At 46.6% G+C, this 57,671-nt stretch carries 51 protein-coding genes, 7 tRNA genes and 1 riboswitch (2 of these 59 cut by a window edge); of the genes, 27 read left to right on the plus strand and 31 right to left on the minus strand.

Going from position 1 to position 57,671, the window contains the following annotated elements; all coding sequences use genetic code 11:
• Together murD and ftsW are read left to right on the plus strand one after the other, a co-directional pair.
• On the plus strand, nt 1-288 hold the 3' end of the coding sequence (gene murD, locus NI461_RS00250) for a UDP-N-acetylmuramoyl-L-alanine--D-glutamate ligase (protein WP_253156052.1). Its footprint begins 1,065 nt before the window's first position; only the last 288 of its 1,353 coding nucleotides appear in the window; its start codon lies beyond the left edge, outside the window; it ends in the stop codon at nt 286-288.
• A gap of 14 nt (nt 289-302) precedes the next feature.
• Nucleotides 303-1,499 (plus strand): putative lipid II flippase FtsW, encoded by a 1,197-nt coding sequence (gene ftsW, locus NI461_RS00255; protein ID WP_151204042.1) that lies wholly within the window; start codon nt 303-305, stop codon nt 1,497-1,499.
• On the opposite strand, the gene NI461_RS00260 is transcribed toward ftsW, so the two are convergent.
• From NI461_RS00260 to NI461_RS00290, 7 genes are all read right to left on the minus strand, one after another.
• A complete protein-coding gene (locus NI461_RS00260) occupies nt 1,488-1,748 on the minus strand; it encodes a zinc ribbon domain-containing protein (protein ID WP_253156054.1) in 261 nt (86 codons plus the stop codon). The genes ftsW and NI461_RS00260 overlap by 12 nt on opposite strands.
• 56 nt (nt 1,749-1,804) lie before the next feature.
• Entirely contained in the window at nt 1,805-2,725 is a 921-nt protein-coding gene (gene gluQRS, locus NI461_RS00265; protein WP_253156291.1) for a tRNA glutamyl-Q(34) synthetase GluQRS, read from the minus strand.
• A gap of 2 nt (nt 2,726-2,727) precedes the next feature.
• Nucleotides 2,728-3,255, minus strand: a complete 528-nt coding sequence (gene dksA, locus NI461_RS00270) for an RNA polymerase-binding protein DksA (RefSeq protein WP_151204039.1) — start codon at nt 3,253-3,255, stop codon at nt 2,728-2,730.
• 210 nt (nt 3,256-3,465) lie between these two features.
• Nucleotides 3,466-4,281 carry a 3',5'-cyclic-AMP phosphodiesterase gene (cpdA, locus tag NI461_RS00275; RefSeq protein ID WP_253156056.1) on the minus strand — a complete coding sequence of 272 codons (816 nt, stop codon included), beginning with the start codon at nt 4,279-4,281 and terminating at the stop codon, nt 3,466-3,468.
• On the minus strand, nt 4,278-4,913 hold the full coding sequence (locus NI461_RS00280; protein ID WP_253156058.1) for an NUDIX domain-containing protein: 636 nt from the start codon (nt 4,911-4,913) through the stop codon (nt 4,278-4,280). Before NI461_RS00280 ends, cpdA begins: the two co-directional genes overlap by 4 nt.
• A gap of 76 nt (nt 4,914-4,989) precedes the next feature.
• On the minus strand, nt 4,990-6,867 hold the full coding sequence (gene thiC, locus NI461_RS00285; protein ID WP_253156060.1) for a phosphomethylpyrimidine synthase ThiC: 1,878 nt from the start codon (nt 6,865-6,867) through the stop codon (nt 4,990-4,992).
• An 88-nt stretch (nt 6,868-6,955) separates the two neighbouring features.
• A riboswitch (TPP riboswitch) is annotated at nt 6,956-7,085 on the minus strand.
• Nucleotides 7,086-7,175: 90 nt separating this feature from the next.
• On the minus strand, nt 7,176-8,213 hold the full coding sequence (locus NI461_RS00290) for a hypothetical protein (protein ID WP_253156062.1): 1,038 nt from the start codon (nt 8,211-8,213) through the stop codon (nt 7,176-7,178).
• Nucleotides 8,214-8,498: 285 nt separating this feature from the next.
• On the opposite strand from NI461_RS00290, the gene NI461_RS00295 reads away from it, so the two are divergent.
• Both NI461_RS00295 and phoU read left to right on the plus strand, forming a co-directional pair.
• Entirely contained in the window at nt 8,499-9,842 is a 1,344-nt protein-coding gene (locus tag NI461_RS00295; RefSeq protein WP_253156064.1) for a TolC family outer membrane protein, read from the plus strand.
• 121 nt (nt 9,843-9,963) lie between these two features.
• A complete protein-coding gene (gene phoU / locus NI461_RS00300; protein WP_151204033.1) occupies nt 9,964-10,680 on the plus strand; it encodes a phosphate signaling complex protein PhoU in 717 nt (238 codons plus the stop codon).
• A gap of 642 nt (nt 10,681-11,322) precedes the next feature.
• On the opposite strand, the gene NI461_RS00305 is transcribed toward phoU, so the two are convergent.
• The gene (locus NI461_RS00305) at nt 11,323-13,125 is read right to left on the minus strand and encodes an ABC transporter ATP-binding protein (RefSeq protein WP_253156066.1); all 1,803 of its coding nucleotides are present in this window, start codon (nt 13,123-13,125) and stop codon (nt 11,323-11,325) included.
• 148 nt (nt 13,126-13,273) lie between these two features.
• On the opposite strand from NI461_RS00305, the gene NI461_RS00310 reads away from it, so the two are divergent.
• The gene (locus NI461_RS00310) at nt 13,274-13,894 is read left to right on the plus strand and encodes an alpha-ketoglutarate-dependent dioxygenase AlkB (RefSeq protein ID WP_253156068.1); all 621 of its coding nucleotides are present in this window, start codon (nt 13,274-13,276) and stop codon (nt 13,892-13,894) included.
• Nucleotides 13,895-13,983: 89 nt separating this feature from the next.
• On the opposite strand, the gene ruvX is transcribed toward NI461_RS00310, so the two are convergent.
• The 3 genes from ruvX to recN form a co-directional block, all read right to left on the minus strand.
• Nucleotides 13,984-14,424, minus strand: coding sequence for a Holliday junction resolvase RuvX (ruvX, locus tag NI461_RS00315; protein WP_253156070.1), 441 nt, complete (start codon nt 14,422-14,424; stop codon nt 13,984-13,986).
• On the minus strand, nt 14,417-14,971 hold the full coding sequence (locus tag NI461_RS00320) for a YqgE/AlgH family protein (RefSeq protein ID WP_151205574.1): 555 nt from the start codon (nt 14,969-14,971) through the stop codon (nt 14,417-14,419). Before NI461_RS00320 ends, ruvX begins: the two co-directional genes overlap by 8 nt.
• A 114-nt stretch (nt 14,972-15,085) precedes the next feature.
• Nucleotides 15,086-16,747, minus strand: a complete 1,662-nt coding sequence (gene recN, locus NI461_RS00325) for a DNA repair protein RecN (RefSeq protein ID WP_253156072.1) — start codon at nt 16,745-16,747, stop codon at nt 15,086-15,088.
• Nucleotides 16,748-17,180: 433 nt separating this feature from the next.
• Between recN and NI461_RS00330 the strand changes: the two genes are divergently transcribed.
• From NI461_RS00330 to NI461_RS00340, 3 genes are all read left to right on the plus strand, one after another.
• A complete protein-coding gene (locus tag NI461_RS00330) occupies nt 17,181-17,504 on the plus strand; it encodes a pyrimidine/purine nucleoside phosphorylase (RefSeq protein WP_151205572.1) in 324 nt (107 codons plus the stop codon).
• 142 nt (nt 17,505-17,646) lie between these two features.
• On the plus strand, nt 17,647-18,396 hold the full coding sequence (gene rlmB, locus NI461_RS00335; RefSeq protein WP_253156074.1) for a 23S rRNA (guanosine(2251)-2'-O)-methyltransferase RlmB: 750 nt from the start codon (nt 17,647-17,649) through the stop codon (nt 18,394-18,396).
• A gap of 6 nt (nt 18,397-18,402) precedes the next feature.
• Nucleotides 18,403-19,326 (plus strand): DMT family transporter, encoded by a 924-nt coding sequence (locus tag NI461_RS00340; protein WP_151204977.1) that lies wholly within the window; start codon nt 18,403-18,405, stop codon nt 19,324-19,326.
• Between the two features lie 219 nt (nt 19,327-19,545).
• On the opposite strand, the gene coaE is transcribed toward NI461_RS00340, so the two are convergent.
• From coaE to pilB, 4 genes are read right to left on the minus strand one after another with little or no spacing between them, the layout of a single operon-like run.
• Entirely contained in the window at nt 19,546-20,163 is a 618-nt protein-coding gene (gene coaE, locus NI461_RS00345; RefSeq protein ID WP_253156076.1) for a dephospho-CoA kinase, read from the minus strand.
• A gap of 1 nt (nt 20,164) precedes the next feature.
• On the minus strand, nt 20,165-21,025 hold the full coding sequence (locus tag NI461_RS00350; RefSeq protein ID WP_253156078.1) for an A24 family peptidase: 861 nt from the start codon (nt 21,023-21,025) through the stop codon (nt 20,165-20,167).
• Nucleotides 21,025-22,254: a type II secretion system F family protein gene (locus NI461_RS00355; protein ID WP_174660362.1), complete on the minus strand. Its 1,230-nt coding sequence runs from the start codon at nt 22,252-22,254 to the stop codon at nt 21,025-21,027. The genes NI461_RS00350 and NI461_RS00355 overlap by 1 nt, the downstream gene beginning before the upstream one ends.
• Before the next feature lie 31 nt (nt 22,255-22,285).
• Nucleotides 22,286-24,001: a type IV-A pilus assembly ATPase PilB gene (gene pilB / locus NI461_RS00360; protein WP_253156080.1), complete on the minus strand. Its 1,716-nt coding sequence runs from the start codon at nt 23,999-24,001 to the stop codon at nt 22,286-22,288.
• A gap of 280 nt (nt 24,002-24,281) precedes the next feature.
• Between pilB and tpiA the strand changes: the two genes are divergently transcribed.
• From tpiA to NI461_RS00415, 11 genes are all read left to right on the plus strand, one after another.
• The gene (gene tpiA / locus NI461_RS00365; protein ID WP_151206653.1) at nt 24,282-25,073 is read left to right on the plus strand and encodes a triose-phosphate isomerase; all 792 of its coding nucleotides are present in this window, start codon (nt 24,282-24,284) and stop codon (nt 25,071-25,073) included.
• A gap of 13 nt (nt 25,074-25,086) precedes the next feature.
• On the plus strand, nt 25,087-25,416 hold the full coding sequence (gene secG / locus NI461_RS00370) for a preprotein translocase subunit SecG (RefSeq protein WP_174660359.1): 330 nt from the start codon (nt 25,087-25,089) through the stop codon (nt 25,414-25,416).
• A 53-nt stretch (nt 25,417-25,469) separates the two neighbouring features.
• A tRNA-Leu gene (locus tag NI461_RS00375) sits at nt 25,470-25,554 on the plus strand.
• Between the two features lie 51 nt (nt 25,555-25,605).
• Nucleotides 25,606-25,682 (plus strand) — tRNA-Met (locus tag NI461_RS00380).
• A gap of 79 nt (nt 25,683-25,761) precedes the next feature.
• Nucleotides 25,762-25,838: transfer RNA gene (locus NI461_RS00385), tRNA-Met, on the plus strand.
• 63 nt (nt 25,839-25,901) lie between these two features.
• Nucleotides 25,902-25,978: transfer RNA gene (locus NI461_RS00390), tRNA-Met, on the plus strand.
• Nucleotides 25,979-26,066: 88 nt separating this feature from the next.
• Nucleotides 26,067-26,143 (plus strand) — tRNA-Met (locus NI461_RS00395).
• Between the two features lie 223 nt (nt 26,144-26,366).
• Nucleotides 26,367-26,891: a ribosome maturation factor RimP gene (rimP, locus tag NI461_RS00400; RefSeq protein ID WP_253156082.1), complete on the plus strand. Its 525-nt coding sequence runs from the start codon at nt 26,367-26,369 to the stop codon at nt 26,889-26,891.
• A gap of 35 nt (nt 26,892-26,926) precedes the next feature.
• A complete protein-coding gene (gene nusA / locus NI461_RS00405; protein ID WP_151204969.1) occupies nt 26,927-28,411 on the plus strand; it encodes a transcription termination factor NusA in 1,485 nt (494 codons plus the stop codon).
• Nucleotides 28,412-28,423: 12 nt separating this feature from the next.
• A complete protein-coding gene (gene infB / locus NI461_RS00410) occupies nt 28,424-31,138 on the plus strand; it encodes a translation initiation factor IF-2 (RefSeq protein WP_174660358.1) in 2,715 nt (904 codons plus the stop codon).
• Nucleotides 31,138-31,542: a ribosome-binding factor A gene (locus NI461_RS00415; protein WP_151204967.1), complete on the plus strand. Its 405-nt coding sequence runs from the start codon at nt 31,138-31,140 to the stop codon at nt 31,540-31,542. The genes infB and NI461_RS00415 overlap by 1 nt, the downstream gene beginning before the upstream one ends.
• 84 nt (nt 31,543-31,626) lie before the next feature.
• Here NI461_RS00415 and NI461_RS00420 read toward each other — a convergent pair whose 3' ends face one another.
• From NI461_RS00420 to NI461_RS00470, 11 genes are all read right to left on the minus strand, one after another.
• Nucleotides 31,627-32,025 carry a Na+/H+ antiporter subunit G gene (locus NI461_RS00420; protein ID WP_151204966.1) on the minus strand — a complete coding sequence of 133 codons (399 nt, stop codon included), beginning with the start codon at nt 32,023-32,025 and terminating at the stop codon, nt 31,627-31,629.
• A 10-nt stretch (nt 32,026-32,035) separates the two neighbouring features.
• A complete protein-coding gene (locus NI461_RS00425) occupies nt 32,036-32,311 on the minus strand; it encodes a monovalent cation/H+ antiporter subunit F (RefSeq protein ID WP_151204965.1) in 276 nt (91 codons plus the stop codon).
• The gene (locus tag NI461_RS00430) at nt 32,308-32,826 is read right to left on the minus strand and encodes a Na+/H+ antiporter subunit E (protein ID WP_151204964.1); all 519 of its coding nucleotides are present in this window, start codon (nt 32,824-32,826) and stop codon (nt 32,308-32,310) included. The genes NI461_RS00425 and NI461_RS00430 overlap by 4 nt, the downstream gene beginning before the upstream one ends.
• Nucleotides 32,826-34,634: a monovalent cation/H+ antiporter subunit D gene (locus tag NI461_RS00435; protein ID WP_253156084.1), complete on the minus strand. Its 1,809-nt coding sequence runs from the start codon at nt 34,632-34,634 to the stop codon at nt 32,826-32,828. The genes NI461_RS00430 and NI461_RS00435 overlap by 1 nt, the downstream gene beginning before the upstream one ends.
• Complete coding sequence (locus NI461_RS00440; RefSeq protein ID WP_151205515.1) at nt 34,634-34,999, minus strand: Na+/H+ antiporter subunit C; 366 nt, start codon at nt 34,997-34,999, stop codon at nt 34,634-34,636. The genes NI461_RS00435 and NI461_RS00440 overlap by 1 nt, the downstream gene beginning before the upstream one ends.
• 4 nt (nt 35,000-35,003) lie before the next feature.
• Nucleotides 35,004-37,841, minus strand: a complete 2,838-nt coding sequence (locus tag NI461_RS00445; protein WP_174660356.1) for a monovalent cation/H+ antiporter subunit A — start codon at nt 37,839-37,841, stop codon at nt 35,004-35,006.
• Between the two features lie 667 nt (nt 37,842-38,508).
• Nucleotides 38,509-38,679 carry a hypothetical protein gene (locus NI461_RS00450; RefSeq protein WP_174660355.1) on the minus strand — a complete coding sequence of 57 codons (171 nt, stop codon included), beginning with the start codon at nt 38,677-38,679 and terminating at the stop codon, nt 38,509-38,511.
• 470 nt (nt 38,680-39,149) lie between these two features.
• Nucleotides 39,150-40,652 (minus strand): 3'-5' exonuclease, encoded by a 1,503-nt coding sequence (locus tag NI461_RS00455; RefSeq protein WP_151206660.1) that lies wholly within the window; start codon nt 40,650-40,652, stop codon nt 39,150-39,152.
• A gap of 19 nt (nt 40,653-40,671) precedes the next feature.
• Entirely contained in the window at nt 40,672-41,454 is a 783-nt protein-coding gene (hisIE, locus tag NI461_RS00460; protein ID WP_174660354.1) for a bifunctional phosphoribosyl-AMP cyclohydrolase/phosphoribosyl-ATP diphosphatase HisIE, read from the minus strand.
• A gap of 212 nt (nt 41,455-41,666) precedes the next feature.
• A complete protein-coding gene (locus tag NI461_RS00465; protein ID WP_174660353.1) occupies nt 41,667-42,554 on the minus strand; it encodes an SDR family NAD(P)-dependent oxidoreductase in 888 nt (295 codons plus the stop codon).
• Nucleotides 42,555-42,848: 294 nt separating this feature from the next.
• Entirely contained in the window at nt 42,849-44,126 is a 1,278-nt protein-coding gene (locus NI461_RS00470) for an aminotransferase class I/II-fold pyridoxal phosphate-dependent enzyme (RefSeq protein ID WP_151206661.1), read from the minus strand.
• Between the two features lie 310 nt (nt 44,127-44,436).
• Here NI461_RS00470 and ettA point away from each other — a divergent pair, with 310 nt between their 5' ends.
• Nucleotides 44,437-46,098: an energy-dependent translational throttle protein EttA gene (gene ettA, locus NI461_RS00475; RefSeq protein WP_151206662.1), complete on the plus strand. Its 1,662-nt coding sequence runs from the start codon at nt 44,437-44,439 to the stop codon at nt 46,096-46,098.
• A gap of 510 nt (nt 46,099-46,608) precedes the next feature.
• Here ettA and NI461_RS00480 read toward each other — a convergent pair.
• The 5 genes from NI461_RS00480 to NI461_RS00500 all read right to left on the minus strand — a co-directional run bounded on the left by NI461_RS00480 (nt 46,609) and on the right by NI461_RS00500 (nt 49,287).
• The gene (locus NI461_RS00480) at nt 46,609-46,950 is read right to left on the minus strand and encodes a hypothetical protein (protein WP_151206663.1); all 342 of its coding nucleotides are present in this window, start codon (nt 46,948-46,950) and stop codon (nt 46,609-46,611) included.
• A 143-nt stretch (nt 46,951-47,093) separates the two neighbouring features.
• A tRNA-Glu gene (locus NI461_RS00485) sits at nt 47,094-47,169 on the minus strand.
• 37 nt (nt 47,170-47,206) lie between these two features.
• Nucleotides 47,207-47,282 (minus strand) — tRNA-Ala (locus tag NI461_RS00490).
• Between the two features lie 57 nt (nt 47,283-47,339).
• On the minus strand, nt 47,340-48,848 hold the full coding sequence (gene gltX, locus NI461_RS00495; RefSeq protein ID WP_174660352.1) for a glutamate--tRNA ligase: 1,509 nt from the start codon (nt 48,846-48,848) through the stop codon (nt 47,340-47,342).
• 136 nt (nt 48,849-48,984) lie between these two features.
• On the minus strand, nt 48,985-49,287 hold the full coding sequence (locus tag NI461_RS00500) for a hypothetical protein (protein WP_174660351.1): 303 nt from the start codon (nt 49,285-49,287) through the stop codon (nt 48,985-48,987).
• Between the two features lie 777 nt (nt 49,288-50,064).
• Between NI461_RS00500 and NI461_RS00505 the strand changes: the two genes are divergently transcribed.
• From NI461_RS00505 to mraY, 7 genes are all read left to right on the plus strand, one after another.
• Nucleotides 50,065-51,084, plus strand: a complete 1,020-nt coding sequence (locus tag NI461_RS00505) for a sulfate ABC transporter substrate-binding protein (protein WP_151205330.1) — start codon at nt 50,065-50,067, stop codon at nt 51,082-51,084.
• 206 nt (nt 51,085-51,290) lie between these two features.
• The gene (gene rsmH / locus NI461_RS00510) at nt 51,291-52,202 is read left to right on the plus strand and encodes a 16S rRNA (cytosine(1402)-N(4))-methyltransferase RsmH (RefSeq protein ID WP_151206665.1); all 912 of its coding nucleotides are present in this window, start codon (nt 51,291-51,293) and stop codon (nt 52,200-52,202) included.
• Nucleotides 52,203-52,212: 10 nt separating this feature from the next.
• Nucleotides 52,213-52,545, plus strand: coding sequence for a cell division protein FtsL (gene ftsL, locus NI461_RS00515; RefSeq protein WP_151205328.1), 333 nt, complete (start codon nt 52,213-52,215; stop codon nt 52,543-52,545).
• A 15-nt stretch (nt 52,546-52,560) separates the two neighbouring features.
• Nucleotides 52,561-54,384, plus strand: a complete 1,824-nt coding sequence (ftsI, locus tag NI461_RS00520) for a penicillin-binding protein PBP3 (RefSeq protein WP_253150315.1) — start codon at nt 52,561-52,563, stop codon at nt 54,382-54,384.
• An 11-nt stretch (nt 54,385-54,395) separates the two neighbouring features.
• Entirely contained in the window at nt 54,396-55,892 is a 1,497-nt protein-coding gene (locus tag NI461_RS00525) for a UDP-N-acetylmuramoyl-L-alanyl-D-glutamate--2,6-diaminopimelate ligase (RefSeq protein ID WP_253156087.1), read from the plus strand.
• Nucleotides 55,893-55,900: 8 nt separating this feature from the next.
• Complete coding sequence (gene murF / locus NI461_RS00530; protein WP_253156089.1) at nt 55,901-57,304, plus strand: UDP-N-acetylmuramoyl-tripeptide--D-alanyl-D-alanine ligase; 1,404 nt, start codon at nt 55,901-55,903, stop codon at nt 57,302-57,304.
• Nucleotides 57,305-57,671, plus strand: partial view of a phospho-N-acetylmuramoyl-pentapeptide-transferase gene (gene mraY / locus NI461_RS00535; RefSeq protein WP_151205534.1) — the start only. The gene runs 752 nt beyond the window's last position; 367 of the gene's 1,119 nt are visible here — the first part of the coding sequence; its start codon is at nt 57,305-57,307; its stop codon lies beyond the right edge, outside the window.

Genomic DNA, 57,671 nt, shown 5'->3' on the forward strand with positions numbered 1-57,671 from the left:
GGCAAAGGACAGGACTTTAAAGCCCTGCGAGATTCCTTATCCCAATATGCCAAGGTTGCGGTGCTGATTGGAGAAGATCGTCCTCTGATTGAAGAGGCGATTGCCGGCACCACTGAGTTGCTACATGCTGATAATTTGCAGCAGGCGGTTGAAATCTGTCAAAAGCACACTCAGGCTCATGATGTCGTGTTATTGTCTCCTGCATGTGCAAGCTTTGACATGTTCTCGGGCTATCCGGAGCGTGGTCGCAAATTTGTAACCTATGTGAATGAACTCAATGAAGAATAATAAGGATTGGTGCTATGGCTGAGTTTGCTCAGACTACGATCAATAAATTAAACCGCTTATATGATCAGTGGGTGCCAAAACTGCCGGTAGATGTCAATGCACGGAATGTGCTGATTTTCTCGGTGCTGGCCTTGCTGTGTATTGGCTCGATCATGGTGGCTTCCGCCTCGATGCCGTATGCCGAGCGTATTCATGAAAATGCCTTTCATTATGTGATCCGGCACGGGATTTCGATTGTTGCTGCGCTTGTGGCTGCCTATCTGGCTTATAAAGTCCCGCTAAAGATGTGGTTTAACAATACCTTCTTCTTGTGGATAGTCACCATTGTGCTGCTGGTCGCGGTACTTTTTATCGGGACTGAAGTCAATGGTTCCAAACGCTGGATCAGGCTGGCCGGCTTTACCTTGCAGGCCTCTGAAGTTGCCAAGGTCATGATGGCCATTTTTACAGCCGACTATGTGGTACGTCGTGCAGAAGAAGTTCGGAATAATATTAAAGGGCTGATTCGCTTGAGTGCCATCATGGGGGCCACGGTTGGTCTAATTATTCTGGAGCCTGATCTTGGGGCAACGGTGGTGATTACCCTGACTATGCTAGGTGTCTTCTTTCTGGCGGGTGCGCCCTGGATTCAGTTTGGGGTAGCATTGATGACCTTGTTGGGGGTATTTGCCGTTGCAATTGCATGGGAGCCGTATCGTTTACAGCGTTTACTGTCTTTCTCCAACCCTTGGGAAGATCCACTCGGTACTGGTTATCAGCTGTCGAATGCCCTGATGGCATTTGGTCGCGGCGAATGGTCAGGCGTTGGCCTGGGTCATAGTATCCAGAAAATGTCGTATCTGCCTGAGGCACATACCGACTTTATGCTGGCAATTCTGGGTGAGGAATTTGGTTTTCTGGGCATTGCCACCATTCTGCTTTTATCCTTTACCATGCTGGTCTGCTGCATCCGGATTGGGCATCGTGCCTTGCAGCATCAGTATTTGCGTGCCGGCTATCTCGCCTATGGCATCAGTATTATTTTCCTGCTGCAAATTCTGGTCAATGCCGGCATGAATATGGGGCTGTTACCGACCAAAGGCTTGACCCTGCCATTTATCAGTTATGGCGGTTCATCTTTGATTATCTGTGCAGTGATGATCAGCTTGATTTTGAAAATTGACGCTACTACCCAGCAAGTCAATCCAAGCCGCGAAGAATCAAGCTTCTAGACTGGACTGACGCTGTGGATCAGGCTGGGCATGGTCAAGTACTGTGCTCGGCATGACCGTACCGCAATTCAAACAGCGTACAAAAGCACTTTTCGCCTTGGACAGCGGAATTAGGGGAATAAAAAACAGAGAAAAATAATTGCGCTGCTGCTTTAGTTCATAGGTTGAGCGCGTTCGGCAGACCGGGCAGAGAAACTGGCTTTTCTCAATTACCTTGGTTTTCGGTCCTATCCCAAAAATAAAAAACATCCTGATCTTCCTTTTTGAGCTTTGTTCTTGTTGTTAGCTTAAGTCAAACCTGATTTTTATACATAGTGACCTTGTAGCTGTGTTGTATGAGGAATTCGTGCAATATCCCACTGGGCCACGGCCTGCTCCAGCATACGTGCAGGGCGGTCCATGTCAACCGGCAGCTGACCCAAGGCCTGAAGTGCCTGTTTCAAGAGCAGGGGAGCCTGCTGGAGATTCAGTGCTTGTGCCAGATTTTGCTTGGACAGTTTCTGCCCCTGATCATTCATGGCTAAAGGCAGATGCAGATAGCTCAAGCGCGGATAGCCCAGTAACTGCCCCAGATAAATCTGGCGTTCAGTATTGTCTAACAGATCAGCACCACGCACCACATGGGTCATGCCTTGCAAATAATCGTCCACCACCACAGCCAGTTGATAGTTGATAATCCCGTCACGGCGTTTCAGGACAAAATCCCCGAGGTCCTTTTTTAGTTCTGAACAGTGCCGGCCTTGTAGACGGTCGTCAAAGCAGATGGTGACATCTTCAACCTTGAGGCGGATTGCCTGATGCTCAAACGCCAGACCCAAGTCACGGCAGGTATCCTGATAGATATGGTTGGAGCCGAGCATTTTACGGGTGCATTGGCAGGCATAAACCTGTCCTTGCTGACGGAGTTGCTGAATGACTTTTTCATAAAGCTCAAGACGATCTTTCTGAAAAATGATGGCGCTATCTGGCTCAAATTCAAAAGCGTCCAGCGCGCGCAGGATATGCGCTTCACTGCCCGGATAAATACGCGGAATGTCGGTATCTTCAATCCGCACCAGCCAGCGGCCCTGATGGGCTTTGGCATCACAATAGCTGGCCACCCCTGTAATAAGGGAGCCAAAATGCAAAGGGCCGGTTGGCGATGGCGCGAACCGGCCCACATAAGCCATCCTGTTATCCCCCTCCCTGATTAAGGGAGGGGTTAGGGGAGGATTATTGGAGAACATCATTAACCGTTGTTTTGCTTCTCTTTGATTTCTGCCAGAGTTTTGCAGTCAATACATAAAGTTGCAGTTGGACGGGCTTCCAGACGGCGTAAACCGATTTCGATACCGCAAGTTTCGCAGAAACCGTAGTCATCGTTCTGGATCGCTTCAATCGACTGTTCGATTTTGCGGATCAGCTTACGCTCGCGGTCACGGGTACGCAGCTCGATTGCAAACTCTTCTTCTTGCGTTGCGCGGTCATTCACATCAGGAAGGGCCGTATTTTCATCCTGCATGGTATTTAAAGTACGGTCAACTTCTGACATCAGCTCAGCTTTCCATGCCATCAAAATTTGACGGAAGTGTCCAAGCTGGCCTTCAGACATATATTCTTCATTTTTTTTAGGTTGATAAGGTTCAATACCAAATAAGCTAGCAGTAGAACCACCCTCAGTCGTTTTCGGCTTAGATTTACGTACTCGCTTGGTAGCTTTCCCTTCTACAAGATCGGTTTGTTGGTCTAAGACTTGATTTTGGTTGTCATTCGCCATTTAGGGCATTCCTCATCATATGCGTATATACGTACGCAAAAAATATGGTGATATGCAATTTTTTATCCACCCTGAAGAAGGATTATCCTTCTATGGGGGTCGTCATCATATAGACTTTTTATACGCTTTAATAGTCTTTGATGTATGGATTATAACTATCACACTTCCTTCGGTTGCATTAAGGTAAAGCAAAAAAATTAAATTGGAAAGTTAATAACCTGAAATTTCAGTATTAATATTTTGCTCACTGAAGGCAATCCGCTGCACATGGGTCTCAAACCCGCCATTCTGGTACAAATGTACTACCCGATAGCCCGGTGCGGCCTGATCTAGCGCAAAATTTTCACTTCTGGGTTTGAACTGCACACTGGTGGAGGGCGCCGATAAAAAAGCTACGCCTTGCCACGCATGACAGGAGTCCTGATGCACATGGCCAAACAGTACCAGTTTGACATTTTGATGGCGGGCAATCACCTGTTTCAGACTATCTGCATTTTTCAGACGGTGCTGGTCTATCCAGCGCGATTGCATGGCAAAAGGATGATGATGACAGGCAATTACAATATGTTGCGTCCGATGCTCGGTTAGAAGTTGATCCAGCTGATCCAGCTGGGCCTGCTCAATCCAGCCATCCACCTGATCTGCCACGGCACTGTTTAATAGGATCAGGGACCATGTTCCCAGACGGATGGCATGGGCCTCATCTGTATTACGGTAAAACGGAAAATAGCGGGCATCATCATGATTGCCTGGAATCTGGTAATACGGCACATTCAGGGCCTGAATCGACTGAAGATAGCGGGCATAGGTGTCTGCGACCGGCACCTGAGCCAAGTCACCGGTATGAATCAAGGCATCCATTTGTGGAAAATGGGTTTGGATATGTTGCATGACCTGCTGGAAGCTGTACTCCGGATTAATCTGGGCAAAGCTCAGGTCTGGCTGGTCCATTAAATGGGTGTCGGTAATCTGGATCAGGGTCCAGTCTTGTACGCTTTCACTCTCAAATTGGGCTAGATTTGTCATGTCTGCCCCCTTAAATATATCTGGGCAGTATGGATATGCATTTGCAGCCATTGTAAGGCCATAATGACTGGGGCATTTTTTAAGCGGCCATTGCTGAGTAATTCGGCAAGATCTGTATAGTCCAGAATATGCAGCTGGATATTTTCTCCTTCATCCGGCATACCGAAAATACCGCCCTTTTCAGGCAGTACACTTTCAGCTACATACAAATGAAACAGCTCAGAACAGGCTCCGGCAGAAGGATAGAAGCTAAAAATATGTTGTAAATGCTCAATACTACAGCCTGATTCTTCCAGTGCTTCACGGTGAATACACTGTTCCGGCGCTTCATCACCATCGAGTACGCCGGCAATGATTTCCAGTTGCCAGGGCGAATCGGCATCATCCAGCCCACCAATACGAAACTGTTCGATCAGGGCAAATTTTTGCTGCTGGTCGTTATAAATCAGGACGCCGGCGGCTTCTGGGCGATGAATCAACTCACGCTGCAAAACTGGTGTCTGGGCTGCTTGATGAAAAAGGCGATGGCGCAGGCTGACTTTTTCAACCTGAATAAATCCCCGATATAAAAATTCCCGCGCTTCTATACTAAAGTCGTTTTTATTGTAAGAAGCCTGTTTAATAATATTCATAAGCTCAGAAAAGATGAAATACTTACGTTTTCATCCTATCTGAGATTTTTATGAAGACAACTGTTTTTTTTGAAGTTTATAGCTTGTGGTATAGTTTTTGACCAGTGCTATGGAACTCATTTTTCATCTGGGTCAGTCCAGACTCAATCTCTGCTTGGCCAGCTGCTTGCTGACTGGCATAGTCACGAACATTCTGGGTGATTTTCATTGAACAGAACTTTGGACCACACATTGAGCAGAAATGCGCTGATTTATGCGCCTGTTTGGGCATGGTTTCATCATGCATACTGCGCGCGGTATCCGGATCCAGACTCAGGTTAAACTGATCTTCCCAACGGAATTCAAAACGTGCCTTGGACAAGGCATTATCGCGGGCTTGAGCACCTGGATGACCTTTGGCCAGATCGGCTGCATGCGCTGCAATTTTGTAGGTAATAATGCCATCTTTGACATCTTTCTTGTTCGGCAGGCCCAAATGCTCTTTGGGGGTCACATAGCATAGCATCGCCGTACCGTACCAGCCAATCATGGCCGCGCCAATTGCTGAGGTAATATGGTCATAGCCTGGTGCAATATCGGTGGTTAAAGGCCCTAAGGTATAAAAAGGCGCTTCTTTACAGACTTCGAGCTGCAGGTCCATATTCTCCTTGATCATATGCATAGGAACATGGCCCGGGCCTTCAATCATGACCTGTACATCATGTTTCCAGGCACGGTGAGTCAGCTCTCCCAAGGTTCTCAGCTCGGCAAATTGAGCTTCGTCATTGGCATCTTGAATACAACCAGGGCGCAGGCCATCTCCCAGACTAAAGGAGACATCATAGGCCTTCATGATTTCACAGATCTCATCGAAATGGGTATAGAGGAAGTTTTCCTGATGATGGGCCAGACACCACTGCGCCATGATTGAACCACCGCGAGATACGATACCGGTTAAGCGATTTGCCGTCAGCGGTACATATCTCAAAAGCACGCCAGCATGAATGGTGAAATAGTCCACACCCTGTTCGGCCTGTTCAATCAGGGTATCTTTAAAGATCTCCCAAGTCAGGTCTTCAGCCACGCCGTTGACTTTTTCCAGTGCCTGATAGATTGGTACGGTTCCGATCGGCACTGGAGAGTTACGGATAATCCATTCACGGGTTTCATGGATATTCTGTCCGGTGGACAGGTCCATAATCGTATCTGCCCCCCAGCGTGTCGCCCAGGTCATTTTCGAGACTTCTTCTTCAATACTCGAACCGAGTGCAGAGTTGCCGATATTGGCATTGATTTTCACCAAAAAATTACGTCCGATAATCATCGGCTCGAGTTCCGGATGATTAATATTGGCCGGAATGATTGCACGGCCTTCCGCCACTTCTTGACGGACAAACTCCGGAGTAATTTCGGTGAGATTTTTTGCTCCAAAGTTTTGTCCCGGATGCTGGCGCATATCCACGTCTTCAAGCTGACGCAGATTTTCCCGAATCGCGATATATTCCATTTCCGGCGTAATGATGCCCTGTTTGGCATAATGCATCTGGGTCACGTTCTGGCCAGCTTTGGCACGGCGCGGTTTTTGAATATGGGCAAAACGGATTTCGGCTGTGCGGATGTCACGTAAACGCTGGCGGCCAAATTCAGAACTCAGCTGATCTAGCACTTCTGTATCATTACGCTGCTTGATCCATGGCTCACGTACATTCGGCAAGCCTTTATTCAGATCAATCGCCACATTGGGATCTGTATACACACCCGAGGTGTCATACACCATCAAAGGGGGATTGCTTTCATTGCCAGTACGGGTTGGGGTTTCACTTAAAGAGATTTCCCGCATGGGAACTTGAATATCGGGACGTGAGCCTTGTAAATAGACTTTACGTGATGCTGGCAGAATACGGGTCAGGTCGCGAGCTTCCTGTTCATGCTGGCTTAGGGGAGTTTCAGAAGAAAGATTCGTTAACTGGTTCATTGTCATGATCCTTATGAATGACATCAACGAATCAAGCACGACCAAAAACGTGGGCGGTATTATCCTGTGCAGGATAAAAAAGGCTGGGGTTTTTAGATGGCTTGATTCCTACGCAGGTTTTAACCTGATCAGGTTCAACGGTACTCATGTTCACTGCCAGTCGAGGATTGGCATTACATGATCTCAGCGAGGGACTACTCGCGCTCCGTCAAGCGAAGCTTAATCTTAGCGCAGTTGGTGTCTAAAAAGTAGCTTTAAATCAATGGCTGCAACTTTGAACAACAGAAGCTATTTTTATGTAACCGACCCTAAAGACAAATGGCATCTCGAAAGCAGTTTTTTTCATAATTCTGCGAGGGCGGGCTGATCTGGGCATAATATAAAATCTGTTCGGCCTCGGAACGGTTACGATAGTTTTCCGGCAGCGCCTGCTGACGCTGTTCAGCACTCATGTCTAAAAACTCCAGAAATAATCGTGCCTGCGCAGACAGCGTCGATTTCTGACCACGTGACAAACCGATAATGGTTTCCAGATGACTGGTATCCACGCTATAACGGTCCCGATAATCTGCAGACACTGGAGAGGCTTCAGTGCCGCGGAACAAGAAGTAGGTATATTGTTTAAGGAGGTATTTCGCGTCCTGTGTATAGCTGCTCTGCGGGTAGGTCTGGAGATAGTCTTCCCAGAACAGGCCACGTGCGGCAATATCTGCTGCCTCAATCTGGAGCCGGTTGTTGATCAGGACCGGTTCGGCATTCTGTTCTGCCAGATTCTCAATAAAGGTTTTTTCAGGCGCGGGTAAATAAGGGGCAAAAATACGCGCCAGATATTCCGGACTGCGGCGATAATGCAGCTGACCATCTCCAAGATCCAGCAATTCTACATAGGCTTGCCCTTTATGTTTTAACAGGTACTGGTCACGCGAGGTCAGCTGTTCAAAATGACTCTGCTGAATGGTCGGATGCTGGGCCATTTCCAGAGAATATTGCTCAAAGGCGCGTTGCTGGAATTCGCTACGTTCAACATTTAAAAAGCGCTGATACATCTCGGTTGAATGTTGCATCAGGTGTTTCTGCTCGGCCAGTTCCATCAGTGGCAGACACACTTTCAGGTCCTGATTAATCTGCTCCAGCGCAAAGGTGGTGCGCTGATCATTAATCTGGGCCATATTTTTTTCAATATTCTGGCACATGAGCGTAAAATCATGTTCCGGACTCAGCGTGGCTTTAAGCTCCGCCTGTTCAATTTCAAGCTGCGGTTCTGAAGGCTGCTGACATGCTCCTACGAACAGCAAACTGCTTAAAACTAAACCATATTTGAATATTGACTGGAATCGCGTTAACACTATGTTTACGTACTCTTTGCGGTGAAAATCAGAAATGACTGCTTTAGCGGGAATTCTATTGTATAGATCAAATTAAAATACTATGTTTAGTATTGTGAACGGCTTTGTTAAGCGGATGTGAAGGATTCTGAAAGTTGAAGGAATCTTGAATAAAATCGTCGTTCTATATTAAAAACTTAATAAAAGTTATACGTAATCATTCAAAAGAAATCTTTAGTATTCTGGGGAGCAGAAAGGCCTGGAATTGGATAGTTTTAAGGGCGGTTAGGGGTAAAGACGAATAAAATGAAATTAAAACTCATTGTGAGTGCCTGTTTATGCTGTGCAAGTTTTGAGCTTTGGGCACTGGATTTACTTGATGCCTATCAGCGCGCCCAACAAAATGATCCCAACTGGCAGGCCAATGTCTTGCAGTATCAGGCCGATCAGCTGAATCTCGGAATTGCCAGCGGGAATTTACTGCCGACTGTTACACTTTCAGGCAATCTCAGCCGTAAAAACCAGTCTGTTAATCACTCGCAGATTGAGGGGCTTCCTGCCGATTTTGGCGAGTTACAGGGGGCTAGTACCACCAGCCGCCAGATTGCAGTTACTGCACGGCAGGCTTTATTTCGCTGGGATGCATGGCAGGGCTATAAGCAGGTCAAAACCTCGGTAGAGCTGAGTGAAGTCAATTTACGCCTGCAAAAACAGCAGCATATTTTACAGGTCGCTGAAGCCTATTTTAATGTCCTGCGCCAACAATCCCTGACCATGGCCTATTTGCAGGAAGAACAGGCTCTGTTAGAACAGTTGGGCATCATGACGGCCAAGCTCAAAGAGGGGCTGGTGGCCCGCAGTGATGTCAGTGAAGCCAATGCCCAATATCAGAGTGCTCAGGCCAACCGGATTTCAACCCAGGTACAGCTGGTGCTGGCTCAGGAACAGCTGGCTCAACTGATTGGGCCTTATCGCGAGAATCTGGCTGTGTTGCGGGAAGATTTCCAGTTCCAGAAGCCCATTCCGGAGAGCATTGATGCCTGGATTGATCTGGCTCAGCACCAGAACCTGGGAATTCTGCAAGCGCGTCTGCAAAAACGTTATTCTGAAGATGCCAAGCGGGTAGAACAGGCAGCCCTTTATCCACAAGTCGAGGCGGTAGGAACTTATGGCTATTTAAAACAAACCCCTGAAACTGTGCTGTCGAGCAATGGCGATTTTGACCAGATCGGCCTCGAAGTAAACTGGAATCTGTTTAGCGGTGGCCGCACCCAGAAAAGCATCCGCCAGGCCAGTGTCAATGTACAGAAAAGTGCCTCCCAGCTGGAGGCTGCCATGCGTAAGGCCCATACCGAGGTGAAGCAGTCTTATTTACAGGTAGAAACCGATCAGGCCAAACTCAAGGCCCGTCAGGCTGCGATGGAGTCCTCGGAAATGGTCTCACGCGCATCCCGTGCCCAATATGAGGAAGGCTTAAAAGCCATGGTTGATATCTTATTGGCCCAGCGTAATGCTTTCTCGGCCAAAACCGATTATCTGAATGCCAAATATGACTATGTGCTGCATGTCCTGCAATTACAGGCATCGGTCGGGCAACTGACAGAAAAACAGCTGGCAGAAATCAATGCCTGGCTCGTGGAGTATCCTTAGGCTCTGTTGATAGGGCATAAATACATGGCTTTTTGATTTGTCATCAAACTTTCATCAAAGATATGCTTTAATATTGATCCATTAACGATCACTGCTGTGTGCTGTTCAGGAGTAAATATCCTTGAGTCCAAATAATCCTGTTTTAAGTCATCACATTTCTTCGCAATTTAATGAGGATTTGCAGGATGTGAATACCAAATTCATGACCATGGGCGGAATGGTAGAGCAACAGGTGGCCAATGCGATTCATGCTTTGCTGGATACAGATGCCGCGATGGCTATTGATGTCCAGTTTCAGGACAATGTGGTCAATCGTCTGGAAAGTGAAATTGATGAAGCGCTGACCCTGATTCTGGCACGCCGTCATCCTGCGGCAATTGACCTGCGTATGGTGATTGCCATGTCCAAGGCCAATACCGACCTTGAGCGTATTGGAGATGAGGCTGCAAAGATTGCCCGTATTGCCCAAAGTTTATGTGAAGAAGGCGGCTCACCACGTGGTTATATGGAAACCCGGCACATTGGTAATCAGGTGCGTGTCATGATTCATGATGCACTAGATGCGTTTGCACGGCTGGATGTCGATCAGGCCCTGCGAGTGATGCTGGCGGATGGGGATATTGACCGTGAATATCAGTCCGCAACGCGTACCCTGATGACCTATATGATTGAAGATCCTCGACATATTAGTCGGGTAATTAACGTCTTGTGGGTATTGCGCTCACTGGAACGAATTGGCGATCATGCGCGCAATATTTCAGAGCAGGTCATTTATATGGTCAAAGGCTTTGACGTACGTCATGCCAGTGTCGAAGAAGTTGAGCAACGTGTGCGTTAAGCCTACTCCGTCAGCTAGATGTAAAAAGCCTGCTTGAAGCAGGCTTTTTTGATCTTAGATTAAAAAAAAAAGAACAGCTTCTTAGTGTTTCAGAGTTTTTAAATTTTAAAGATTTCAAACCTAGATGTCAGATTAAAACTTGACAGGGTGAGCCTAAAGAAAAACAAAAAGATAGATGGCCTTAATAATAAGGCTATTTCAGAATAGGCGGAAGCTGTTGTGAGCATATGGGGGAATGTTTTAGATCTATACAGAATAAAAAATCACACCCTGTTTCAATAAATATGAGCTTTATTGAAGATGGTCGGACATATCAGGTTTAAAAATAAGACTATATTTGTAGGGGGGTATTTTATAGGGGGGATAAAAATACAAGCGATCACCCTGAAATTTATTTTTCAGCCAAGCTGAAGTTGGTTATCACTTTTATGGGCTGGATTATCAATATCACTCTATATCCGGGGAGCGGATTATGCGGTTTTAACCGCTGCCTGACTGGATAGGAAATGAAGGCTAACAGTTTAAGTTCACTATAGAACTCTGTTTCTTCAACCAATTGAATGCAGGGCAGGAATGAAAGGGATCACTCCGTGCATTGGTATAGCTTGAAGCAAGTGGGTTAAAGACTGGCTGCTCCCCAGCTTAACTATGCGTCTCTTCTTCTGCATCCTCTTCAAAGGTTCTGGCAATTTTTTCAATATTCAGGCTTTTTGCCATCGCATCAAAAATCTCTTTATAGACCCCATTTTGATGATAGAGCTGATCATGTTCGCCATGTTCTGCAATCATCCCCTCTTTCATGACATAGGTATAATCCGCATCGATGATTTGCGACAGGCTATGTGAAATGATAATCACCGTCCGACCCTGTTTAATCTGATCCAGACTGTGTTTGATCTGTTCGGTTGCAATTGCATCCAGACTTGCCGTGGGTTCATCCAGAAAAATAATGGGTGGGTTTTTCAGGAACATGCGTGCCAGTGCAATACGCTGCTGCTGTCCGCCAGAAAGCTGTAAAGCATCTGATTCATAGGCTTGTGGTAATTGTAGGATCTGCTCATGAATGGAAGCTTTCTGGGCCGCCTGAATGACATCTTCCATTCGAGCATCGGTTTTTCCATACCGGATATTGTCAAAAATCGTGCCTTGAAAAATATGGTTTTTTTGCAGAACCAGCCCAATATGATCACGCAGATACTGGGTGTCATAGTCTTTTAAATCAATTCCATCGAGTAGGATCTGGCCTTGCTGCTGCTCATAGAATTTGTCCAGCAGGCTGATCAAGGTCGATTTTCCTGCGCCCGACAAACCGACCAGGGCGGTAATGGTATTGGGCCGGATTTCCATTTCAATTTCTTTGAGGGCATGGTGCCCATTCGGATAATAAAAATTTACACCGCGCAGTTTAAAATGACCCTGAATAGGCGGTTTTTGCTGGCCACTCTGTTCAATTTCATGATCGGCTTCCAGAATATTAAAAAAACTTTCTGAATAAATCATGGCATCGTTGACCTCATCATAAATCCGGTGCAGGGAACGAATGGGGGCCGAGACATTATTAAAGAGCAGCACATGAAACATGATCATGCCGATACTCATCTGCCCATCCAGAACAAAATAGGAGGTCAGAATAATAATCAGCACAATGCCAATCTGTTCGATAAAAGTTTTTAAGCCATCAAACAGAAAGCTGGTCTGACGGGTTTTCATTTGATTGTCAGTCAGTTCACGTTGCAATTTTAACTGCTTGTCTGATTCAATCGCTTCGCGGTTAAAAGATTTAATGACCGTAATTGAATTGATAATGCTCAGAATCCCCTGGCTCTTTTTCTCCCGGCCATCCCGCAGGTTGCGGCGCCAGCCACCGAGCTTTTGTGCCTGTTGATAAGTCAGCCAGAAATACACCGGTACGATCGCAGTCGCCACCAGCCCGACATAAAAATTGGCATAGTACATCAGTCCCAAAGCCACAATTGCACTGGTAAATAAAGGCAAAATATCAATAAAAAAAATCTGTACCAAACGGGTCAGGGAGCCGATACCGCGATCAATCCGGGTCTGTAATTTTCCGGCCTGATTATTGTCCTGATTAAAAAAAGCCAGACGATAGGTGAGAAATTTTTCAATAATGCCCTGAGCCAAGTCCTGTGAGACAAAAATCCTTAACTTTTCTCCATAAAATTTCTGGCCAAACTGAACAAAGGCATTGATGATCTCCTTGCCAAGCAAAAGGATGGAAATAGTGATAAGAATGTGCCAGCCTTCATCCAGTCCCTGGCCGGTTTCCAGAAGGCGGTTGATACTATCGACTGCATATTGCAAGGTAATCGCATTGACCTGTGCCGTAAAGGAACCAATCAGGGTCAGGATCAGGGTGGCAATCACCAGCACACGATAAGGCCGGACAAAAGGCCGCAATTTGAGAAATAGTTGCCACAAATTCATAAGCAATTATTTTTATTGTGGAAGTGGGTTTAGTCTAGGCAGGATTTTGCAGGCTCACAAGGGGCCATGTTGTAGTGATTTGTGACATTAGATTGTAAATTTTTCGTTGCAGTATCAAGATTTTAAGCAATGACAGAGGTGCATCGAAATGACAAAGGATTTATTTTCTGCAGCGTCCCAAGCAAATGTATTGCCTTTTGATGGTGTGGTGGAGGACTATGGCCAGATTCTGGATGAGCGCCAGAGCCAGCAGTATCTGCAGGAATTTTTAGCGCATCTGGCCTGGCAGGCGGATGAGGTTACTATATTTGGCCAGCATTATATCACCGGGCGGAAAGTGGCCTGGTATGGTGATCAACATTATCAATATCACTATTCTGGTACTTCCAGACGGGCACATGCATGGGTGCCCCAGTTGTTGGAGCTAAAACAAAACATTGAGGAGTTGGCTGGCCATGCCTTTAATTCCTGTCTGGCGAATCTCTATGCAGATGGTTCTCAGGGGCTGGGCTGGCATAGTGATGATGAAGCTGCTTTATACAGCACCCATCAGCAGGAAAATGTGATTGCTTCTTTGAGTTTGGGTGCCACCCGAAAAATGAGTTTCAAGCATAAAACCCGTGAGGCCAAAGTCGATCTGTTAATGCAAAGTGGTCAATTAATCGTGATGCGCGGGATGACCCAGCGTTACTGGAAGCACTGCATCCGCAAAACTACCAAAGTGCTAGAGCCGAGAATTAACCTGACGTTTCGTTATTTTTATACGTGATTAATCCTTTAAAAATGATCAGGATTTTATTGCAGATAATTGGGCACTGTGCCCGGTATGAAGCTATCACCGGACACCATGATGAGGACTTAAGGCTGAATTCCAGCCGGATGACGATACCAGCTTTCAATCAGCAAGGCAGCTGCAATGCTGTCCGCCGACAGTTTCTTGCCGCGACCCTGCGCCTGGTAATGATCCAGTTCATCCCGTGCTTCGCGAGTGGTGAGGCGCTCATCGACCATCAAGGTCTGAATATTGGTCTGATGACGTAAACGGCGGGCAAATTTGCGTGCGCGTGTCGACAGCTCGGACTCGCTGTCATCCATATTTAAAGGTAGACCCACCAGAAAAAGATGCGGTTGATGGGTTTTTACAATGTTTAATAAGGCTGCCCAGTCCGGAATGCCGTCTTTCATCGGAAATAAAGGCAGGGGATAGGCACTTTCAATCAGGGACTGACCTGCAGCCATGCCCATTTTTTGGGTACCAAAATCAAAGGCCATAATGGTTTGAGATGCTAAATCAGGCATGGCCAATCTCGGAAGAAAACCAGCTGCGATCTACACCGATCTTTTTATAAGCTGCATCCCAACGGTCGTCATAGGGCAGATCAAAAATCAGATCCATATCGGAATCGCAGATTAGCCAGTCACCACGCGCAATTTCTTCTTCCAGCTGATGCTTGCCCCAGCTCGCATAACCGAGTGCAATCTGGTAACGGCCTACACCTTCATTATGCGCAATCGCATCTAGAATATCTTTGGAGGTGGTAATGCAGACATTTTCTCCCACAGCAATTGAAGAGTGCCAGGTTGGCTGGCCGGTATGCAGAACAAAACCGGCTTCAGGGCGTAAAGGTCCACCTTGCAGTACTTCATGCGGGTTGACGTTATCTGCTTCTATATCCAGATCATTCAGCAATTCTTTAATCTGAATACCCGTCGGTCGATTAATAATAATCCCCTGTGCGCCATCTTCATCGTGGCGGGCCAGATAAATTACGGTATGGGCAAAAAAATCGTCATTTGCATGGGGGGGAGCAATCAGACAACGATGAGCCAGATATTGTTTAGTCACCTGAGCAATTCTCCTTGAAATCAATTTCTTTGCAGAGAAATCCTATGATATTCATTATTACGTTACTAGAGCTTTGTCAATTCACCAACTGTTTTTTGTGATGACCGTCATTTCTTAAACCTGCTGAAACTTTAACTGCCGTAACTGCCGTGCATGCTGCAAGGTGGTTTCATTAATTTCCACACCGCCAGTCATTCTGGCAAGTTCTTGAATAATATCATCTTCTTTTAGGTCGATAATTGTACTGCTGGCCGGATTGGTCTGACGCTTTTTCACCAGCAGATGCTGGTCAGATTGTGCTGCTACCTGTGCCTGATGGGTAATACACAGAATTTGTACATGTTGTGCCAGATCCGCCAGTAAACGTCCCACCACTTCTGCGGTTCCACCACTAATGCCGACATCAATTTCATCAAAGACCAGTACGTCGGCTTCAGTTTTTTCAGCATTCATCACCTGCATGACCAAGGCAATACGCGACAGTTCACCACCTGAAGCGACCCGTGCCAAAGGTTGGGCCGGAATGCCTTTGTTGGCAGTAAACAAGAGCTGGATAAAGCTCAGGCCTTCGCTGGAAGGGTGCTCTAAAGGCTCAAACTTAAATTCAAAATGTGCCTCCGGCAAAGCCAGCAGCTTGACCTGCTCGGTCAGTTTTTTTGCCAGAGGTTCAGCCGCCTCACGGCGAATCTGATCCAGATGCTGGGCTTTGTTCAGGAACTCCTGATAAGAGACTTCGACCTGCTCCGCCAGAATTTCCGGATCTTCCAGCTGATGCAACTGTTCCAGCTCGGCCTGCCAGATTTCATACTCTTCTTTGAGCTGCTCAGGCTGGGTGCGGTATTTGCGTGCTAAACGGTGAAACACTTCCAGCTGGAGGTTTAATTCTTCCATCCGCGCTGGATCAAAACTTTGCCGATCCATAAACTGGCGTAAATTCGCCGTCGCATCTTCGAGTTCACTTTGCGCATTGAGTAAAGAGGTATAAATGTCAGAGAGCTGTTCACTGCGGCCCGCATGGCTTTCCATCCGCCGTAAAATTGAGGCCAGTTCCTGAGAAATATTCTGTTCGCCTTCATCCAGGCCAGTCAGGCTGTAGACACAATCCTGCATAATAGCTTCATGGTGTGAGAGACGGTCAAACTCCTGTTCAATTTCCTGATAATCCGTCTGAATGACTTCTTCGAGCTCTTCGAGTTGTAACTCCAGCGTTTCCATGCGCTGCTTACGCGTTGCCTGGGCATCTAGAGCCGCCTGATGTTGCCGGATATTTTTTTGCCAGCTGCTGTAGGCATCTCGTACCTCCTGAGCAGGCGCATAGAAATTGCTGTAACGGTCTAGCCAGTGTTTAGGATAAGGCGGTTCCAGTAATTGCTGCTGGCTATGCTGGCTGTAAAGTTGTACCAGCAAACGGCCAATTTCTTTGAGCTCAGACAGGCTGCTGGGACGGCCATTAATCCAGGCCTTACTGCGACCGGTGGCAAAAATCACCCGGCGTAAATGGATTTCGCCTGACTCATCATCTAGTTCATGCTCTTTTAACCAGATTGCCTCAGGGCTGTTTTCCTGATAGCTAAAGGTGGCGGTTACATCTGCTTTTTCTGCGCCATACCGCACATAATTGGTGTCGGTTCGCTCACCCAGGCAGGCCGACAAGGCATCCAGTAATAAGGATTTTCCTGCGCCGGTCTCGCCAGTAAGAACGTTAAAACCTTGTTTAATATCAATAGCAAGATGCTCGGCCAAAGCAAAATTGATCAGAGTTAAATGTGTCAGCATAAACGCATCCGGGCTGCGAAAAGTTTGAATGAAATAGCAAGTAGGTTGCTCTACTATAGCAACACGGCTGTTATTATAAATCAGGATAGATCGCTTTCATTCTATCTTAAATTTTAGTGATTAATACACGCTTATTTGATCGTGTTGTTCTGCGTATCCAGATTTGGCTGCAGAAACTTATTAATTTTTTTCATATATTTGACATGAAGAAAACTTAGTTTAGGGCCTGAAGTGAATGCGGAGGCTGTTTAATGATAGGAAAGATCACCGGTTGAGCGGGAATTTACTGCAATAAAATTGTCAATGGCACAGGCAGCCTCCGAGGGCTGAAGAATTTCATTCAAGTCCGACAAACTTTGATTGATTAGTTGTAGGGGCACATTTAAACTACAACAATCAAAATATTACAAAATGCTTTATCTGGAGAAATCGCATGTCAGCGCAGTTTGATCATGTATCTGTACTTAAAAAATCAAATGTGTATTTTGGCGGACTATGCATCAGCCATGTGGTGCAGTTTGAAGATGGCACCAAAAAAACGTTAGGGGTAATTTTACCTTCAGAAAATGCATTAACATTTGAAACGCATGTCCCTGAGCGTATGGAAATCATTTCAGGTGAATGCCGCGTGCAGATCGGCGACAGTGAAGAAAAAGAGCTATTTCGCGCGGGTCAGTCTTTCTATGTAGCCGGCAACAGCCGCTTCAAGATTGAAACCGATGATGTGCTGGACTACGTTTGCCATTTTGAAGGCTAAATACACCGCAAGATGAGCTGTAACCGATCAAGAAATTTTCATTTGAATCAGTTAAACTAGGCGTGATATGGAAATCCTGTGAAGTTGGCTTTGCAGGATTTTTCTTTTTTTGTCTTTTTCTTCACTGATTTCGAGGTCGTTCATGGCTAAACCTGAGTATTATTATGGCGTACATTCAGTAGAGTCATTGCTGGAGCTGGAGCCTGAACGTGTCTTGACGCTTTTTACGCTGAAAGGTCGTGATGACCAGCGCTTGAAGCGGGTGCTGGAGCTGGCTGAGCCGTTTGGAGTAAGTATCCAGCAGGCTAGTCGTGACAAGCTGGAAAAACTGGCAGGTCTGCCTTTTCACCAGGGGGTGGTGGCAGCGGTACGTCCACATCCGACCTTGAATGAAAAAGATCTGGAGCAGTTACTTAAGGAAAATAACCAAGCCTTGCTGCTGGCCCTCGATCAGGTAACAGATCCGCACAATCTGGGTGCCTGTATCCGTACTGCGGCTGCAATGGGCGTAGCGGCTGTGATTGTGCCACGTGACCATTCAGCCAGTCTGACGCCAACTGCACGTAAAGTCGCTGCAGGTGGGGCGGAAAAGGTGAAATTTATTCAGGTCACCAATCTGGCGCGCAGTTTGGGTCAAATCAAAGATGAGTTTAATGTGCGTGTAGTTGGCACCATGCTGGATGAAAAAGCGTTACCAATCCAGAATTTTGATTTCACCGGAACCGCAGTATGTATCGTCATGGGGGCGGAGGATACCGGTCTGCGTCCTATTACCCAAAGCCAATGTGATCAGACGGTGTATATCCCGATGGCTGGCAATTTACAAAGTCTGAATGTCAGTGTGGCAACTGGGATGGCGCTCTATGAAGCCTGCCGTCAGCGTAATACTTAATTACTCATGGCTCTATCGACTCGCACACAAGGTTATTTCTTTTTAATTACAACCATGTGTATCTGGGGTGGTTTTACCTTGACCGCCCGTCTGAATGCAGTTTGGCAGATCAGTGCCTGGGATATAGTTGCACTGCGCTTTTCTCTGGCTTTTCTGATCCTGATGCCGATCTTGTTGTACCGCAAAGAGGCGGGCTTTTTATTAAAAAAAGAGCCTTTTATACTGGCAATGATCGGTGGGGTTATTTACTGCCTGTTTGCCTATAGTGCCTTTCATTATGCGCCCACTGCGCATGCGGCAATTTTTCTGAATGGCTGTATTCCGATTTGTACGGCAATCATGGCCTTTTTCCTGATGGGGCAAGCTTTTGATAAGCATACCTGGGCCAGTCTGATCATTATGGTTATTGTGCTGTGTGTGATGAGCACCTTGATGTATCAGGAGACCGGAGTGGCATTCGGGCTAGGGGATTTTCTGTTTTTTATCAGTGCCATCCTCTGGGCGATTTTTACCGTGTTATTGCGTAAATATCAGCTTACCGCCTGGCAGGCAATGAGTGGTGTCGCGATCTGGTCAGCGGTGGTGTATGTACCGGTTTACCTGCTCTTTTTACCTAAACATTTAAGTGTGCCAGAACCCCAGCATTTGCTGTTCCAGACCATTTTTCATGGGATATTTGTGGTGATGATTGCCACCTTAAGCTATGTAGAAGCCATTAAGCGTCTTGGGGCATTTAAGGCAGGAAGTATTACCAATCTGGCGCCATTTATTGCTGCAATTTTGGCTGTACCCTTATTAAATGAACCACTCAGCCTGGCCATGGTGTGTGGCTTGATCGGGATGGCGATAGGTGCATTACAGCCCTGGCGCTGGTTTACCCACAAAGATAGCCTCAGTCAAAAACTGGCAGAACAGAAAAAGCAGGCCTAACGAGATCTGTTTTTATTTTAAGCTGCTTTCCACTATGGAAGAGATTAAAGCTGGACTTAAAATCTAGGGTTGAGTCCATGGCTAAGCTATATCGGCTAAATCCTTCATAAATAAAGAAAAAGAAGATGATAATGTTATAGAATTCAGCAGCTTAGGTCTAAGTTCCTGAGCGTAGTAGTGTGCTGCAGGGAAGGCTGTTGTTGTATGCCTGTTTATGATCTAAAGATCGCGCTCCTGGTTTTCAGCTGCCATGCTTAGATATTTTTCATGTAATGGCGTCAGGTGGGCATACAGATGTTCAAGCTCACCATCATTCAATACAATATCGTCAGCCATGGCACGTTTCTGTTCACGAGACATTTGTGCTGCAATAATCTGTTGAATTTGTTCTACATTCTGTCCATCACGTTGCGATGCCCGCTCGATTTGCAGCTCAATTGAAGCATCAATCAATAAGTTGCGCTGGGTCAGTTCATGCTGATTGGTTTCAAACAGCAGGGGTGAGACCAGAATCACATAAGGGCTCTGTGCTGCCTGTAACTGTTGAATAATCGAGCTGCGAATTGCAGGGTGCGTAATGTTTTCCAGCATTTTTCGTGCTCCAGGCGATTGAAAAATGTGTTCGCGTAAAGCACGGCGATTGAGTGAGCCATCTCCAAACAGGACCCAATCTCCAAAGGCCTGCTGAATCTGCAACAGTGCCGGTTGGCCAATGTCGACAACTTCACGGGCCACAATGTCGGCATCTACAATAACAATACCTTGCGCATCAAACCACTGGCTGGCAGCAGATTTTCCGCTGCCTATACCGCCGGTTAAACCGAGTACAAATTTCAATTTACTGACCTAAATAAATGTGCATGATCTGTTCGCCCCATAAAAAGGCGATCCAGCCTGCGATGGCAAGATAAGGACCAAAAGCAAAGGGCTGATTTTCTTTACGGATCTTGAGCAGAATAATCCCGATAATTGCCCCGACCAAAGAAGACAATAACACAATCAGCGGTAAAAGCAGGGGCCCCATCCAGGCACCTAAAGCTGCCAGTAGCTTAAAGTCTCCATAGCCCATGCCTTCCTTGCCCGTCACCACTTTAAACAGGTAATACACCACCCACAAACATAAAAAGCCCAGAATATACCCCCAGATGGCCGAGCTTGCGGAGGTATAGATGGCATAACTATTAATCCCGAGGCCCAGCGCTGCCAGGGGCAGGGTGTAACGGTCGGGTAAGAGTTGGGTATCAAAATCAATAAAAGTCAGGGTAATCAGCACATAGGTTAATACCAGGCCAAAGAGCATCTGTAGGGTAGGACCAAATACTGCCACAACGATCAGTGCACAAATCGCAGTTAACAATTCTATGAAAGGATAGCGAATACTGATTGGATGTTTGCAGTTACCACATTTACCACGCAATAATATCCAGCTTATCACTGGAATATTTTGATACCAGCGAATTGGCGTCTGACATTTTGGACAGGTTGAGGCGGGTTTGCTGAGGGTGATTTTACTTTCATCCATGATGGGCTGATCAGGATGCAAGAACAGCTGACAGTCAGTACGCCACTCCTGTTCCATCATTTTTGGCGTGCGATAGATCACCACATTTAAAAAACTGCCGATACAGAGACTAAAAAGCCCAACTGCGAGATAAAGCGCAGTCGGATTGTGGGAAAAATAAAAAATAAGGTCTTGCATTAAACCACAGAGCCCATTTGGAAGATTGGAAGATACATGGCAATCACCAGACCACCGACCAGCACACCCAGAATGGCCATAATCAGAGGCTCCATCATGGAAGTAAGACCATCGACAGCATTATCGACTTCATTTTCATAGTGAGTTGCCACTTTATCCAGCATGGCATCCAGGGCGCCTGATTCTTCACCAATTGCAACCATTTGTACGGCCATAGAAGGAAACTTGTCAGTCACACGCATGGCAAATTGCAGCTGCTGCCCGGTTGCGACATCTTCGCGAATTTTCATGACTGCGTCTTCGTAGACCACATTATTAGTCGCTCCGGCTGTCGATTCTAATGCATCAATCAATGGAACACCGGCAGCAAAAGTCGTCGACAAGGTACGGCTATAACGGGCAATAATCGCTTTATAAACCAGGTCACCAAAAATCGGTGCCTTAAGTGCAGCTTTATCCAGAAAGTCCCGGAATTTTTTACTGCGTTTCTTGGCTTCCAGAAATGCGGTAATAGCAACTGCAATGGCAATAATCATCAGGAACCAATACTTCTGCATCCACTCTGACATATTCACCACCATCTGGGTAAAGGCAGGCAAGTCGGCACCAAAAGATGAGAATAACTCCTGGAAGACCGGTACGACCTTAACCATCAGAATAATGGTCACGATTACAGCAACGACGATGACTGCAATGGGATATTTCATGGCCTTTTTAATCTTCTGCTTTAGCAGCTCGCTCTTTTCTTTATAGATGGCGACACGGTCGAGCATGGTTTCCAGAGCACCCGACTGCTCACCGGATTCCACCAGCGAACAGAACAGATTGTCAAAATACTGTGGATATTTACGTAAGGCACCTGCAAAGGTATTACCGCCTTCGACCTCTCCTTTAATACCAAGCACGACTTCACGCATAGCGGGGTTTTCTAGTCCCTCTGCCACGATTTCAAAGCCTTGAACCAACGGTACACCCGCTTTCATCATGGTCGCCAGCTGCCGGGTAAAAATCGTGATATCCAGGGTGCTGACCCGTTTTTTCATCAAGCCTTCAAGAATATTTTTTCTCTTCTGTCGAATAGTCTTGATGCTGATGCCTTGTTTTCTCAAGTTGACTTTTGCCAGCGCCATATTGCGTGCCGGTAATTCCCCCTTGATCTTCACCCCTTTGCGATCAATGCCTTCATAACTGAAGACGGGCATCATCTGGCCTTTTTTTACTGCCGCCATATGTTTATCCTTATTTTATATTTGCATCTGATCATTCGCTGGTTACACGATTGACTTCCTGTAAGGACGTCACCCCCTGCATAACCTTCATTAAACCTGACCGACGTAAGTTGTTAAAACCTGCATGTGCAGAAGCCTGAGCAATTTCAATTGCATTGCCATCTTCCATAATAATTCTTGAAATTTCTGGTGTTACTTTCATAACTTCATAAATGCCGACACGACCTTTATAACCTTCTCGACATTCATTGCAGCCAACCGGTTCATAAATCTGAAATTCCGGGTGTTGGAGATCTTCTTCGGTAAAGCCCATCTCCAAGAGGCTCTGCTTGGGAATATCGGCTGGTTTTTTACATTGTGCGCATAGACGGCGGGCCAGACGCTGGGCAATGACTAGGTTGACTGAAGTTGCAATATTAAAAGAAGGAACTCCCATATTGCGTAAACGAGTCAGGGTTTCCGGTGCACTGTTGGTGTGCAGTGTGGACATGACCATATGTCCGGTTTGTGCCGCCTTGATGGCAATTTCGGCCGTTTCCAGATCACGAATCTCACCGACCATGACAATATCCGGGTCCTGACGCAGGAAGGATTTAAGTGCAGCGGAAAAGGTCAGGCCGACCTTGTTGTTGACGTTGACCTGGTTAATCCCTTGCAGGTTAATCTCGACCGGATCTTCGGCCGTTGAAATATTGGTATCTTCACGGTTTAAGATATTCAGGCCGGTATACAGGGAAACGGTTTTACCCGAACCGGTAGGACCGGTAATCAATAGCATGCCTTGAGGTTTCTCCAAGGCTGCCATAAACAGGGCTTTCTGTTCCGGCTCATAACCCAAGGCATCAATTCCCAGCATTGCACTGGACGGATCCAGAATACGCAGTACCAGTTTTTCCCCAAACAGGGTAGGCAATGAGTTCACACGGAAGTCGATTGCTTTATTTTTGGAGAGTTTTAATTTGATACGGCCATCTTGGGGAATACGCTTTTCAGAAATATCCATTTGTGACATGACTTTTAAGCGGGAAGCTAAACGGTTAGCTAATTGCAAAGGTGGCGTGGCAATTTGACGCAGCACCCCATCGACTCGATAACGAACCCGGTATATCTTTTCATAAGGCTCAAAATGCAGATCCGATGCACCCATCCGGATCGCATCAATCAGCAATTTGTTAATATATTTAACAATAGGAGCTTCTTCGCCTTTTTCCTGGTCTTCCTCGTCTTCTTTGTCTGAGATTTCACTGCCTTCGACATCAAGATCGAGATCAAAACTGTCATCAAAATCAAACGTGCTTTCTTCGGTGAAATTCTGTTCGATCAATTTTTCCAGTTTATTGTATTCAACAATAATACTTTCAATATTCAGTTTGGTGGCAAAGCGGATTGCATCAATGGCTTCAATATTGGTCGGGTTACTGGTGGCAATATAAAGGATATTGGCACTCTTAAAAATTGGCAGAACCCGGTGTTTGGTAATTAATTTTTCATCTATTTCTTCACGTAAGATTTGTCCAGAATCATACGCCCCCAGATCAAATAAAGGCTCGGCAAATTCAACTGAAATTGTTTCGGCAATTGTCATTGGAGAAAGATTATAGTGGCCGATCAAATATGCCACGATATCCGTTTTTTCCTGCTTGGCCTTGTCCAAAGCAGTCCGCATCTCTTCAGCCGATAATGCACCTTCATCGACTAAGCGACGAATAAACCCCGTAAATCTCGGGGTCCCCTGTAATACTGTCATGCTTCAATATGCCTATTAGTTCAATTTTTTTAATTTGCTATCTTTGAAATTATACGTTTGTTGTATAAAAATACCATAGCTGAGAGTGCTGTCATCTTCTTACTATTCACTAAAACTTTGAACTGGTCGGAAGAAGCCGGCGTTTTTTTACCTGATAACAAAAAATAACCATTTGGAAGCGCCAAAAGTGAAAAATCTGCTCAATAAAACTATTCTTTAAATTTTCCAATTCCGTGTAGAATGGGCCCAACTCAAGATATGTCAGTAAAATAGGTTGTTTATGTCGGTTTCGGCGATTATCCCGTGGGTGGTGGGGAACTGGAAAATGAACCCGGTTCAGGCAGATGCATGTGCTCTAGTTCGTAGTATGACGGAATTACTGGAAATTGCGCCGATTGCTGAAGCGCAATGTCATCTCGGAGTAGCACCGATTTCGATTGCGCTGACTCAAATTCAGGCACAACTGTCTACAGCCAATCGTGCAGTGTATACAGTTGCCCAAGATGTATCACGCATTCCAGGTACTGGGGCTTATACCGGTGAAGTCAGTGCCGAATTGCTGGCAGACAGCAACATCGGGTATGTACTGGTGGGTCATTCTGAGCGTCGTGAGCTGTTTGCAGATACCGTTGAGATTTTAAAGGCCAAAATAAAAAATGCCCTGAATGCTGGACTTACCGTGATTTACTGTGTCGGTGAAAGTCTGGAACAGCGTGAGGCAGGGCAGGCCGAAGCAGTGGTATTGCAGCAGATTTGTGATATTGCAGCGGTGGTCGAAGCCGAGCAGTGGAAACGCATCGTTATTGCCTATGAGCCGATCTGGGCGATTGGCACCGGGAAAACTGCTTCTCCACAGGATGCGCAGGCCATGCATGCGCAAATCCGTCAGGGCTTAAGCCAGATTACTGGTTATGGCGAAACAATTGCGATCTTATATGGTGGTAGTGTAAAACCGGAAAATGCAGTAGAGTTAGCAACCTGCCCGGATATCAACGGGGCATTGGTGGGTGGTGCATCACTCAATGCTGAGTCATTCCTTCAAATTGCTCAAGCATTTGCAAATACACAATAATGAGGAGTTCAGCATGCAAACTTTTGTGCTGGTAGTACATATTATCTTAGCGATTTTGATGATTGTCTTGATTTTGGTTCAGCATGGTAAAGGTGCGGATGCTGGTGCCTCGTTTGGCGGCGGTGGTGCAGCGACGATCTTCGGTGCCTCAGGTTCTGGTAATTTTCTGACTCGTTTAACTGCTGTTTTTACAGCGCTATTCTTTGTTACCAGCATCACCTTGGCGATTTTCGCCAAGAAACAAACTACCGATGCTTACAGTTTGTCCTCGGTGCAATCGGTTTCAGCTGCTCCGGCACAACCGGTTGAAACTTCACCAACTGCACCCCAAGAAACCGAATAATCTGAATTAAACCTTTCTTTTTTCCGGTGATGCGACTAGAATGCGTCACAGCTGCGGTGGTGGTGGAATTGGTAGACACGCTACCTTGAGGTGGTAGTGCTTTCGGGCGTGGGGGTTCAAGTCCCCCCCTCCGCACCAACTTATGAATCCAGAATATAAGTTGGTGATGTGCAGCAAAACTTCTGTTGATGCGGGATGGAGCAGTCTGGTAGCTCGTCGGGCTCATAACCCGAAGGTCGTTGGTTCAAATCCAGCTCCCGCTACCAATCAATCCTTTTGAAAGAGGCAAACTTTTAAAAGGCAGCTTAAATCTGATTTAAGTTGAGAAAATAATTTGCATGTTGTTGCGGGATGGAGCAGTCTGGTAGCTCGTCGGGCTCATAACCCGAAGGTCGTTGGTTCAAATCCAGCTCCCGCTACCAATCTTTTAAAGATGCAAACTTTAAGAGCAGTCTATATTAGGCTGAATGTTATTTGTACGCTGATGCGGGATGGAGCAGTCTGGTAGCTCGTCGGGCTCATAACCCGAAGGTCGTTGGTTCAAATCCAGCTCCCGCTACCAATTTTTCAGCGACAGATCACAAATATGCAGAATGATGCAGTTATGATTGAAAAGCTCTCATCTTTTGTATATAATTTTTGCACGTTGATGCGGGATGGAGCAGTCTGGTAGCTCGTCGGGCTCATAACCCGAAGGTCGTTGGTTCAAATCCAGCTCCCGCTACCAAGTTTCTTAAAAGAGGCTCACAACAAGGTGGGCCTTTTTGCACAGTGGGATTTGAAAAAGATCTGGATTGTGCATTAATTGGGGCGATTTACGCCCTTTTTTATTGGCTATCGTGTAGTGTCGACATTATTTGGTCAAATCTCCATGTTTCACTACTACTATAGTTTGTATTGGTTTGTAGTGGTCAAATAGATCATAAATTCGCACCAGATGACGAGAGTAAATGAAGCTATCAAATAAAACTCAAGCACTTCAGGACTTGATTGCACCCGCAGTTGAAGCCTGTGAGGTAAATCTGTGGGGGATTGAGTTCCTGCCACAGGGCAAACGTTCATTATTACGCATCTATATTGACCGTCCGGTTGAGGATAATGCTGAACCTGTGATCAATGAAGATGGTGAAGTTGAACAGGGGCGCGGTATTGGGGTTCAGGATTGTGTACGTGTGACACAGCAGGTTGGAGCCATACTGGATGTACATGATCCAATTTCGGGCGAATATTCACTTGAAGTTTCTTCACCTGGCTGGGATCGTCCCTTCTTCGAGTTGCAGCAGATGTCAAGCTATATCGGTCAGACGGTAGCGCTTCGTCTGATTAGTGCAGTCGATAACCGTCGTAAATTCCAGGCCAAACTGGTTGCAGTCAATCTTGAAAATGAAATGATTCAAGTTGAAGTAGAAAAACAGCAGATTTTGGATATCGACAGTCACAATATCGATAAAGCAAATTTGGTTTATCAAGATTAATCAAATCAATAAGAATCTGAACAAATAGGTGACTTATGGCACGTGAAATTCTTACCGTCGTTGAAACGGTTAGTAACGAAAAAGGTGTAAGTCGTGAAGCAATTTTTGAAGCGCTAGAACAAGCTTTGGTTGCAGCGACTAAGAAGAAATTCTACGAGGGAACTCACTCGGAAGAAGCTCGTCTTCGTGTGGAAATTGACCGTAAAACCGGTGACTATCGTACTTTCCGTCAATGGGAAGTCGTTGCAGATGAAGATCATGAAATGCCGGCTTGCCAGGATGCGATTTCTGATGTCGATCCTGCAAAATGGTCGATTGGTGACATCCGTGAACTGGAAGTTGAATCGATTGATTTCGGTCGTATTGCCGCGCAGATTGCCAAGCAGGTGATTGTGCAGAAGATTCGTGAAGCAGAACGCGCATTGGTGGCGGATGCCTATGAATCCAAAGTCGGTGAACTTATCTATGGTGAAGTGAAAAAACAAACCAAAGATGGCTTTATCATTGACCTCGGTGACAATGCAGAAGCTTATCTGGCGCGTGAAGAAATGATTCCGAAGGAGATTCTGCGTCCGAAGCAGCGCGTAAATGCGATTCTTTATAATGTGAACCGTGAAGGCCGTGGTGCACAGCTTTTATTGTCACGTGCTAAGCCAGAAATGCTGATCGCACTGATGAAAAAAGAAATTCCGGAAATCACGGAAGAAATTATTGAAATTAAGGCCGCAGCCCGCCAGCCGGGTGTCCGTGCTAAAATTGCAGTGAAAACCAATGACCATCGTATTGATCCGGTGGGAGCTTGTATTGGTATGCGTGGTACACGTATCCAGGCGGTACAGCAAGAGCTCAATGGCGAGCGTATTGATGTGGTCGTTTGGTCGGATGATCCTGCGCAATATATCGCAAGTGCATTGGAACCAGCAGATGTATCGAGTATTGTCATCGATGAAGATGCCCATACTGCCGATATTATTTTTGCAACCAGTGACCAGTTGGCCCGTGCGATTGGTTCACAAGGTCAAAACGTACGTCTGGCATCGGAACTGACTGGCTATAAGCTGGATATGATGCTGGAAGAAGAATACTACGCCCGTCAACAAAGCGAAGCACAAAAATACCTGGACATGTTTGTTACCCGTCTGGATATTGCTGAAGATTTGGCGATGGCGCTGGTAGAAATGGGCTTCACCTCGCTTGAAGAAATTGCTTACGTGCCTGCTGAAACGTTTGATGAAATCGAACTGGATGCTGAGCTGGTTGAGTTATTGCAAAGCCGTGCGAAAGAACTTGCACTTGCTGATGCATTACAACAGCAAGAAAACGTACAAGCGCCAAGTGAAGAACTTGTTGCAATGGAAGGCATGACAGCAGAGATCGCGCAGGCTCTCGCAGCTCGTGGTGTGGTAACCGTGGATGATCTTGCAGATCAGGCAACCGATGATATCGCGGATATCGACGGTCTGGATGCCGAAAAAGCAGGTCAACTTATTATGAAAGCGCGCGAATCATGGTTTAACTAGGAGGTGTAGTATATGACGAACAAGTCGATTAAAGAGTTAGCGCTCAGCGTGGGTCGTCCAGTTGAGAAGCTCCTAGAGCAGGTTCGTGAGGCAGGTTTACCACAACGTAAAGCTGACGATATTATTACCGCCGAACAACAAGATAGCCTGATGAATCATGTGAAAAAGACACAAGGTTCAGAGGGCCATGCAGGACAAATCACGTTGAAACGTAAAACAACCAGTACGGCTAAAGTAGCAAGTACTTCAGGTAAGGCGAAGACCATTAATGTAGAAGTTCGCAAGAAGCATACATTCGTCAAGCCGGATCCGGAACAAATCAAGGCAGAAGCTTTAGCCAAAGCTCAAGCTGAGCAGCAAGCCAAAGCGCAAGCTGAACAGAAAACAGCACAAGTGAAGAAACCTGTTGAAGCAGCAAAATCTGGTGTGAACAATGCCAGCAAAGCATTGGAAGCAATGCGTGCAGCTCAGAAACAGGAAAATCAGAAACAGGAAACACCTAAAGCAGCTGTCGTTGTCAAACGCAAATCGACCAATAAGCCGATTGTGAAGGCAGTGGTTAAACCGTCTGAAACAGCAGAGCAGAAAAAAGCTCGTGAAGCGCAAGCTGCACAGCTAAAAGCAACTGAAGAAGCAGCACGTCGTAAAGCAGCTGAAGAAGCACAACAGCGTACGCTTGAACAAATGCGTCAAATGGCTTCTAAGTATTCTGCTGAAGATACGACAGCCACAATTCGGGTGATTGATGACACTCCGCTTGCTGCCGGTTTAGTCGGTCAGGCCTATGAGGATTCTTTTGCCAAAGAAGACCGTGAAATTAAACGTGGTAGTAACACGACGAATACACGTGCGCCGAAAAAAGGTGGTCGTCGTGGTCAGGAAGAGCAGTCTTTCAGCCATAACCAGCATAAACGTGGTTTAAAAACCAGTCAGGCCAACAAGCATGGCTTTGAAAAACCAGTTAAAAAACAGATTTATGATGTTGAAATTGGCGAAACGATTGTGGTTGCTGACTTGGCTGCAAAAATGGCAGTTAAAGTACGCGAAGTGATTAAATCACTCATGAAAATGGGTGAGCTGGTAACTCAAAACCAAGCCATTGAGCAAGAAATTGCCGCGCTGATTGTGGAAGAAATGGGGCATCACCCAGTTCTGGTATCTGATACGCAAGCAGAAGATAATCTGCTTGAAGCAGCTGAAGAAGCACGTGGTGCACAAACTACGCGTCCACCAGTGGTTACCATCATGGGTCATGTTGACCATGGTAAGACTTCACTGCTTGACCGTATTCGTCGTGCCAAAGTAGCTTCGGGTGAAGCTGGCGGGATTACCCAGCATATCGGTGCATACCATGTCACCACAGATAAAGGCATTATTACCTTCCTGGATACTCCTGGACACGCAGCATTTACTGCAATGCGTTCACGTGGTGCCAAGGCAACGGATATTGTGGTCTTGGTCGTTGCAGCAGATGATGGTGTTATGCCACAAACTGCAGAAGCGATTGATCATGCACGTGCTGCCGGTACGCCAATCATTGTTGCCATCAACAAGATGGACAAAGACTCGGCTGATCCGGACCGCGTACTGAACGAATTAACCACCAAAGAAATCGTACCTGAACAGTGGGGCGGTGACGTACCAGTGGCGATGGTTTCAGCGCACACCGGTGCAGGAATCGATGAATTACTTGACCTGATTTCAATCCAGGCAGAAATCCTGGAGTTGAAAGCATCTGAAGAAGGTGCAGCGCAAGGGGTAGTAATTGAAGCACGTGTAGACAAGGGCCGTGGTGCAGTAACGTCTATTCTGGTTCAAAACGGTACCTTAAAAGTTGGTGATCTGGTTCTGGCAGGCTCATCTTATGGTCGCGTTCGTGCCATGGTTGATGAAAACGGACAGCGTGTTAAATCGGCAGGTCCGTCGATTCCAGTCGAAATTCTGGGTCTTCCTGAAGCGCCAATGGCAGGTGACGAAGTTCTGGTCGTGAATGATGAGAAGAAAGCACGTGAAGTGGCCGATGCGCGTATGGACCGTGAACGTCAGAAACGTCTTGAGCGTCAGTCTGCTATGCGTCTTGAAAATATCATGGCGTCTATGGGCAAGAAAGATGTGCCGATCGTCAATGTGGTATTGAAAACAGATGTACGCGGTACTTTAGAAGCGTTGCATGTGGCTCTGGCTGAACTTGCAACAGATGAAGTGAAAGTCCGTATCATCGGTTCGGGTGTGGGTGCGATTACTGAGTCTGACGTTACACTGGCAGAGTCTTCAGAAGCTGTATTACTCGGCTTTAATGTGCGTGCCGATGCAAGTGCGCGCCAAAAGGCCGATGCAGACAGTATCGATATTCGTTACTACTCCGTGATCTACCAGTTGATTGATGATGTCAAAGCTGCAATGAGCGGTAAGCTTGCGCCTGAACATCGTGAAACGATTCTGGGTGTGGCTGAAGTACGTGAAGTATTCCACTCAAGCAAATTCGGTGCAGCCGCAGGTTGTATGGTGCTTGAGGGTGTCTTGCACCGTAATAAGCCAATTCGTGTTCTTCGTGATGACGTGGTGGTCTTCCAGGGCGAGCTTGAATCTCTGCGCCGTTATAAAGAGGTGGTTGAAGAAGTTCGTGCCGGTATGGAATGTGGTCTTGCGGTGAAAGGCTATAAAGACATCAAACCACTCGACAAGATCGAAGTGTATGATGTCCAGTTAATTAAACGGAGTCTTTAATGGCGGGTAGTCAACGTCTGAAGCGTATGGCGGATACAGTACAGCGCGAGTTGTCTGAGCTAATTCGTCAGGAGCTGAAAGATCCACGCCTAGGTGGTCTGGTGACCATCTCGGCTGTGAAAGTGAGCCCAGACTTAGGATATGCTGAAGTTTATGTCACCGTGATGGGTCGTGAACTAGGCGATGAGCAAAGTGAAGCTGCAAATAAGGAAACTCTGGATGTGCTGAACAAGGCATCAGGTTTCCTGCGTCATGAACTGAGCCGTCGTATCAAGACCCGTATAACGCCACGTTTGCGTTTTCACTATGACAAAACCAATGCTTATGGCAACTATATGTTTGGTCTGATTGCTGAAGCTGTGAAGGATCTTCCTCCAGCCGAAGACAAGAAAGATGATGAATAAGCTCAATTGAGCAGATCAAAAAAGCCACCTTCGGGTGGCTTTTTTATTGCAAAATTATGATGATGGTGGAAGGAAGAGCACAGCTTAAAACTCATCCTGCTTATTTTGATTCTTGTGATAAAAGCTACGCCGACGGCTACGCTGCCAAGGCAGGGGACGTTCCAGTGTTTCAGGAACCTCACCACTCATAGAGCGTAAACGTAAATGCAATGCGGCCTGAGCCATCAGGTTGGCTGACACTGGCGCAGTGATAAACGCAAACAGGGTGATCAGAACTTCTGCAAAACCAAAACGGCTATGAATGGCAGAAAAAATAATTGCGCCGATCAGAAAGCTGCCAAGTCCCAAGGTGCTGGATTTGGTGGGTGCATGTAAGCGCATAAACAAATCGGGCAGCCGGACCAGACCAATGCCGCCAACCAGCATAAAGAAGGCACCAATCAGCAAGAAAATTGACAGCAGAATTTCGAGAAACAGATTCATAACCAAACTCCTAGTCGATCACATGGCCTGTGGTGAAATAGCTGGCCAGAGCGGCGGTGGAAACAAAGCCCAACATGGCAACCAGCAGGGCACCTTCAAACAGGAAGGTGCTGCTCCAATAAATGCCCAGGATCACCACCAGACAGGTCGCGTTCAGGAACAGCGTATCCAGTGCTAACAGGCGATCGACAATAGAAGGTCCGATAATCAGTCGGAACAGGCAGAGTAACATCGAAATGGTGATTGCACCGAGGCAGATCGCAAGTGCATAGGGCAAAATGGTCATGCTTTATCTCCTGTGCGCGCACTAAAAATTTGAATCAGCGGCTGTTCATAACGCTGCTTGATTGTTTCAATTTCGGCCGCCTCATCTTGGGTACTGAGTGCATGTACCAGAATATCACCACGATCCTGATCAATCCCGGCCGTTACCGTACCTGGCGTTGTGGTAATAATCATGGCCAGCAGGGCATTGACTTCTTCATGTTCAGTATCCAAAGGTACACGAAACCATTTGGGATGCAGGTTTTTGGTGGGGCCAAGCACCAGTTTGGCGACAGTAATATTGGCCACAATAATGTCCCAGACTACCACCCAAAACAGGCGTATGGCCGGCATCCACTGAATATTCGGGGTACGGTCAATAAAAGGTTCAATCAGGCGTGGAATAAAGATCCCCAGAACCAGTGCGCTCAGCAGGGTTGCTGCTTCGAAATTATGTGCCAGTAATATCCAGCTGACCCCGACAATCACTGAAACCAGTGGGTGGGGGAACCAGCGTTGCGAAAATGATTTAGCCACTAGGGTCCCTCCGCCGGTTTGAGTTGATTATCATCATGGCTGTACTGTTCAATATACTGCTGATTAATCTGCTGTTGCTTGAATTTGGAAATATGTTCGCCTTCGAGAGTCGCTTCTGAAATCACATACGGAATCAAATGCGCATTCGGATCTGCGGTTTCTCCCCCATATTTGGTTTCTGGCAGATTATCTGAACGGTATGGCTGTACACTGATAAACTGGCCTTCAGCATCACGTTTCAGTAGCGCTGTCTCATACAGAGGATTGTTTTTGATCTGTACGGCAGTCTGATAGTTGTATTGATAGACGGGAGCAGCAAAAACCACATAAGCCATCAGGCCAGCCAGAAGCAGATAAATAACTGTATCATTACGTGGTGGTGCCTTGCTTGGCAGGGCCTCATACTTACTGAAATCCAGCGAATCCGGATCATCTTCCGGGCGGATGGAACGCCAGAACAAAATAAAGCCTACGCGGGTAAAGGCCAGAATGCTCAGCAAGCTCACCAGTAAAATAGTAAAGAGGATAATCATCTGATAAGGTGAATCCGCAGAGGCCTGCAAGATAAACACTTTGCCAAAGAAGCCGCTAAAAGGCGGTAAGCCTGCCATCATCAGAGCAATAATGAAATACGTCAAAGAGACAGTCTTGTGCTGTTTCATCTTGGGGGCAATGTTAAAATGATCTTTAAATTCGCCCCGTTGCGAGGTAATCCAGCCACTCAACAGATAAAAGGCTGCGCCGATCAAGGTGCTGTGCACTGTATAATACAGCGCACCTGCCCAGGCATCGGTGGTGTTGATGGCAATTGCCACCAGAATCGTGCCGATTGAAGAGAGCACCATAAAGCCGACAAAGCGGCGTAAGCGTTCTGTGCCAATCGCGCAGATCACCCCATAGACTGAGGTAATCAGACCGATCACCAGCAGGCAGTTCATTAAAATCTGATGGCTATATTCATCATCAAAAACGGTGCCATTAATACGCAAAATCGCATAAATCCCGACTTTGGTCATGATGGTGAATAAAGCGGCCACAGGCGTGGTGGCAACCGCATAGGTTTTGGGCAGCCAGAAGCCAAGTGGAAGCATGGCTGCCTTGATGCCGAAGACCACGAACAGCATCAATCCTCCGGCAACAGCCAGTTGATGCTCATCCTCTGCCAAGGTGGGAATCAGGCGGGCAACATCTGCCATATTCAGGCTGCCCACACTGCCATAAATCATGCCCAGTCCAATCAGGAACATGGCCGAAGCCAGCAAGTTAATGACGACATAATGTACGCCCAGCTGGAAACGTGCCTTACCTTGTCCATGTAACAACAGGACATAAGAGGCCATAAGCAGAATTTCAAAGAATACAAACAGGTTAAACAGGTCACCTGTCAGAAATGCACCACTCAGGCCCATTAACAAAAAGTGCACCATGGCATGGAAATAGCGTCCGCGTGCATCCCAGCCGCGACTGGCATACCAGACTATGGGTACGGCCAGGGCATAGGTCATGACCAGCATCAATGCAGACAGTTGATCCAGCACAAGAACAATACCGAAAGGTGCGGACCATTCACTTAAGGCATAAACACTGATTTCCCCCTGACTGCTACTGATCAGATAGCTGATCGCAATCCCCAGGCCGAGCAGGCTGGAAACATGGCTGATGCCGCGACGCCAAGGCTGGCGCCAGTCGGTGGCCAGAGCACCAGCACCGGGGTTGCCCAAAAGCAGTAGAGTAAATGCCGTAAATGCCGGCAGAAGGATACTGAAAATCGGGGTATGTTGAGTCCAGAAATTGAGGAATTCAGTCATTATGGCTCATCCTCACGTGGATCAACTTGCAAGCTTTCTTCTTTTGAATCAACGTGGTCTGTTCCTGATTCGTAGCGGCTACGCAGGGCGAGCTGAACAATAAAGGCGGTCGTGGCAAAACCGATGACAATGGCCGTTAATACCAGTGCCTGAGGCAGAGGGTCGGTCACTTCCGTGGCAGTGGTTAGGACGGCGGGAGAATTCATTTGGATCCGTCCCATCGCAAACAGGAACATATTCACGGCATAGCCGATCATGGCCAGTCCCAGTACCACCGGAAAAGTACGTGCCCGCAGAATTAAGTAAATACCGGTAGCGGTGAGCAGACCGATCGCAGAAGCTAATAAAAGTTCTAAGCTAATCATTTTATTATCCTCTTGGTACCGGACCGGTCATGCTGGAGTGGCGGGAGTCGCCCAGAACTGAGATCATCAGCATGGTGGCACCTACCACCGTAATATATACGCCGGCATCAAACAGGGCCGCCGAAGCCAGATGCATTTCTCCCAAGATGGGTGGCGAGACATAAATATGTGCACTGGTCAGGAAGGGGCGTGACCAGAACCAGGCCGCCACACCGGTGAGGCCGGCGATGGTTAAGCCTACACCAATCCAGATTTCATAGAGACGTCCAGATTTAGCCCCCAGCAGTTTTTCAGCCTGATCCTGACCGATTGCAATATACTGAATAATCAAGGCCAATGAGGTTACCAGACCGGCAATAAATCCCCCCCCTGGCAGGTTATGGCCTCTGAGGAAGATATACAGGCTGATCACCAGTGCGACCGGTAAAATCCAGGATGCAGTGATCCGTAGCATGAGAGGCGACGGATTAAAGCGATAGGTCAGGCCTTGGGTCATGGTAGCGCCATGCGCGCGCATGCCATCCATCAAGCTGAGCACTCCAATGGCGGCAATACCCAGTACGGTAATTTCGCCGAAAGTATCAAACCCACGGAAATCGACCAGAATCACATTGACCACATTAGTACCGCCGCCCAGAGGAATGGATTGTTGCAGGAAGAACCAGGACAATGAATTATGATCGCGGGTTAAGATCAGCCAGGCAATGACAGCAATGCCGACACCGCCTGTAATGGCGATAATGGCATCGCGCCAGCGGCGAGACATGCTGGACTCATACGGCGTTAATTGAGGTAATAAAGACAGGCTCATGAGTAGCAGTACCGTAGTGACCACATCGACCGTGATCTGGGTGAGCGCTAAATCTGGTGCCGAAAAGCCGATAAAGACCATCGTGACAACCAGACCCACCGCACCACTAATCAGTACCGCCTTGATCCGCTCATGATGAAACCACAGCATCATCCAGCAGGCCGAGAAGAGTAATAGCCACAACACAATCGCCAGGGTAGGCGCATGCGTCAGTTCACGCGTACCGGCAGTGATGCCATTGCCGATCAGGGGCAGGGCAACCAGAGTTGTGGTAAACAGCATAATCCATAAGAGATAGCTTTGCAGCTTGCCATTTTCAGTGGCGCGACGGAAACGGCGCGAATTTAATAACAGGCTTTTCAGAAACAGGTCAAAGAGAATGCGGCCCTGTAATCTGCCGAGTTTCGGGTCCAGATCAATTTCACGAATGGTACCGCCTTTGGCCAGCGCAAAATAAAAGATTACCCCACCAATCAGGGCAACTAGACTCATGAACAGCGGCAGGTTAATACCATGCCATAAGGCCAGATGGGTTCCTTCAAATGCAAAGTTCTGGGTGGCAGCCCGCGCTGTACTATTGACGATGTTTTCAACCAGTAAAGCAGGCAGCAACCCGACCAGAATACATAAGATGGCCAGTAAGGTGGCTGGTGCACGCATACCGAAAGGTGGCTCATGCGCTGTTTTATTCGGTACTTGCTGGCCGAGCGGCCCATCAAAGAACACGCCATGTACCAGACGAATAGAATAAGCAACTGCAAAAATACCAGCCAGAGTTGCAGCAATGGCTGACACCACCATTACCGGACCACTTAAGGTCGAAACCAGTTCGGTAAAGAACATTTCCTTGGACAGGAAACCATTGGTCAAAGGCATACCTGCCATCGAAGCGGCCGTGATCATTGTCAGGGTGGCGCTAAAGGGAAGCAGCTGCCATAAACCGGATAGTTTACGCAAATCACGCGTGCCTGACTCATGGTCAATAATACCGGCAATCATGAACAGCGCTGCTTTAAAGGTGGCATGGTTGATAATATGGAAAATCGCGGCGGCCACTGCCAGCGGTGAGCCAATACCGAGCAGACACATGATCAGGCCCAAATGACTGATGGTCGAATAGGCAAGCAGACCTTTCAGGTCCTCTTTAAAAATGGCAAAGAAGGCCGCTATCAACAAAGTGAACAGGCCAACGAAGGTCACGATATTATGAAATAACGCGGCTCCGGCAAAAATTGGCAACAAACGTGCTATTAAAAAGAGCCCGGCTTTGACCATCGTCGCTGAATGCAGATAGGCAGACACCGGTGTAGGCGCGGCCATAGCATTCGGTAACCAGAAATGAAATGGAAACTGGGCACTTTTGGTAAAAGCGCCGAGCAGAATCAGCAACAAGGTGGGAACGAATAAATGATGGGCCTGAATCTGCTCAGTCATGGTCAGAATCTGGTCGATCTGATAAGTTCCCGTCATCTGACCCAGTAGGATAAAGCCACCGAGCATGGCCAGACCCCCCATACCGGTAATGGTCAGCGCCATACGTGAACCGCGCTGTGCCGCCTCGTAATTGCTCCAGTAACCCACCAGCAGGAAGGAGGAAATACTGGTCATTTCCCAGAACACCAGCAGAATCAGCAGATTATTAGATAATGAAATACCAAGCATGGCTGCCATAAACAGCATGAGCAGGATGTACAGTTTACTGAGCGAATTTTTGGGGCTGAGATAGTAGTAGGCATAAATGTAGATCAGCGTACCAATACCGCTAATCAACAGGGAAAAGAGCAGGCCCAGTGAGTCCAGACGGAAACTGAAATCGATCCCGAGTTGCGGTAACCAGGACCAACTTTGAGTAATGACGGCACCCTTAAATACTGCAGGTGCCTGGCTCACTAAGAGTAGAAAACTGCTCAGGCTGACGCCAATTGCGCCTAAAGCCGTTACCCCGCGGGAAAATTGCTTCAGCCACGAGACAAGGGTTGTGCCTAATACTAAGGGTAACAATATAATAATCGGCAGCACACTCGTATCCATTGTCGTGTTTAGGTTGTAATAAACCTAGGGTGAAATTTTATCTTTCAAGGATTACAGGAGCACAAAGAATGATCCAAAACTTCTCGATCTTGAAAGCCAAAATGGTATTCAAAAGAATAAAAACAGTTGTATTGCACAACCTATAAACGATAGCAAATTCCGATTTCACAGTGAAATTTGCAGATAAAACCGATCATATTACAGGATAACCACAACATCAACGTTTTTATTCAGAACATTTCAATTATACGTGAGCTGATTTTTCAATGGGGTGGATGCTGAAATCGCTCGGATTAAATTGACCGAAAATAAAGATCAGATCAGGCATCTTGATTGATAAAAATGGATAAAGTCGCCATTTGAACCCAGAAAATGCTAGAGCGTTAATCATCGGCAGAGCAATCCATATAATGCTTTAACTTAAAATTTATCGCGAATGTGTTTAAATCAGATTAAGGTAATTCTGGCCGGGGCGGCGGATTTTTTATTGAATGAGAACTTGTACGAGTAACTGCTGCGGTTCAGCGCGAAGCTGCGCCGGCATCAGCTGAAATATTTCCAGATGACTGAATGGGCTAGATGGATGTTTTAGCGGAAAGCTTGCACAGGTAGCCGCACACTGACTGCGCTGTAATCCCAAGTCAGTATAAAGCGGCTCAAATTGTAGCTATGAAGCTTGCAGGCTGAGTTTTAACAGCTGATCAATACTTTTTGCACGTTGTGCATTTTCAATATCGCTGATTTCATGAAAATACTCGCAAAAACGAGTAAACAAGGTCAATGCAATCACAGTAATATCGTAAGTATGCGCTGTAACAAATCGCCGGATTATTTTCACTTAAGAGCTGAACATCAGGGCATCAAGCGGTTGGCTTACCCCGCTTTACTGAGTACTAGATCTTTATTGTTCAGGGCTTTATAAAGTTGCCAGAAATAGGAAGGAAGAGGCTATCAGGTCTATCTGGCGGGACTCCGCCAATCACTCAATCTCTTCCAGAAAACGGACCTGAAAATCAATCTGGGAGCGGAGCCGGTATTGTAAAATGTCCTGATCTAACAGGTTTAGCCCCCGCAGTCCGGCCATCGTGGTCACGTGCAGCAAACCAGGGCAGTGCCTGATCACAGCAACGCAGTAGAAAAAGTGCTTTTGCCAGTGTCCTAAGCAGCTAAAAGCAGCGTAACCGGGCGCTGAGGATTAAAATCCGGGCGAAGATCAGAAAATTACAGCGTATGTTTCGGTCGAATGGATTCAATATATATAGAATGCATAGATCACCTGTCTCTGAAGCTTGACCCTTTAGGAGGTGACTAGCCAATGGCTTGGCGCAGTGATTGTGGCATTCTGAGCTTTAATTGTTGAATCAGGTCATAAATATGATGAATATTTAAGCTTACTTTAGCGCGTGTACAGGCCACATACAGTAAACGTAATTCCTCATCGCTAATTTTATGATCTTTTTCATTCAGCTTGAACTGATAGTCATCTTCGATATGTACCCGATCCCATTCTAGGCCTTTGGCCTTGTGCGCCGTAGAAATAATATAATCAGCCTGGGCAATCGGGGTAATTTTGGCCAGCGCTGTTTTGAGTGAATCTGTGCCGTGTTCATCGACCAGTTTGACCAGCGGCTTGATGTCACTGCCTTCATTGGTTTCGCAATACTCATGCACATCATGCCAGGAATTAAACCAGGCCAGTTCCGGTACATCAATGACGCGTTTCCCTTGTTTGAGCATGCTGGCAGCATCGACAAAGCGGTTCAGCTTGACATGATCCGCTTGCAGACTGACTTTATCCCCCCGAACCAGACCGGCCAATAGCAGCTCCATCGCCCGGGCATTGGTACGGCAGAGAATTGCATCCCGCATTTTGGTGTGCGGTTTATTGACCACTTTGGAATTCAATAAGGAATTACCCAAGAGGGGGACAGTTTCATTCAGTGCGCCCAGAAGAGCATTGGCATTCAGCGCAATTTCGGGGCCAAAACGGAAAGAGGTGGTCAGGCGCGACTCCGGCAGCGGCAGTTGCTGCATGGCATTGACCGCACCGCGCCAGGCATAAATCTGCTGATGCGCATCACCGACATAAATCACCTGGGTATTACGCTGTTTTAGTAAAATACCCAGCATCAGGGGGTCGGCATCCTGTGCTTCATCAAAAAGTACATAGTCTGCTGGAATATTCGGTTCAGACAGTGCCCAGAGCTTGAGATAAATATCATGCCCGATTCCGGCCTGATGGTTCGGATCAATGGACTCCAGCCAGCGCCGTTCGACTGCCGGATAAAGTTTCTGCTGTAGCATTTCGATGTCATCTGGATGCAGCCAGCTGGGTGCCTGAATATGTCGTGGAGCAGGGTATTGTGAACTGGTAGAGCAGAAATGTCCGACAGCATTGGCCACCAGACTGGCCAGACGCGAAGGCATCAGCACATATTTTTCATAACGTCCGCCCATCATGCGACGCAAGGTCATCGGTTCTAAACGATATTCCTTGGCAATAAAGCTCGGGCTTAAACGTGGCAGACGCAGCTTATCTGTGACTCCACGTGGAACACTGCGAAAAGCCAGCGAGTGGAAGGTACGGCAGTCCACACCGCGATGAAACTTATTTTGCGCTTCAGAGGCAATCGCCTTGTTAAAGGCCAGGTACATGCCACGCCGCCCCAGCATGGCATCACTGATCATTTGCAGGGTGGTGGTTTTACCTGTGCCGGCATAGGCAATTACCTTGAAGGATTTACCCAGACGTGCATTATCAATGGCAGTGGCCTGCTCATAGGTGGGTTTGGGTTTTTGCAGATCAGACACCGTACTCTTCATTCACGATTTAATGTAGACGATTGGCTTTTTCAACCAGACCAGATAATCCCTGACGGCGCGCCAGTTCATTCAGAACCAGTTGCGGCTCAAGGTCGAAATAACCGAGCATGACAATCGTATGGAACCACAGGTCAGCCACTTCATAAATCAGGTCATTTTTATGGTCTTCATTGGCTTCAGCTTTAAAATCCTTGGCCGCAAGAACAGTTTCAACGCTTTCTTCACCCACTTTTTCCAGAATCTTGTTCAGCCCTTTATGGTATAGCTTGGCCACATAGGAGGAATCCGGATCGGCTTTTTTACGCTCTGCCATCATTGCACCGAGGTAAGAGAGGACTTCTACCTGTTCAGACTGAGCGGTGGACGCACTCATGGCGAGGGTATGCGGGTTGGTGGTTTTTTGCCCATAAATTGTATTTGGATCTTTTAACTGGGCGTCCACGGTTTCCCAACCATTTTGAGTCAGTTTGCGATAAAAACAAGACTCACGGCCAGTATGGCAGGCAATGCCGCCATGCTGCTCAATTTGCAGAATGATCACATCTGCATCGCAGTCGAGGCGGATTTCATGGATAGTCTGAAAATGTCCGGACTCTTCCCCCTTATGCCATAACTTGTTGCGTGAACGGGAAAAATATACAGCCTGATTCTTCTCGGCAGTCAAAGCCAGCGCTTCACGGTTCATCCAAGCCACCATCAGGACACGCCCGCTCTGGTGATGCTGGGCAATGGCAGGGATCAGACCTTGTTCGTTAAATTTTACTTCATCGAGCCATTGCATGTTATTCATAAGGGGTTCCATTACTTGAATCTGAATATAAAAATATGGATTAAAAATATCCGTCCATAGTGTACGTGATCTCGTCGCATTTGCGGCAAAAATCTGTAGCTGAAAAGACAGCAGGTGTCGTGGTACATTGAGATTATATTTTTCTATGCTAAAAACACACAGGTTTAAAAAAACAAAAACCGCCTGTTCAGGCGGCTTGAGTCTTGGGGTTCTTACCAGTGTTCGCCCGGGAAAATCCGTGCATAGGCCTTTTGTACCCAGTTCAGTTTCTGTGGCTGACCAACCGAAGCCGAAGAGCTTGGGAACAGGTTATAACCAATCGACATCAATACATTGTTGATGTCCGGGGCAACAGCATAAGTAATTGAAGCCAGACGTCCCAGATGGGTCGCCACTTTCTTCGGACGTTTGACAATTGCATAGGCAACTAGTGCAGCTGCCTGCTCTGGCGACAGGGTAGGCACATATTTATAGATCTTGGTGGGTGCAATCATTGGGGTACGTACCAGCGGCATATAAACCGAAGTAATTGCCACCTTATGTGAATGGACCTCAGCTGACAGACAACGGCTAAACGCATCCAGTGCTGCCTTCGATGCCACATAGGCCGAGAAGCGGGTCGCATTGGCCAGTACGCCAATCGAGCTGATATTGATGATATGGCCAGCACGGCGGCTCATCATTTGTGGCAGGATATTCATAATCAGACGTACTGCACCAAAATAATTCAGCTGCATGGTGCGCTCAAAATCATGAAAGCGGTCGACTGACTCATGGACAGCACGACGAATCGAGCGGCCAGCATTATTGATCAGAATATCGATATGATCGACAGAGGCAATGATCTGTTTGGAGACTTCGTCAATCGCTTCCATATTATTCAGATCGCATGGAAAAATCGAGGCTTTACCACCTTTGGCTTCAATCTCTTGTTGAACCTGCTCCAAGGTTTCCTGGGTACGTGCCACCAATAATACATGTGCGCCAGCCTCAGCCAGCTGATGAGCTGTGGTCAAGCCGATCCCGCTAGAGGCTCCGGTAATCAGAACCGTTTTACCTGCGACACGTTTTTCCAATTGTTTCTGTAGTTTAGTTTTCACGTTTGTTATCCCTAATTTGAAAATAGCATTCAAATTGTTTTTTATTAAAAATCAGTGAAGGCTCTAACAGGAAATGAGAGCGAAGATGAGTCACAATATGATAATCAATTCTTCAGGAAAATCTAGACATTAAGCTATTGAAAATACAATAAAAATTAGAGTAATTGCTCTATTTGTACTCATTGTTTCATTTGATTTTTAACACGAAAAGTAAAAGCAGAGCAAGTCTCTGTTTTAAAAATAAATAAAAAACTCCATCTCGAAAGATGGAGTTTGTTGAAGGAGTAATATGTTTTAGACAGCGGCCAACGCCTGCTCAAGATCGGCAATCAGATCATCAATATGTTCAATCCCGATGGATAAACGTACCATATCTTCACTAACTCCCGCAGATTTCAGCTCTTCAGGGTTGAGCTGGCGGTGAGTAGTGGTAGCCGGGTGACAGGCCAGACTTTTGGCATCACCGATGTTGACCAGACGGGTAAACAGTTGGAGTGCATCAATAAAGCGTGCCCCCCCTTCGCGCCCATCTTCAACTCCGAAAGTCAGAATGGCTGATGGTTTCCCTTTCACATATTTTTGTGCCAAAGCATGCTGTGGATGGTCTTTTAAGCCGGCATAATTGACCCATTTTACCTTGGCATGTTGTTGCAGGTATTCGGCTACTTTCTGGGCATTTTCGGTATGACGCTCCATACGCAGGCTTAAGGTTTCTAAACCTTGCAGAATCAGGAAAACGTTCTGCGGGCTAATTGCGGCGCCTGTATTGCGTAGCGGTACGACACGCGCACGTGCAATATAAGCCGCTTCGCCCAGCACTTCGACATAATTCACGCCATGATAGCTTGGGTCTGGGGTATTTAGTGTTTTAAAGCGCTCAGGGTATTTACCCCATGGGAACTTGCCACTATCCACAATGATGCCGCCAATTGAATTGCCGTGACCGCCGATATATTTGGTCAGGGAGTGCACCACAATATCCGCACCAAAATCAAAAGATTTTTGCAGGACTGGAGTCGCAACTGTATTGTCCACGATTACGGGAACCCCATATTCATGGGCAATTTTGGAAATGGCTTCCAAGTCAATAATATTCCCCAGCGGATTACCAATCGATTCAACAAATACCAGTTTAGTCTTGTCATCAATCAGTTCACGTAGTGCTTCCGGATTTGCATAATCAAAGAAACGTACTTCGATCCCTTGCTTTGGCAAGGTGTGGGCAAACAGGTTGTAAGTACCGCCATATAAAGTTGAAACGGATGCAATATTGTCACCTGCTTCCGCAATGGTCTGAACGGCATAAGTAATTGCAGCCATACCCGAAGCCAGGGCAAGTGCGCCAATTCCGCCTTCCAGGGCAGCAACCCGCTGTTCCAGCACAGCCGTAGTCGGGTTCATGATACGGGTATAGATATTTCCCGGGACTTTCAAGTCAAACAGATCTGCACCGTGCTGGGTGTTGTCAAACGCATAGGAAGTGGTTTGATAAATCGGAACGGCGACTGCCTTAGTAGTGGGTTCGGGGCTATAACCTGCATGAATGGCAAGAGTTTCTGCTTTGTAAGTCATAAGATTCGATCTTCTTGATGTTTTGGGTATGGGGTGAGTCTAGCATTCTGGATATACACAAAAATGCATATTTACTCAATTGAATAGCTTAATTATTTATATAGAATCCTTGCAGGAATGCAAGTTTTTTACTAAAAAGCGCGGTTTGAAAATCCGCTCAGATAAAACTTGTAACAATGCATTGAAGTCCAGAGGAATGGCTTATGTTTTCGAGGCATTCTGCGTATAATAGCGGATAATTTTTTCGCTCTTTTTGAGAGCAGGGGGATAAGTTTTGCCCCCATTTGGTTTTTCAGTTGAGGAGTCCTACGTGGCCCAATATATTTATACGATGAACCGAGTGTCGAAGATGGTACCGCCGAAACGCGAAATCCTGAAAGACATCTCTTTATCATTTTTTCCGGGTGCAAAAATTGGTGTGCTTGGTTTAAACGGTGCCGGTAAGTCCACTTTGCTCCGTATTATGGCGGGCGTAGACAAAGATTTCTCTGGTGAAGCACGTGCACAACCAGGTATCAAAATTGGCTACCTAGAGCAGGAACCACCGCTAGATCCAAGCAAAGACGTTCGCGGTAACGTTGAAGATGGTGTGCGTGAAGCGCTAGATGCGCTGGAACGTCTAGATCAGGTGTTTGCTGAATATGCCGAGCCGGATGCTGACTTTGATGCGCTGGCCAAAGAGCAGGAAAAGCTGGAAGCGATTATCCAGACTTGGGATGCACATAACCTGAACAACCAGCTGGAACAGGCTGCGGCAGCATTAAACCTGCCCGCATGGGATGCAGATGTCAGCCAGCTGTCGGGTGGTGAACGCCGTCGTGTGGCCCTCTGCCGTTTGCTGCTGTCTAAACCGGATATGCTGTTGCTGGATGAACCGACGAACCATCTGGATGCAGAATCTGTATCTTGGCTGGAACGTTTCCTGAAAGATTTCCCGGGCACAATCGTGGCGATTACGCACGACCGTTACTTCCTGGATAACGTTGCCGAGTGGATTCTGGAGCTTGACCGTGGACATGGTATTCCTTATCAAGGTAACTACTCTTCATGGCTGGAGCAGAAAAATGCCCGCTTAGAGCAAGAGAACAAGCAGGAAGAATCTTTTGCCAAGGCGTTGAAAAAAGAGCTTGAGTGGGTTCGTACCAATGCTAAGGGTCAGCAGAAGAAAAACAAGGCGCGTATGGAGCGTTTTGAAGAGCTGAACTCGCGTGAATTCCAGCAGCGTAACGAAACTTCTGAAATTTATATTCCACCTGGTCCACGTCTGGGCAACAAGGTGGTTGAAGTTGAAAACATCAGCAAATCCTTTGGCGATAAGCTGCTGTACAAGGATTTATCTTTCACTGTACCACCAGCGGCAATTGTCGGAATCGTGGGTCCAAACGGTGCAGGTAAAACAACGCTATTCCGCATGATGACTGGCGAACAGCAACCGGATACTGGCACTGTAACGCTGGGTGATTCGGTTAAAGTGGCGTATGTGGGCCAGATCCGCGACACGCTGGATGACAATAAAACCGTTTGGGAAGAAGTGTCTGGTGGTCTGGATATCCTGAAAATCGGTGATTATGAAATCGCTTCACGTGCTTATATTGGTCGTTTTAACTTCAAGGGCCAAGATCAGCAAAAACGTGTAGGTGGTTTGTCAGGTGGTGAGCGTAACCGTTTACAGCTGGCGAAAATCTTGCAAATGGGGGCAAACGTTATCCTGCTCGATGAACCGTCAAACGACCTGGATATCGAAACTTTACGTGCACTGGAAGACGCGATTCTGGTCTTCCCGGGTACTGTCATGGTGGTGTCGCATGACCGTTGGTTCCTGGACCGTATTGCTACTCATATCCTGTCATTTGAAGATGAAACACCGGAATTCTTCACAGGTAACTATGCTGAGTTTGAAGAATACCGTCGTAAGCAATATGGTGATGATCTGACTGCCAAACGTCAGAAATATCGCAAAATTGGGGCTTAATTCCCGCACATAAAAGAAACCAGTCTCCGGACTGGTTTTTTTATTGATTGCTCTTTCATGATTTCCTGTTTACAGGCTTGTTTATTGGCATCCTTTGGTCAATGACGCTGCTATAAAAGTATTTCTTTCGTGTGTGGGTGATTTGAAAACAGAGCTGGAAATTTTAAACTAGAGCAGTTGAGTGTTATGGTTTTGAAAATACTTGCCATTGGCTGCCGAACAGTGAAACTCCCGCTACAGTGTGTTCGCAAGTAAGCTGTTTAAAGCGCAGGATTGGCCAGTGATGATAGGCTACCTAATTTTGAAGCTCATATATTTTTAAAATAGCTTTCTGTCGTTCATTCTGAATGCGAGCATTATATTTTATCATCCATAAAAACAGCAGAGCGGTTTTTCTGACTTGAGAAATTGGTCGTTGTGAAGCTGGTAATTGCGCTTGGTTTTAAAGATTTTCTATGGGAATACAAGCTGAGGATCAAATGACCATCAGCTTGTTGAATGATCGAGGATTCAAATTTCCCATTGATGATCACATTCGCGGCATTTCCATTTTTTCTGGTTTTGCATGAAGGCCTGCATGGAAATTTTAAAATCTGGCAGATCTTTATAGAACAGGAAGCCTGCGATCAGGCAGACAATAAACACGATTACAGTCGCCATCTGTAGGGTTGAACCCGCACCATCACCAAAAATCCACATGGCAATACTGATAATAACCAGCAGTAATAATACAAAGAGGGCAGGTACCAGGAAAACCAGGCTTTTGGGTACGACAGGGCGTGCTGTCACTTGGCCAGGTTGGGCCAGTGGCATGATTTTCGGACTCTGACATTTAGGGCAGCGATATTGCATTACAACTCCAAAATTCTAAATTACTGATTATTTTATCGGAAGATAGGCAGAAACCGAAGACTGGCCAAAATAAAACATACAGACAATAAAAAACCCAAGTCATAATGCTTGGGTTTTTTATAAAGATGTTGCCATCTTGAATATGGCGTCCCTACGGGGATTCGAACCCCGGTTGCCGCCGTGAAAGGGCGATGTCCTAGGCCTCTAGACGATAGGGACAAATGAGGCAAATACACAGGCAAAGCAAGACTTGGTTTGGTGGAGTCAAGGAGGATCGAACTCCTGACCTCTACAATGCCATTGTAGCGCTCTACCAACTGAGCTATGACCCCAGTCTGTGTGAGCGCTATATTAGGGATATAACGCTCAGCCGTCAACAAAAAAATGAATTAAGCTTGATTGACTGCTTCATTTTTCGGCAACTTTAGGCTTTCATTCAGTTTTTCCCAAGTTTTTAGCTCTTTTTTGCTTGGGCCACCGACAATTTCCAGCGCATGACGTAAGCGGGCGAAGGTCAGGTCAGGGCCAATGGTGACCATGGTTTGCATCACTGGGGTAGAGGCAGTAGAACCGGCAATTGCAATAAAGAAGGCCGGCATGAAATCACGCAGCTTGATTTCCATTTGAGTAGCCAAGTCCATCAAGGTTTGGCTTACCGTATCATTATTCCAGGTAAATAGGCTTTCCAGACGCCAGATTGCAAATTGCAGGCTTTGGCGAACCTGTTCTTCGGACAGCTTCTTGCTTTCAAACTGCGCTTTACTGAGTGTCGGGAAATGGTTGAAATAATGCGCTGACCAGTTGACAGCTTCAGACATTAAATTAATGCGTGGCTGAATCGCAGCAGCGATTTCTTCCAGTTTGGCACGGTCTGCTTTCCAGGCCAGTAAGGTATCTAAGAGTTCAGCAGGAGACAGGGCTTTAATCCACTGACCATTGAGCCAGTTTAGTTTCTCAACATCAAAGATTGGGCCACCCAGAGAGACCCGTTGAATGTCAAAATGTTCGATCATTTCAGCCAAAGTGAACTTTTCACGCTCATCCGGCATCGACCAACCCATCCGGCCCAGATAGTTCAACAAGGCTTCCGGCAAGACCCCAATATCCTTGTAATAATTAATTGAGGTTGGATTTTTACGCTTGGACAGTTTGGACTTGTCCGGATTACGTAACAACGGCATATGGCACAGGATAGGCATCTCCCAGCCAAAGTACTGGTATAGCAGCTGGTGTTTGGGTGCCGATGGAATCCATTCTTCACCACGGATCACGTGGGTGATTTGCATCAAATGATCATCGACTACGTTCGCCAGATGGTAAGTTGGCAGGCCGTCAGTTTTTAGCAGGATTTGCATGTCGACTTGCGCCCATGGAATTTCCACTTCACCGCGCAGCATGTCATTAAAGGTGCAGATACCTTCAGTCGGTACTTTCATGCGGATAACATGCGGCTCACCCGCCGCCAGACGGCGCTCCACTTCTACTGGCGAAAGCAGCAGGCCGCGGCCATCATAACGTGGGGTCTCACCGCGTGCTTGCTGCTCAGCACGCATCTGGTCAAGTTCTTCACTGGTGGCGAAACAATAGAAAGCACGGCCTTTTTCGACCAGTTCCAGCGCATATTGCTTATAGATGTCCATGCGTTCAGACTGACGATAAGGTGCATGCGGACCACCTACATCTGGACCTTCTGACCAGTTCAGGCCTAACCAGCGCAAGGAATCCAGAATCATCTTTTCAGATTCAGGGGTTGAGCGCAGCTGGTCTGTATCTTCAATCCGTAAAATAAACTCACCGCCATGTTGCTTGGCAAAGCACAGGTTAAACAGGGCGATATAAGCAGTACCTACATGAGGAAAACCAGTAGGAGAAGGGGCAATACGCGTACGAACAGTCATAGTCGAATAAGGTCTGGAATATGAATTTGCCTCTATTATAACGAAAAAGCCATCTACTGAATGCTTTATTCAAACATTGCATGAGATGGCTGAAAAATCGCAGGGAATGGTCAGATTAAGACTGGCCTACAGGCATTTAAGAATGGTTGGGGGAAAAAATGCTTTGTACAAAACGGGTAAAACGCTGGTTTTGTGCGGCAAAGAAATTTTGTGATGGGGTGATTTTTAGGGCCGTCTGCACTTTCAGATTATCTTCCGTATACAGGGTCTTATCTGTCTTGTGCTGTTGTAGCGCTTTTTCAATCGGAGAGTTTTTGACTTCGAGTTGGTTAATCAAAGTTTTAGGTGCAGTGTTTTTTATGACCACCGCATGACCGAACTGTGTAGTCAACAGCATGATTAGGCTCAGGATGCTGGTTGTCAATAGACTGGTTTTCATTTACAAACCTCCCCTTGGCTATGATTGGACTTATTTTGCTTAAAATGTTTTTTTAATACTAAGTCTACAATTTAATATAGAGAATTAAAACTGTATCACATTTTTTACAAAAAAGTCTAAATAATGGTATAAAACTTTACCAAAAACGGCATTTCCCCCTCTTGAGGGCGTATTTTTAGCAAATAACTATGAAGAGAACGTGAAGAACTGTCTTTTATTGTAGCAAGAGATTCACTTTTAACCGAATTTGTATCTGTGTTTAAGACCTGAAAAACCTTTTAAAACCCTTTTTATTTGATTGATGTTATTATAAGTGTTTGGTTTTAAATAAAATTATTTTTTACAGAATACTTGAGCGTAACCGCTACTTCTTTATTTAAAGTAAAGCTCTTAGCTCTCAACTTTTGTAAAAAATGGATAATTGTAAAGGGTCAAAATCTCAACCAGAATTTTTAAATACTTTTTATAAGCTCCTCCAGAAATTAATCTGTTTAATGGTGCCTTATTGACTAGCTGTACTTAAAGCCACCCTGATCTACGGTCTGAGCCTGCTCGAAGCTCAAATTGGAAGGTTGATTATCCATTTTTCTCATATAGAAAGAATAAAATACTATATATTAGCGGAAGTCGGGTATCTTCAATTTTTTATTGAATAAAAACAATACATTGTACTTATATTGTTTTTATTCCATCAAGTTTTTCAGGGAGATGCTGAATTGCGATAAATCACTTTGTTCCATATAGTTCTCTCCATGATAAATGAACTTCCATACGGCTATGAAAACTGAATTGAAATCGTTGTTTCGTGCAGCATTACTGGCAACCGGTCTGGCGATGACTGCAACTGTGACCCAAGCCGCAGATCGTCAGTTCCTGAATGTGTCTTATGATGCGACACGTGAATTTTATGATGAGTTCAATAAGTCTTTCGGTGCTTACTGGAAAAAACGCACCGGTGTGGATGTCAACTTTAAACAGTCACATGGCGGTTCTGGCAAGCAGGCACGTTCTGTTGTCGATGGTCTGAAAGGCGACGTTGTGACACTGGCGCTGGCAAATGATATTGAAGAAATTGTGCGTTCTGGACAGATTCAGCCAGGGTGGCAAAAAGAATTTCCGCATAACTCTGCGCCTTACACCTCGACCATTGTATTTATGGTGCGTAAAGGCAACCCGAAAGGCATTAAGGACTGGACCGACCTGACTAAACCGGGTGTGGAAATCATTACGCCAAACCCGAAAACTGGTGGTCTGCCACGTTGGGTCTATCTGTCTGCTTGGGGTTATGCTGAAAAACAGCCAGGCGGTAGCAAAGCCAAAGCGCAAGACTTTGTAGCTAAACTCTATAAAAATGTCAAAGTGATGGATTCGGCAGCACGTGCATCGATGACCACCTTCGCTGAGCGTGGCATTGGTGATGTGTTATTGACCTGGGAAAATGAAGCCTTGGTTACCCAAAAAACTTTGGGCAAGGACAAATTTGACATTATCTATCCATCTTTAACCATTCTTACAGAGCCTTCAGTCGCGATTGTAGACCGTACAGTGGAAAAAAATGGTAATAAATGGCTGGCGACAGGCTATATCAATTATCTGTATTCACCACTGGGGCAAGAGATGGCAGCCAAGCATTTCTACCGTCCACATAATAAAAAAGTACTGGCCAAGTATTCTGCACAATTCCCTAAAATCAACACCTTTACTATTGATGAGGTGTTTGGTGGCTGGAGCACAGCACAGAAAACCCACTTTGCCAATGGGGCGATCTTTGACCAGATTTACAATAGCAAACGTTAATCATCGTTTGGTTATTTAAGTTGTCCACAAAAAAGCCTCTTTAAAGAGGCTTTTTTGTTATTTTAGCCGGCTAAACATGCTGGAAAGAAAATAAAAATGGTTTTCTGCATGAAAAGTAATATTTATCTACAAAAAGTCATTTGGAGCTTTATACAAACAGAGTGATAATGTGCAGTTAAATTTTTCGCCTTAATTATTGAGTTGTTATGTCGCATATTTCTGTACTACTTCACGAAACGATTGATGCCTTGCTGGCTGGTCGCAATACAGGAGTTTATGTGGATGGAACCTTTGGGCGTGGTGGACATACGCGTTTATTATTGTCGAAATTAGATGAACATGCGCGTGTTTATGCTTTTGATAAAGATCCGCAGGCTCTTGCCGTGGCAGCTGAGCTGGAACAGCAAGATCCGCGTTTTAAAATTATTCATGCCAGCTTTGCCGATTTAAAAGAGGCACTGGCTGAACAGGGCATAGACAGTGTGGATGGGGTTATGGCTGACCTGGGAGTGTCTTCACCTCAACTGGATCAAGCCGAGCGGGGCTTTAGTTTTATGAAAGACGGTCCCCTGGACATGCGAATGGATAATTCACAGGGACCTACTGCGGCAGAATGGCTGATCGAGATTGAAGAAGAGGCTTTGGCTAATATTATTTTCCAGTATGGCGAAGAGCGTTATAGTCGCCGTATTGCCAAAGCCATTAAAAAGGCCGGCTATATTGCAACCACAGGCGAGCTGGCAGAAATTGTTAAGGTGGCGCATCCCAAATGGGAAAAAAATAAGCATGCTGCCACCCGCACTTTTCAAGCAATTCGTATTGCTATTAATAAAGAATTGGAAGATATTGAAATCTTCTTGCCTCAGGCAGTCGATATTTTAAAACCGGAAGGCCGTCTGGCGGTGATCAGCTTCCATTCGCTCGAAGACCGGTTGATTAAACAGTTTATTCAAAAAGAATCGACACTCGCAGAAGACTCGGGATGGGGCATGCCGCAACAACAGAAGGATACGCGACGTTTAAAAAAAGTGGCTCGTGTAAAGGCAAGTGAGGAGGAAGTGAAGGCCAATCCTCGGTCACGCAGTGCATGGCTGCGGGTTGCAGAACGTTTAGCTTAATAGGCACATCATGAAAACTGAAGTGGTTGGTAAAAAAACAGATAAGTTGTGGCTGAAAAAAGCCGTTACTTATATCGTGCTGGTACTGATGATCTTTGTCAGTGCAGTATTTGTGGTATTTCAAGTGTTTGAATATCGTCAGGACAACCGGAAACTGAGTACCTATCTGCGTGAACGTGATGATCTGAATGCAGAATGGGGACGTTTGCTGATTGAACAGCAAACTTTTGGAGCGACTGCGCAGATTGGTACGCGCGCGGTTACCCAGTTAAGGATGTACTCGCCACCGGTGTCACAAAGCGTTGTGATTTCCTTACCACAGACTTCAGATGAGAAAAAATAAGGCTAGTGCTTCAACATGGTAGACAAGAGAAAAAAGCAACCGGTACGTAAAAGGCAGTCAGTCACTGATAAAAATACCTCAAATATTTATATCAACCGTTTCTATCTGATGTGGGCAGTGGTGCTGCTGTGTTTTATCGTTTTGATCGGGCGCGCCTTTTATGTGCAAATTATCAATAAAGATTTTCTGCAAAATAAAGCCAATGCCAATATTTTAAGAACCAATACCATCAAAGCCATGCGTGGCGTGATTTATGACCGCAATGGCGTGCCACTGGCCATCAGTACACCCATCATGAAAATCGTGATTGACCCGCGGGACTATTTTGAAAATAAACAGCTCTATGAAGAGACCATGCTGGCCTTAGAAAAAGAGCCGAATAGCCGCAAATTGAAACGTCAGCTGCCGGATAAAAACCTGAATCTGGATGAGCTGGCAGATGCTGTCGGGATGGATCGGGCCGAATTGCGCAAGAAAATGGACGAGCGTCAGCGTTCGCGTTATCTGGTGCTAAAAAAAGAAGTACCGCCCCAGCAGGCGGAGCTGATCATGAAGCGTAATTTTCAGGGTGTATATACTGAGAAAAACTATAAGCGTTATTATCCGCAGCCACAGCCGAACTCACAGATTATCGGTTTGACCAACAGTGAAGGTACCGGTATTGAAGGTCTGGAAATGCAGCTGAATACCCGCCTGGCGGGTAAGGATGGCGAACAGCAGATTATTCGTGATAAAAAAGGGAACCGTGTCAAGGAGCCGGAAGTCATCAAGGAAGTTGAACCGGGAGAAAATATTACCCTGAGTATCGACTCACGCCTGCAATACATCATGTATCGTGAACTGACCGCAGCAGGGGTGGCCAATAATGCCCGTTCGGCGACTGCGATTGCAGTGGATGTTAAAACCGGGGAAATTCTGGCGCTCTCTTCCTGGCCATCGTATAACCCGAATGATAAAAATAGTTTGCAGAATAAAGATGCGATGCGTAACCGCGGTGCGATTGACTCTTTTGAGCCTGGTTCAACTATGAAACCGCTGACTGTGGCGATGGCTTTGGAAAGCGGTAAATACACCGCCAATTCAGTGGTCAATACCAGCCCTGGCAGTATGCGTGTCGGCAACCATACTATCCGGGATACCCATAACTATGGGCCATTAACCTTGGGCGGCATTATCCGGAAGTCTTCTAACGTTGGGGTTGCCAAACTAGCCTTGTCTTTGCCGTATGAAACACTGCCAACCTTCTATAAACGTCTGGGTTTTGGCCAGCGCTCTGCGGTGAAATTCCCGGGTGAAAGTGCCGGCTTGATTCTGCCGCCAAGCAAATGGAACGTCTCTGAAGTGGCCACCATGTCGTATGGTTATGGCCTGAATGCCACGGTCCTCCAGTTAGCCGATGCTTATGCAATGCTGGCCAATAAGGGCGTTAAAATGCCACTGAGCCTGTTCAAGCTTGAGGAGCAGCCCCAAGGTGAACAGCTGCTTGATCCAAAGATTGCGGATCAAGTTCTATTAATGATGGAAACAGCCACTTTACCAGGCGGTACTGCCACCCGTGCGGTGGTGCCGGGTTATCGTGTCGCTGGTAAAACGGGTACCGCACACAAGCTACGTGCCGACCGTAAAGGCTATTCGCAGAGTGAATACCGTGCTTTATTTGCCGGTGTTGCCCCGGTGAGTGATCCACGCATTGCCATGGTGGTGGTGGTGGAAAACCCGCAAGGCACCTACTATGGCGGTACAGTATCGGCGCCGGTTTTTGCGCGTGTGATGCAGGAATCCTTGCGCTTACTCAATGTCCCTTTGGACAAACCTTTAGAATCTCCCAAAGTCCAGTAAATAGGTGATTAATGTCTATTACATTCCAAGATATCTACACCGGGCCTGAAGCCGCCGATTGGATGTTACAGTCCTTTAACGGGTTTGAGCTGGATAGCCGTAAAGTTCAACGGGGACAAATTTTTATTGCACTGACCAGCTTGTCCCAGCCAGAAAAAACGGCACAATTTGCTCACCAAGCCTTGGAACAGGGAGCACTGGCCGTTATTTCAGAAACTGATCTGGGATTGTCACCTGCACTGGTCGTGCCAGAGGTACGCCATCTGATGGGACAGTGGCAAAAGCAGTATTTACAGGCGGCTCAGCCAGTTAAACCAGTACGGATTCTGGCGGTAACCGGAACCAATGGCAAGACGACGATTTCCCGTCTGGTGGCAGAGCTGCTGATGCTACAAAGCAAGCCTTGTGCAGTGATGGGTACAACCGGAAACGGGATTCTGCCAAATCTGGAAGCCTCCTCGCATACCACGCTGGATGCCTTACAGTTGCAACATGCCTTGCATGGCTATGCAAAACAGGGCGCAGAATTTGCTTCGATTGAAGCCAGTTCGCATGGTCTGGAACAAGGTCGCTTGAATGGTTGTGAGATTGAAATCGCGGCATATAGCAATTTGAGCCGGGATCATCTGGACTATCATGGGACTTTGCAGGCATATGCCGAAGCCAAGTCTGCGCTCTTCAAGTTTGCCGGTCTGAAAGTTGCGATTATCAATCTGGATGATGACTTTGCCGATGTGATGCTGAATGCTGCAAAAAATAATCCAAGCCAGCCTAAAATATTAACTTATTCATTGTCTCAGCCAGCAGACTATCAGGTTCAGGATATCCGCTACAGTATTTCCGGAGCTGCATTCAAACTGCTGACTGCACAAGGCAGTTTTAGCATTCGTAGCCCGTTGCTGGGACACTTTAATATTGAAAATCTGATGGCCAGCCTGATTATGGCAGAGCAGGCCGGTTTTGCACTGGCCGACTTAATCGCGACAGTGCCTGAACTGCAAGGTGCACCAGGACGTATGCAGGTGATTCGTGATGGTGAACGCCTGTTTGTCGTGGATTATGCACATACTCCAGATGCCCTGACTCAGGTGCTGGTTACACTGAAGCGCCATGCGTCGAAAAGGTTATGGGCAGCTTTTGGCTGTGGGGGAGACCGCGACCGTGGTAAACGTCCGCTGATGACTCAGGCTGCGCTGGAGGGTGCCGATATCGCCGTATTGACCTCGGATAATCCGCGTAGCGAAGATCCGGCACAGATTTTTGCCGACATGAAACAAGGCATTGATTTTTCAGGCAAGACCTATCATGAAATTCAGGACCGCCGGGAAGCCATCAAATACACCGTGAAGCATGCACAAGCAGGTGACATTGTGGTGATTGCCGGAAAAGGCCATGAAAACTATCAGGAAATTGATGGAGTTCGTCACTGGTTTGATGATGTGGTCGAAGTTCAGGCAGCAATTGATGCCCGGCATCATACGACAGATTCAGCATTTCCCGCGCATTAGGATTTTACATGCATACCTCAACCACAACGACTGCGGCGCTAGAGCCGTGGAGTATAGAACAATTACAGCAGGCCACCCAAGGCTATTGGCTGAATGATAAAAAGCCTGACGATCAGATCGAGCGAATTTTAACCGATTCACGTCATGCAGAAACTGGCGATGCGTTTTTGGCACTCAAGGGTGAGCGTTTTGATGCGCACGATTTTGTGGCACAGGTCGCTGACCAGGGCTGTCAGCTGGCGATCGTTAGCTCTCCGGTAGATGCCGATATTTGTCAACTGGTGGTAGAAGATACCCGCCTGGCACTTGGACATCTGGGTGCGTACCGCCGTCAGCAGCATTCACAGCTTAAAGTGATTGCCTTGACGGGGAGTAGTGGGAAAACCACCACCAAGGAAATGCTGGGCAGTATTCTTTCACGTCTGGCACCTACCTTGGTGACCCGAGGCAACCTGAACAATGATTTGGGTGTACCGATGATGCTGCTGGAACTGCGTGCCGAGCACCAGTATGCTGTGATGGAGCTGGGTGCCAGTCATCGCGGGGAAATTGATTACACCGCCAATCTGGTGCAGCCCCATGTGGCCGGAATTATCAATATCGGTACGGCTCACCTGGGTGAGTTTGGCGGGCGCGATGGCATTTGCCAGGCCAAGTCGGAAATTTATGCGCATATTTCTGAAACTTCGATTGTGCCGGCAGCTGATGATTATGCAGAGACAATTCGTCAGGCCGTGAGTACCGGGCAGGTCTTGAGTTTCGGTGCGGGTGGCGAGGTCTATGCCAGCGAAATCGAGTTACAGTCCCAGTCGGCTCGTTTTGTCCTGAATACGCCACAAGGTACAAAAGCGGTTAATCTGCCATTTGCAGGTGAGCATAATATCGAAAATGCTACAGCTGCCGCTGCCTTTGCGCTAGCAATCGGGATCAGCCTGGAGGATATTGTGGCAGGTCTGGAACAGGCTGTGGGAGCTAAAGGTCGTCTGAATTTTATTCAGCACAAAGATTTTTTATTTATTGATGATACCTATAATGCCAATCCGACCTCTATGCGCGCCGCTGCAGAAGTGCTGGCGCAGCAACCGGGCATCCGGGTCATGGTGACGGGGGATATCGGTGAGCTGGGTTCAGCGGCAGCAATGGAACATTATAAACTGGGCCGTGATCTGGTGTCTGTGAAAGGCTTGAACTTTGTTGTGGCAGTGGGTGAGTTTGCACCTGCGGCACAGGAAGGGGCACGTAGTACGCAATATGGTAAAAAAATGCAGGCTTTTTTAAATCAGGAGCAGGCATTGCCATTTTTAATTCATTTGATTGAAACACATCAACCTCAGCCGATGTCTTTCCTGTTTAAGGGGTCACGTTATACCCATATGGAAACCCTGATGGCTGCATTGATGGAGAAACTCTAAATGCTGTTATGGCTATTTGAACAATTGGCGGGCATTGACAGCTCGTTTCAGGTGGTACGTTATTTAACTTTACGTGCCTTGTTAAGTGTCCTGACGGCATTAATGATTGGTCTGGTTCTGGGTCCTATCATGATCCGCAAGCTGCAAGCCCTGAAATATGGTCAGGCGGTCAGCTCGTTCGCACCGGAAAACCATGCCAAGAAAATGGGCACTCCGACCATGGGCGGGATATTGATCCTGTTATCGATCGGGATTTCCACCTTGCTCTGGGCGGACCTTTCCAACCCGTATGTGTGGATTGTCCTGGCGGTGATGGTGATTTTCGGTGCAGTTGGCTGGGCCGATGACTGGATTAAAATTCGTTATA

The sequence above is a fragment of the Acinetobacter sp. S4400-12 genome, assembly GCF_024129495.1.
GTDB classification, from domain to species: Bacteria; Pseudomonadota; Gammaproteobacteria; order Pseudomonadales; family Moraxellaceae; genus Acinetobacter; species Acinetobacter lwoffii_C.

Coding starts and splice junctions, on each gene's coding strand:
- tpiA (WP_151206653.1), top strand. CDS start 24,282: ATGTCGGTTTCGGCGATTATCCCGTGGGTGGTGGGGAACTGGAAAATG.
- NI461_RS00435 (WP_253156084.1), bottom strand. CDS start 34,634: ATGACTGAATTCCTCAATTTCTGGACTCAACATACCCCGATTTTCAGT.
- NI461_RS00470 (WP_151206661.1), bottom strand. CDS start 44,126: ATGACTTACAAAGCAGAAACTCTTGCCATTCATGCAGGTTATAGCCCC.
- gluQRS (WP_253156291.1), bottom strand. CDS start 2,725: ATGTTCTCCAATAATCCTCCCCTAACCCCTCCCTTAATCAGGGAGGGG.
- NI461_RS00500 (WP_174660351.1), bottom strand. CDS start 49,287: ATGAAAACCAGTCTATTGACAACCAGCATCCTGAGCCTAATCATGCTG.
- NI461_RS00440 (WP_151205515.1), bottom strand. CDS start 34,999: ATGATTAGCTTAGAACTTTTATTAGCTTCTGCGATCGGTCTGCTCACC.
- NI461_RS00425 (WP_151204965.1), bottom strand. CDS start 32,311: ATGACCATTTTGCCCTATGCACTTGCGATCTGCCTCGGTGCAATCACC.
- NI461_RS00295 (WP_253156064.1), top strand. CDS start 8,499: ATGAAATTAAAACTCATTGTGAGTGCCTGTTTATGCTGTGCAAGTTTT.
- rlmB (WP_253156074.1), top strand. CDS start 17,647: ATGGCTAAACCTGAGTATTATTATGGCGTACATTCAGTAGAGTCATTG.
- NI461_RS00340 (WP_151204977.1), top strand. CDS start 18,403: ATGGCTCTATCGACTCGCACACAAGGTTATTTCTTTTTAATTACAACC.
- NI461_RS00330 (WP_151205572.1), top strand. CDS start 17,181: ATGTCAGCGCAGTTTGATCATGTATCTGTACTTAAAAAATCAAATGTG.
- infB (WP_174660358.1), top strand. CDS start 28,424: ATGACGAACAAGTCGATTAAAGAGTTAGCGCTCAGCGTGGGTCGTCCA.
- ftsL (WP_151205328.1), top strand. CDS start 52,213: ATGAAAACTGAAGTGGTTGGTAAAAAAACAGATAAGTTGTGGCTGAAA.
- hisIE (WP_174660354.1), bottom strand. CDS start 41,454: ATGAATAACATGCAATGGCTCGATGAAGTAAAATTTAACGAACAAGGT.
- ftsW (WP_151204042.1), top strand. CDS start 303: ATGGCTGAGTTTGCTCAGACTACGATCAATAAATTAAACCGCTTATAT.
- NI461_RS00525 (WP_253156087.1), top strand. CDS start 54,396: ATGTCTATTACATTCCAAGATATCTACACCGGGCCTGAAGCCGCCGAT.
- secG (WP_174660359.1), top strand. CDS start 25,087: ATGCAAACTTTTGTGCTGGTAGTACATATTATCTTAGCGATTTTGATG.
- NI461_RS00350 (WP_253156078.1), bottom strand. CDS start 21,025: ATGCAAGACCTTATTTTTTATTTTTCCCACAATCCGACTGCGCTTTAT.
- pilB (WP_253156080.1), bottom strand. CDS start 24,001: ATGACAGTATTACAGGGGACCCCGAGATTTACGGGGTTTATTCGTCGC.
- NI461_RS00420 (WP_151204966.1), bottom strand. CDS start 32,025: ATGAATCTGTTTCTCGAAATTCTGCTGTCAATTTTCTTGCTGATTGGT.
- ftsI (WP_253150315.1), top strand. CDS start 52,561: ATGGTAGACAAGAGAAAAAAGCAACCGGTACGTAAAAGGCAGTCAGTC.
- rsmH (WP_151206665.1), top strand. CDS start 51,291: ATGTCGCATATTTCTGTACTACTTCACGAAACGATTGATGCCTTGCTG.
- NI461_RS00305 (WP_253156066.1), bottom strand. CDS start 13,125: ATGAATTTGTGGCAACTATTTCTCAAATTGCGGCCTTTTGTCCGGCCT.
- rimP (WP_253156082.1), top strand. CDS start 26,367: ATGAAGCTATCAAATAAAACTCAAGCACTTCAGGACTTGATTGCACCC.
- NI461_RS00280 (WP_253156058.1), bottom strand. CDS start 4,913: ATGAATATTATTAAACAGGCTTCTTACAATAAAAACGACTTTAGTATA.
- gltX (WP_174660352.1), bottom strand. CDS start 48,848: ATGACTGTTCGTACGCGTATTGCCCCTTCTCCTACTGGTTTTCCTCAT.
- NI461_RS00355 (WP_174660362.1), bottom strand. CDS start 22,254: ATGGCGGCAGTAAAAAAAGGCCAGATGATGCCCGTCTTCAGTTATGAA.
- nusA (WP_151204969.1), top strand. CDS start 26,927: ATGGCACGTGAAATTCTTACCGTCGTTGAAACGGTTAGTAACGAAAAA.
- NI461_RS00445 (WP_174660356.1), bottom strand. CDS start 37,841: ATGGATACGAGTGTGCTGCCGATTATTATATTGTTACCCTTAGTATTA.
- cpdA (WP_253156056.1), bottom strand. CDS start 4,281: ATGACAAATCTAGCCCAATTTGAGAGTGAAAGCGTACAAGACTGGACC.
- NI461_RS00505 (WP_151205330.1), top strand. CDS start 50,065: ATGAAAACTGAATTGAAATCGTTGTTTCGTGCAGCATTACTGGCAACC.
- NI461_RS00260 (WP_253156054.1), bottom strand. CDS start 1,748: ATGTTTTTTATTTTTGGGATAGGACCGAAAACCAAGGTAATTGAGAAA.
- recN (WP_253156072.1), bottom strand. CDS start 16,747: ATGCTGACACATTTAACTCTGATCAATTTTGCTTTGGCCGAGCATCTT.
- NI461_RS00415 (WP_151204967.1), top strand. CDS start 31,138: ATGGCGGGTAGTCAACGTCTGAAGCGTATGGCGGATACAGTACAGCGC.
- NI461_RS00480 (WP_151206663.1), bottom strand. CDS start 46,950: ATGCAATATCGCTGCCCTAAATGTCAGAGTCCGAAAATCATGCCACTG.
- dksA (WP_151204039.1), bottom strand. CDS start 3,255: ATGGCGAATGACAACCAAAATCAAGTCTTAGACCAACAAACCGATCTT.
- ruvX (WP_253156070.1), bottom strand. CDS start 14,424: ATGCCTGATTTAGCATCTCAAACCATTATGGCCTTTGATTTTGGTACC.
- thiC (WP_253156060.1), bottom strand. CDS start 6,867: ATGAACCAGTTAACGAATCTTTCTTCTGAAACTCCCCTAAGCCAGCAT.
- NI461_RS00310 (WP_253156068.1), top strand. CDS start 13,274: ATGACAAAGGATTTATTTTCTGCAGCGTCCCAAGCAAATGTATTGCCT.
- murF (WP_253156089.1), top strand. CDS start 55,901: ATGCATACCTCAACCACAACGACTGCGGCGCTAGAGCCGTGGAGTATA.